Source organism: Alcaligenes sp. (assembly GCF_050255915.1).
In the GTDB taxonomy this organism is placed as follows: Bacteria; Pseudomonadota; Gammaproteobacteria; order Burkholderiales; family Burkholderiaceae_B; genus Alcaligenes; species Alcaligenes aquatilis.
In genome coordinates this window covers 1-56,281 of the sequence record NZ_JBFWIQ010000005.1, presented here as the reverse complement: position 1 = coordinate 56,281, position 56,281 = coordinate 1, and the positions used below count along the sequence as shown (strand labels likewise).

The 56,281-nt window shown below is 56.3% G+C and carries 55 protein-coding genes and 1 pseudogene; 23 read left to right on the top strand and 33 right to left on the bottom strand.

The genetic code is table 11. The features are described 5' to 3' along the window. Positions 1-78 precede the first annotated feature (78 nt). From AB7E06_RS07765 to AB7E06_RS07755, 3 genes are all read right to left on the bottom strand, one after another. On the bottom strand, positions 79-1,338 hold the full coding sequence (locus tag AB7E06_RS07765; protein ID WP_094198077.1) for a putative Na+/H+ antiporter: 1,260 nt from the start codon (positions 1,336-1,338) through the stop codon (positions 79-81). A 38-nt stretch (positions 1,339-1,376) separates the two neighbouring features. Further along, a complete protein-coding gene (gene ubiA / locus AB7E06_RS07760) occupies positions 1,377-2,321 on the bottom strand; it encodes a 4-hydroxybenzoate octaprenyltransferase (protein WP_094198463.1) in 945 nt (314 codons plus the stop codon). A 209-nt stretch (positions 2,322-2,530) separates the two neighbouring features. Then, positions 2,531-3,727, bottom strand: a complete 1,197-nt coding sequence (locus tag AB7E06_RS07755; RefSeq protein WP_094198078.1) for a PLP-dependent aminotransferase family protein — start codon at positions 3,725-3,727, stop codon at positions 2,531-2,533. A 295-nt stretch (positions 3,728-4,022) separates the two neighbouring features. Here AB7E06_RS07755 and AB7E06_RS07750 point away from each other — a divergent pair, with 295 nt between their 5' ends. Genes AB7E06_RS07750 through AB7E06_RS07740 form a run of 3 tightly spaced genes read left to right on the top strand, consistent with a single transcriptional unit; the run spans position 4,023 to position 7,280 of the window. Then, positions 4,023-4,628 (top strand): HutD/Ves family protein, encoded by a 606-nt coding sequence (locus tag AB7E06_RS07750; protein ID WP_249460515.1) that lies wholly within the window; start codon positions 4,023-4,025, stop codon positions 4,626-4,628. A gap of 4 nt (positions 4,629-4,632) precedes the next feature. Beyond that, positions 4,633-5,862 carry an imidazolonepropionase gene (hutI, locus tag AB7E06_RS07745; protein ID WP_108728362.1) on the top strand — a complete coding sequence of 410 codons (1,230 nt, stop codon included), beginning with the start codon at positions 4,633-4,635 and terminating at the stop codon, positions 5,860-5,862. Beyond that, positions 5,859-7,280 carry a formimidoylglutamate deiminase gene (locus tag AB7E06_RS07740; RefSeq protein ID WP_249460516.1) on the top strand — a complete coding sequence of 474 codons (1,422 nt, stop codon included), beginning with the start codon at positions 5,859-5,861 and terminating at the stop codon, positions 7,278-7,280. Before hutI ends, AB7E06_RS07740 begins: the two co-directional genes overlap by 4 nt. 11 nt (positions 7,281-7,291) lie before the next feature. On the opposite strand, the gene AB7E06_RS07735 is transcribed toward AB7E06_RS07740, so the two are convergent. The 4 genes and pseudogenes from AB7E06_RS07735 to hutU all read right to left on the bottom strand — a co-directional run bounded on the left by AB7E06_RS07735 (position 7,292) and on the right by hutU (position 11,601). Further along, positions 7,292-7,594, bottom strand: coding sequence for a helix-turn-helix domain-containing protein (locus AB7E06_RS07735; protein ID WP_035269706.1), 303 nt, complete (start codon positions 7,592-7,594; stop codon positions 7,292-7,294). Continuing rightward, positions 7,581-7,961: pseudogene (locus AB7E06_RS07730) on the bottom strand (type II toxin-antitoxin system RelE/ParE family toxin); the annotation flags it as partial. The pseudogene AB7E06_RS07730 and the gene AB7E06_RS07735, both read right to left, overlap by 14 nt. A 370-nt stretch (positions 7,962-8,331) precedes the next feature. Further along, positions 8,332-9,867 (bottom strand): histidine ammonia-lyase, encoded by a 1,536-nt coding sequence (gene hutH, locus AB7E06_RS07725; RefSeq protein WP_121739908.1) that lies wholly within the window; start codon positions 9,865-9,867, stop codon positions 8,332-8,334. Between the two features lie 18 nt (positions 9,868-9,885). Next, positions 9,886-11,601, bottom strand: coding sequence for a urocanate hydratase (gene hutU, locus AB7E06_RS07720; RefSeq protein WP_264672203.1), 1,716 nt, complete (start codon positions 11,599-11,601; stop codon positions 9,886-9,888). Between the two features lie 285 nt (positions 11,602-11,886). Between hutU and hutC the strand changes: the two genes are divergently transcribed. After that, positions 11,887-12,618 (top strand): histidine utilization repressor, encoded by a 732-nt coding sequence (gene hutC / locus AB7E06_RS07715; RefSeq protein WP_094198084.1) that lies wholly within the window; start codon positions 11,887-11,889, stop codon positions 12,616-12,618. 161 nt (positions 12,619-12,779) lie between these two features. Here the strand turns inward: hutC and AB7E06_RS07710 are convergent, their stop codons facing one another. Beyond that, the gene (locus AB7E06_RS07710; RefSeq protein ID WP_230019421.1) at positions 12,780-13,643 is read right to left on the bottom strand and encodes an AraC family transcriptional regulator; all 864 of its coding nucleotides are present in this window, start codon (positions 13,641-13,643) and stop codon (positions 12,780-12,782) included. 132 nt (positions 13,644-13,775) lie between these two features. Here AB7E06_RS07710 and AB7E06_RS07705 point away from each other — a divergent pair, with 132 nt between their 5' ends. Next, entirely contained in the window at positions 13,776-14,330 is a 555-nt protein-coding gene (locus AB7E06_RS07705; protein WP_376912476.1) for a GNAT family N-acetyltransferase, read from the top strand. A 256-nt stretch (positions 14,331-14,586) separates the two neighbouring features. Here the strand turns inward: AB7E06_RS07705 and AB7E06_RS07700 are convergent, their stop codons facing one another. Then, the gene (locus AB7E06_RS07700) at positions 14,587-15,078 is read right to left on the bottom strand and encodes a DUF2938 domain-containing protein (protein WP_427956102.1); all 492 of its coding nucleotides are present in this window, start codon (positions 15,076-15,078) and stop codon (positions 14,587-14,589) included. An 80-nt stretch (positions 15,079-15,158) separates the two neighbouring features. Here AB7E06_RS07700 and AB7E06_RS07695 point away from each other — a divergent pair, with 80 nt between their 5' ends. After that, positions 15,159-15,599: a helix-turn-helix domain-containing protein gene (locus AB7E06_RS07695; RefSeq protein WP_094198088.1), complete on the top strand. Its 441-nt coding sequence runs from the start codon at positions 15,159-15,161 to the stop codon at positions 15,597-15,599. Positions 15,600-15,908: 309 nt separating this feature from the next. Next, on the top strand, positions 15,909-17,108 hold the full coding sequence (gene cml, locus AB7E06_RS07690) for a CmlA/FloR family chloramphenicol efflux MFS transporter (protein WP_427956099.1): 1,200 nt from the start codon (positions 15,909-15,911) through the stop codon (positions 17,106-17,108). A 265-nt stretch (positions 17,109-17,373) separates the two neighbouring features. On the opposite strand, the gene AB7E06_RS07685 is transcribed toward cml, so the two are convergent. Genes AB7E06_RS07685 through AB7E06_RS07675 form a run of 3 tightly spaced genes read right to left on the bottom strand, consistent with a single transcriptional unit; the run spans position 17,374 to position 19,560 of the window. Next, positions 17,374-17,874, bottom strand: coding sequence for an N-acetyltransferase family protein (locus AB7E06_RS07685; RefSeq protein ID WP_427956096.1), 501 nt, complete (start codon positions 17,872-17,874; stop codon positions 17,374-17,376). Between the two features lie 18 nt (positions 17,875-17,892). After that, positions 17,893-18,924, bottom strand: a complete 1,032-nt coding sequence (locus AB7E06_RS07680) for an LLM class oxidoreductase (RefSeq protein WP_427956093.1) — start codon at positions 18,922-18,924, stop codon at positions 17,893-17,895. Between the two features lie 12 nt (positions 18,925-18,936). Beyond that, positions 18,937-19,560, bottom strand: a complete 624-nt coding sequence (locus AB7E06_RS07675; RefSeq protein ID WP_346548849.1) for a glutathione S-transferase family protein — start codon at positions 19,558-19,560, stop codon at positions 18,937-18,939. 145 nt (positions 19,561-19,705) lie between these two features. Here AB7E06_RS07675 and gcvA point away from each other — a divergent pair, with 145 nt between their 5' ends. After that, a complete protein-coding gene (gene gcvA / locus AB7E06_RS07670; protein WP_427956091.1) occupies positions 19,706-20,590 on the top strand; it encodes a transcriptional regulator GcvA in 885 nt (294 codons plus the stop codon). 290 nt (positions 20,591-20,880) lie between these two features. On the opposite strand, the gene AB7E06_RS07665 is transcribed toward gcvA, so the two are convergent. Further along, the gene (locus tag AB7E06_RS07665) at positions 20,881-22,074 is read right to left on the bottom strand and encodes an FAD-binding oxidoreductase (protein ID WP_427956088.1); all 1,194 of its coding nucleotides are present in this window, start codon (positions 22,072-22,074) and stop codon (positions 20,881-20,883) included. 5 nt (positions 22,075-22,079) lie between these two features. Next, positions 22,080-23,123 carry a Rieske 2Fe-2S domain-containing protein gene (locus AB7E06_RS07660; RefSeq protein WP_427956085.1) on the bottom strand — a complete coding sequence of 348 codons (1,044 nt, stop codon included), beginning with the start codon at positions 23,121-23,123 and terminating at the stop codon, positions 22,080-22,082. Between the two features lie 279 nt (positions 23,124-23,402). Between AB7E06_RS07660 and AB7E06_RS07655 the strand changes: the two genes are divergently transcribed. Next, positions 23,403-24,353 (top strand): LysR substrate-binding domain-containing protein, encoded by a 951-nt coding sequence (locus tag AB7E06_RS07655; RefSeq protein ID WP_249460538.1) that lies wholly within the window; start codon positions 23,403-23,405, stop codon positions 24,351-24,353. A gap of 337 nt (positions 24,354-24,690) precedes the next feature. Here AB7E06_RS07655 and AB7E06_RS07650 read toward each other — a convergent pair whose 3' ends face one another. Beyond that, positions 24,691-25,884: an aromatic amino acid transaminase gene (locus AB7E06_RS07650; protein ID WP_427956081.1), complete on the bottom strand. Its 1,194-nt coding sequence runs from the start codon at positions 25,882-25,884 to the stop codon at positions 24,691-24,693. A 475-nt stretch (positions 25,885-26,359) separates the two neighbouring features. Between AB7E06_RS07650 and AB7E06_RS07645 the strand changes: the two genes are divergently transcribed. Next, the gene (locus AB7E06_RS07645; protein ID WP_427956078.1) at positions 26,360-27,109 is read left to right on the top strand and encodes a tyrosine-protein phosphatase; all 750 of its coding nucleotides are present in this window, start codon (positions 26,360-26,362) and stop codon (positions 27,107-27,109) included. Here AB7E06_RS07645 and AB7E06_RS07640 read toward each other — a convergent pair. Together AB7E06_RS07640 and AB7E06_RS07635 are read right to left on the bottom strand one after the other, a co-directional pair. Continuing rightward, positions 27,106-28,206 carry an MBL fold metallo-hydrolase gene (locus AB7E06_RS07640; RefSeq protein WP_108728344.1) on the bottom strand — a complete coding sequence of 367 codons (1,101 nt, stop codon included), beginning with the start codon at positions 28,204-28,206 and terminating at the stop codon, positions 27,106-27,108. The genes AB7E06_RS07645 and AB7E06_RS07640 overlap by 4 nt on opposite strands. 320 nt (positions 28,207-28,526) lie before the next feature. Next, positions 28,527-29,576: an AraC family transcriptional regulator gene (locus tag AB7E06_RS07635; RefSeq protein ID WP_264672213.1), complete on the bottom strand. Its 1,050-nt coding sequence runs from the start codon at positions 29,574-29,576 to the stop codon at positions 28,527-28,529. 108 nt (positions 29,577-29,684) lie between these two features. Between AB7E06_RS07635 and AB7E06_RS07630 the strand changes: the two genes are divergently transcribed. The 8 genes from AB7E06_RS07630 to AB7E06_RS07595 all read left to right on the top strand — a co-directional run bounded on the left by AB7E06_RS07630 (position 29,685) and on the right by AB7E06_RS07595 (position 37,284). After that, positions 29,685-31,244 carry an acyl-CoA synthetase gene (locus AB7E06_RS07630; RefSeq protein WP_427956073.1) on the top strand — a complete coding sequence of 520 codons (1,560 nt, stop codon included), beginning with the start codon at positions 29,685-29,687 and terminating at the stop codon, positions 31,242-31,244. Between the two features lie 25 nt (positions 31,245-31,269). Then, a complete protein-coding gene (locus tag AB7E06_RS07625) occupies positions 31,270-32,460 on the top strand; it encodes a lipid-transfer protein (RefSeq protein WP_427956070.1) in 1,191 nt (396 codons plus the stop codon). Then, positions 32,457-32,897 carry a MaoC family dehydratase N-terminal domain-containing protein gene (locus AB7E06_RS07620; protein WP_230019434.1) on the top strand — a complete coding sequence of 147 codons (441 nt, stop codon included), beginning with the start codon at positions 32,457-32,459 and terminating at the stop codon, positions 32,895-32,897. Before AB7E06_RS07625 ends, AB7E06_RS07620 begins: the two co-directional genes overlap by 4 nt. A 10-nt stretch (positions 32,898-32,907) precedes the next feature. After that, positions 32,908-33,333 (top strand): MaoC family dehydratase, encoded by a 426-nt coding sequence (locus tag AB7E06_RS07615; RefSeq protein ID WP_264672214.1) that lies wholly within the window; start codon positions 32,908-32,910, stop codon positions 33,331-33,333. A gap of 26 nt (positions 33,334-33,359) precedes the next feature. Continuing rightward, positions 33,360-34,190 (top strand): SDR family NAD(P)-dependent oxidoreductase, encoded by an 831-nt coding sequence (locus AB7E06_RS07610; RefSeq protein ID WP_230019436.1) that lies wholly within the window; start codon positions 33,360-33,362, stop codon positions 34,188-34,190. Positions 34,191-34,201: 11 nt separating this feature from the next. Beyond that, positions 34,202-35,353 carry an acyl-CoA dehydrogenase family protein gene (locus AB7E06_RS07605; protein WP_264672215.1) on the top strand — a complete coding sequence of 384 codons (1,152 nt, stop codon included), beginning with the start codon at positions 34,202-34,204 and terminating at the stop codon, positions 35,351-35,353. Continuing rightward, on the top strand, positions 35,350-36,414 hold the full coding sequence (locus tag AB7E06_RS07600; RefSeq protein WP_230019438.1) for a CaiB/BaiF CoA transferase family protein: 1,065 nt from the start codon (positions 35,350-35,352) through the stop codon (positions 36,412-36,414). Before AB7E06_RS07605 ends, AB7E06_RS07600 begins: the two co-directional genes overlap by 4 nt. A gap of 81 nt (positions 36,415-36,495) precedes the next feature. Next, on the top strand, positions 36,496-37,284 hold the full coding sequence (locus AB7E06_RS07595) for an enoyl-CoA hydratase/isomerase family protein (protein WP_427956063.1): 789 nt from the start codon (positions 36,496-36,498) through the stop codon (positions 37,282-37,284). Between the two features lie 77 nt (positions 37,285-37,361). Here AB7E06_RS07595 and AB7E06_RS07590 read toward each other — a convergent pair whose 3' ends face one another. From AB7E06_RS07590 to AB7E06_RS07560, 7 genes are all read right to left on the bottom strand, one after another. Next, entirely contained in the window at positions 37,362-38,468 is a 1,107-nt protein-coding gene (locus AB7E06_RS07590; protein WP_094198100.1) for a hypothetical protein, read from the bottom strand. A 26-nt stretch (positions 38,469-38,494) separates the two neighbouring features. Continuing rightward, positions 38,495-39,517 (bottom strand): Nif3-like dinuclear metal center hexameric protein, encoded by a 1,023-nt coding sequence (locus AB7E06_RS07585; protein ID WP_427956059.1) that lies wholly within the window; start codon positions 39,515-39,517, stop codon positions 38,495-38,497. Between the two features lie 248 nt (positions 39,518-39,765). Next, positions 39,766-40,116, bottom strand: coding sequence for a DUF2294 domain-containing protein (locus tag AB7E06_RS07580; RefSeq protein ID WP_094198102.1), 351 nt, complete (start codon positions 40,114-40,116; stop codon positions 39,766-39,768). Between the two features lie 39 nt (positions 40,117-40,155). Continuing rightward, complete coding sequence (locus AB7E06_RS07575; protein ID WP_427956056.1) at positions 40,156-41,103, bottom strand: ornithine cyclodeaminase family protein; 948 nt, start codon at positions 41,101-41,103, stop codon at positions 40,156-40,158. A gap of 12 nt (positions 41,104-41,115) precedes the next feature. Then, positions 41,116-41,394, bottom strand: coding sequence for a 2Fe-2S iron-sulfur cluster-binding protein (locus tag AB7E06_RS07570; RefSeq protein ID WP_009457378.1), 279 nt, complete (start codon positions 41,392-41,394; stop codon positions 41,116-41,118). An 11-nt stretch (positions 41,395-41,405) separates the two neighbouring features. Beyond that, positions 41,406-41,750: a ferredoxin gene (locus AB7E06_RS07565; protein WP_230019441.1), complete on the bottom strand. Its 345-nt coding sequence runs from the start codon at positions 41,748-41,750 to the stop codon at positions 41,406-41,408. Then, positions 41,750-42,058 (bottom strand): 2Fe-2S iron-sulfur cluster-binding protein, encoded by a 309-nt coding sequence (locus AB7E06_RS07560; protein ID WP_094198105.1) that lies wholly within the window; start codon positions 42,056-42,058, stop codon positions 41,750-41,752. Before AB7E06_RS07560 ends, AB7E06_RS07565 begins: the two co-directional genes overlap by 1 nt. Positions 42,059-42,260: 202 nt before the next feature. Between AB7E06_RS07560 and AB7E06_RS07555 the strand changes: the two genes are divergently transcribed. Beyond that, positions 42,261-42,452, top strand: a complete 192-nt coding sequence (locus tag AB7E06_RS07555) for a hypothetical protein (protein ID WP_094198106.1) — start codon at positions 42,261-42,263, stop codon at positions 42,450-42,452. On the opposite strand, the gene AB7E06_RS07550 is transcribed toward AB7E06_RS07555, so the two are convergent. The 6 genes from AB7E06_RS07550 to AB7E06_RS07525 form a co-directional block, all read right to left on the bottom strand. After that, the gene (locus AB7E06_RS07550) at positions 42,449-43,483 is read right to left on the bottom strand and encodes a 2Fe-2S iron-sulfur cluster-binding protein (protein ID WP_108728340.1); all 1,035 of its coding nucleotides are present in this window, start codon (positions 43,481-43,483) and stop codon (positions 42,449-42,451) included. The two genes, AB7E06_RS07555 and AB7E06_RS07550, sit on opposite strands and share 4 nt — an antisense overlap. 20 nt (positions 43,484-43,503) lie before the next feature. Then, a complete protein-coding gene (locus AB7E06_RS07545) occupies positions 43,504-43,983 on the bottom strand; it encodes a GlcG/HbpS family heme-binding protein (RefSeq protein ID WP_094198108.1) in 480 nt (159 codons plus the stop codon). 31 nt (positions 43,984-44,014) lie between these two features. Further along, positions 44,015-45,475 carry an aldehyde dehydrogenase family protein gene (locus AB7E06_RS07540; RefSeq protein ID WP_321278397.1) on the bottom strand — a complete coding sequence of 487 codons (1,461 nt, stop codon included), beginning with the start codon at positions 45,473-45,475 and terminating at the stop codon, positions 44,015-44,017. A 60-nt stretch (positions 45,476-45,535) separates the two neighbouring features. Continuing rightward, positions 45,536-46,270, bottom strand: a complete 735-nt coding sequence (locus AB7E06_RS07535; RefSeq protein ID WP_094198110.1) for a TenA family transcriptional regulator — start codon at positions 46,268-46,270, stop codon at positions 45,536-45,538. 123 nt (positions 46,271-46,393) lie between these two features. Beyond that, complete coding sequence (locus AB7E06_RS07530) at positions 46,394-47,866, bottom strand: gamma-glutamyltransferase family protein (protein WP_427956048.1); 1,473 nt, start codon at positions 47,864-47,866, stop codon at positions 46,394-46,396. 5 nt (positions 47,867-47,871) lie between these two features. Continuing rightward, positions 47,872-49,389: a hypothetical protein gene (locus AB7E06_RS07525; RefSeq protein WP_094198112.1), complete on the bottom strand. Its 1,518-nt coding sequence runs from the start codon at positions 49,387-49,389 to the stop codon at positions 47,872-47,874. A 170-nt stretch (positions 49,390-49,559) separates the two neighbouring features. Here AB7E06_RS07525 and AB7E06_RS07520 point away from each other — a divergent pair, with 170 nt between their 5' ends. Together AB7E06_RS07520 and AB7E06_RS07515 are read left to right on the top strand one after the other, a co-directional pair. Next, positions 49,560-50,300, top strand: coding sequence for a TSUP family transporter (locus AB7E06_RS07520; RefSeq protein WP_094198464.1), 741 nt, complete (start codon positions 49,560-49,562; stop codon positions 50,298-50,300). 95 nt (positions 50,301-50,395) lie between these two features. Continuing rightward, on the top strand, positions 50,396-51,103 hold the full coding sequence (locus AB7E06_RS07515) for a GntR family transcriptional regulator (protein WP_094198113.1): 708 nt from the start codon (positions 50,396-50,398) through the stop codon (positions 51,101-51,103). Here the strand turns inward: AB7E06_RS07515 and AB7E06_RS07510 are convergent, their stop codons facing one another. The 3 genes from AB7E06_RS07510 to AB7E06_RS07500 all read right to left on the bottom strand — a co-directional run bounded on the left by AB7E06_RS07510 (position 51,104) and on the right by AB7E06_RS07500 (position 53,725). Then, complete coding sequence (locus tag AB7E06_RS07510; RefSeq protein ID WP_427956043.1) at positions 51,104-51,694, bottom strand: TetR/AcrR family transcriptional regulator; 591 nt, start codon at positions 51,692-51,694, stop codon at positions 51,104-51,106. Between the two features lie 64 nt (positions 51,695-51,758). Continuing rightward, a complete protein-coding gene (locus AB7E06_RS07505; protein ID WP_230019447.1) occupies positions 51,759-52,994 on the bottom strand; it encodes a multidrug effflux MFS transporter in 1,236 nt (411 codons plus the stop codon). A 182-nt stretch (positions 52,995-53,176) separates the two neighbouring features. Continuing rightward, positions 53,177-53,725 (bottom strand): ferritin-like domain-containing protein, encoded by a 549-nt coding sequence (locus AB7E06_RS07500; RefSeq protein WP_094198116.1) that lies wholly within the window; start codon positions 53,723-53,725, stop codon positions 53,177-53,179. 556 nt (positions 53,726-54,281) lie between these two features. Between AB7E06_RS07500 and AB7E06_RS07495 the strand changes: the two genes are divergently transcribed. Both AB7E06_RS07495 and AB7E06_RS07490 read left to right on the top strand, forming a co-directional pair. Continuing rightward, positions 54,282-54,815, top strand: a complete 534-nt coding sequence (locus tag AB7E06_RS07495; RefSeq protein WP_125277226.1) for a Chromate resistance protein ChrB — start codon at positions 54,282-54,284, stop codon at positions 54,813-54,815. Beyond that, positions 54,799-56,025: an MFS transporter gene (locus AB7E06_RS07490; protein WP_427956038.1), complete on the top strand. Its 1,227-nt coding sequence runs from the start codon at positions 54,799-54,801 to the stop codon at positions 56,023-56,025. Before AB7E06_RS07495 ends, AB7E06_RS07490 begins: the two co-directional genes overlap by 17 nt. Positions 56,026-56,281 lie beyond the last annotated feature (256 nt).

The following is a 56,281-nucleotide window of genomic DNA, read 5'->3' as shown; positions in this document are numbered from 1 at the left end:
GTGATTTTAGCCCTTTTTGGGGTGCAATCGCACTGAACTTCACCCCGCCAGACAGGCCGCCTGCGGCGGCCATCCGATTTAGATCAAAAACAGGCAGGCAGCAATCAAGGTCGGTGCTGCGGCGCTAAGCAGCAGGCGCAGGGGTGAGATGGCCCCGTCCGGAAAGCTGCCTTTCAAAATGGAGAAGCCAGCGGGGTTCGGTGCATTGGCAATCACGGTCAAGCCACCGCCGGTTACAGCACCTGCCACCAGCATGTATCGCCAAATGTCCGACGTACCTTCAACCAAAGAGCCCAGATAGGTCAAGGCAGCATTATCGGTCACAGCGGTCAAGGCCGTTGCACCCCAGAACAGCACCGTCGGCGACAGGCCGCCCAGCAAATCCTGCAACCACCATTTTTGCAAACCACCCAGCACCACCAGACCGGCCAGAAAGAAACCAACCATCAGACCTTCGCGCACCAGCAAGGGGTTCTGGTAATGCTTGTACGAATGGGCATAACCAATGAACAGCATCAGCAACGCCATGAACACAATGGGGTGATGCGCACCGAGCACAACCGCTATCAGGAAAGCCACGTGAACCGCCATGACACCAATCGGTACCGGGCGTTGGGTTTGGCTGGGCTCGGGCATGCCCTGCCCCATTTCCAGCAAAGCTTTACGGCAAATCAGTGTGACCAAAGTGGCATTGATCAAGACGGCCAAAATAGCGCGCCAACCAAAATGCGTTGCCATAAAGGCGCTGTCCCAGCCAAACGTGCTGGCAACCATCAGGACAGGCGGTGCCGCATACGCGGTCAAGACGCCGCCAATGGACACGTTCACAAACAGCACACCCACGGTCAAATACTTGAAACCGGCATGGCCTTGATGGCGGAAATACGCCTTATGCAGCAGCAAAGCCGCCAAGGTCATGGCAGCGGGCTCGGTAATCAGGGAACCCACCAACGGCACCACGGAAATGGTGATGAAGTAGGTGGAAATCTGGTTCGACACGGGTACCGCTCGTGCCAGCACCGACACGATCTTGTTCACCAGCTCCAGAATCGGGCGGCTGGCGGCAACCACCATAATCGCAAACACGAACATGGGCTCGGTAAAGTTGCGGCTCTCCAAATACTCGATGGCCGACTGCAAGTCCACAAAAACGGCCATATAAGCCACCAGCACACAGGCCCAGACGCCAAACACGGCTTCGACCTCGGACAACATGTGCCATAGCCCTGCATGGCTGCCGCCTTTATTGGCCAAGCGTGCAAACACCGGAACCGAGAAGGTGTGGACGATGGCAATGGCAAACAGCGCCGTTGCAACATACTCAAGAGGAGAAGCCATTCTTCGAACCTTTAAAGCTTTATGTAAATTGCTGCGTATCAAACCAAACTGATTGTGCCCGCCAACGCGGCCACCACCAGCAAAACACCAACCCAGATGTTGGCACGGAAAAGGCGCAGGCCTCGTTCGGGATAGCGCACGTCAAAATGTTTCATCTGCCACAGCAGATGGGCACCAATAACCGCCATCACGGCGTAATACAAAATCCGCTCGTCCAACAGCAAACCGCCTACCAGCCAGCACAACATGGCGGCTATATAAAAACCGCTGATCCAGGTCTTGCCGGCCTCACGAAAACGCAAGGCGGTCGAGTGCAGACCCAGCTTGGTATCGTCGGCCACGTCGATATAGGCATAGATGGAGTCATAGCCTACCTGCCACAAAATCGCGCCCACCCACATCAGGATGGCACCCAAAGGCACTATGTTCTGCGTGTCGGACCAGGCCATCAGCATGCCCCAGTTAAAACAGATCCCCAGAACCACTTGCGGCCAATAGGTAAAGCGCTTGCACAGTGGGTAGATCATCACAATGGGAAACAGGGCCAGCGCCAGCCAGCGGCTGTACTCATTGATGGCAAAAAGCAGCAAGGCACACACAGCCATCTGCGCCAGCACGAAGATCACGGCCTTGCGCATGGTGAGCTGCCCGCTGGTCAAAGGCCGGAAACGGGTGCGTTCAACCTGGTGGTCAAAGTTGCGGTCCGCCATATCGTTAAAGCAGCAGCCAATGCCACGCATCAACAAGGCACCCAGGGAAAAGATCACCACACGCCACAAGGTAGGAAGACCGTCCGCCGCCTGCACCAGAGCGGCCAGGGCGGGCAAGAGGGTCAACCAAGTGCCCACAGGCCGGTCCAGCCGGCACAAGCGCGCATAAGGCCCCCAGGAGGCGGGCAAATAACGGGCCACCCAGTCATTGGTGGGGCGCATATCGGACAGATCTGGGCGCGGAGAAGACTCCGAAGCGGATGGAGATGTCATAGAGGTAAAACCTAAATCCAGGCCTTGAGCCATAGACTAGAAACAGGCATACCCTCTGGCTGAGGGTATGCGGTGGATTCCAGGAACCTGCTCATGCTCCAGGAGCAAAGAGAGCAAAATGGACGACCCTTGAAAACCACAACGCTGGCCAGCCAGCGCGTGAAAAGACGCAGACCATCAGTCTGCGTCCATTGCCTGCCAAACACCCATCAGGCTTCTTTGATGAGTTTACCCAAGATGGCGATGCCTTCGCGAATTTTTTCCTCGGGCACAGTCGCAAAGCTCAGGCGCAAGGTGTTGCGTTTGACGTCCTTGCCCGCGTAGAAGGGCTCGCCAGGCACAAAAGCCACCAGATTTTCAATCGCTTTTTGCAACAGGGCCGTGGCATCCACGTGCTCGGGCAAGGTCACCCAAATGAACATGCCACCTTCAGGACGAGTCCATTGGGCCGTATCCGGGAAGTTCTTGTCCATCGCATCGAGCATGATGGCGCACTGTTTCTGGTAAATATCGCGCACTTTGGGCAGGTGCTGTTCCAGGAACCCGTTATGTACGGCTTCGTAAACCGCCATCTGCGTCAACGTGGAGGTATGCAAGTCCGTGGCCTGTTTGATCTGCACCAGCTTGTCGATGATTTTGGCAGGAGCCACGATGTAACCCAGACGCAGGCCGGGAGCCAGAACTTTAGAGAAGGTGCCCAGACGAATCACGGTGGCACCTGCCTTGCGGCCCAAAGACAGCAAGCTGGGCAGGCGTTCGCCAGCGTAACGCAGTTCGCCGTAGGGATCGTCCTCGACGATTGGGATATGTGCGGCAGCACATCGTTCCACCAGATCCTGACGACGCTCCAAGGGCAAACGCAGGCCGGTCGGGTTCTGGAAGTTAGGCAGTGCGTACAGCAGACGGGCACCCATAGCTTCAGGAGCCGACACGTACTCGGGAATCATGCCCTGACCATCGGTAGGAATCGCCACAAAAGAAGGGTCGTACACCGACAGAGCCTGCAAGGCACCCAGGTAAGTAGGCGATTCCACCAACACCTTGCTGCCCTCGTCAATGAACAACTTGCCCAGCATATCCAGCGCTTGCTGCGAACCGTTTACCAGCAGGATTTCGTCGGCGTGTACAGGGGAGCCTTCGGCGCTCATTTGTTCTGCCAACCACTGACGCAGGGGCAGATAGCCTTCCGTGGTGGTGTATTGCAAGGCCATACGACCCTGCTCGCTCAGTACCTTATTGAACGCGCTTTGCATTTCCTCGACAGGAAAGCCAACTGGAGTGGGCAGACCGCCCGCAAAGGAAATAATCTCGGGACGCGCAGTGACCTTGAGAATTTCACGAATTGCGGAGCCACTCAGTTTCTGGGCACGTTGGGAAAAGGTAAAAGACTGCGAGAGGGTATCCATGATTCGGAAAAGTCCTGAAGAAGAACGATTAAATACTTCATATGCAAACTTTCTAGCTTGCAACAATGAACGCAGGATGCCGGACAAACCAGGCATCCTGCACCTTTGAATGAGTTATGACGCGGGTTTATTAGCGTATACCTTGCCACCAAGCGGCTTGCAGCGCAAGTAGCCAAACCGTATCAGCTCGGGATTTACCCTGAAAAATCGATCTCCCCTTCAAGGCAATCGTCGCACTTTGTCTAGACTCAGCTATTGTATATACAATTAAAAATCTGCTCGGAGCCATGCCACCATGAGCGACCCTCACCCTGCCACTTTGCTTGACCTGCTAAACATCAGCAGCCTGCCCGCGCAGCCCTGGAAAAACGGTGGTGGCACCACGCACGAAATACGGTGCTCCCCAAAGAATTCCGATTATGAGCACTTTGACTGGCGCATCAGCCTGGCCCAAGTCCACACTTCCGGCGATTTTTCACGCTTTCCCGGCATAGATCGACACATCATGTTGATCAAAGGCGACAACATGCAGCTAACCCACCATGACCACATTCATGTGCTGCACCCTTTCCAGCCCTACGCCTTCGCGGGCGAGGACCGGGTGGCCTGCGTGTTACCGCTCGGACCCACGCAGGACTTGAATCTGATGCTGCGCCGGGGCCGAGCCCAGGGCAGCCTGCAAGCCTGGCAAGGACGGAATGCTCCCATGACCTTGGCCGCAGGCACGCACTTTCTGTATGCACCGCAAGGCGGCTACCAGCTCCAGTCCGACATACATCGCTGGACCTTGAACACCGGGCAGGCCCTGACAGGCAGCACATCCGCCCCCTTGTCGCTGCAACTGCAGGCCGAGCACGCTGATGCTCCACTGGTCTACGCCTATATCGCTCCCACGGAATAAAACCATGCGCTACACACTTTGGACTGATTTACGCTTGGCCCCCAACGCCGACCCCGAGCAAGTCATTGAAGATGCCTGCCTGGTCGAACAGGCAGGCCGTATCGCCTGGATGGGCCCGCGCCATGCTCTGCCCGCACAGTGGCAGCAAGCCACAGAAGAACACAGGCTGGGAAACCGCTGGGTCACTCCAGGCCTGATCGATTGCCACACTCATCTGGTTTACGGCGATAACCGCGCCCAGGAATTTGCCTTGCGGCTGGCAGGGGCCTCCTATGAAGACATCGCCCGTCAGGGCGGGGGCATTGTGTCCTCCGTTAACGCCACCCGCTCCTTGAGCGAGGACGAACTGCTGGCCCAGGCCCTGCGTCGTCTGGATGCTTTGCTGGACGAAGGCGTCACCGCGATCGAAATCAAATCCGGCTACGGCCTGAATCTGGAGAGCGAGCGCAAGATGCTGCGTGTGGCCCGTCGTCTGGGTGAGTTACGTCCGGTAACCGTACGTACCACCTTTTTAGGGGCCCATGCCCTGCCCCCTGAATTTGCCGGGCAAACCGATGCCTATCTGGATCTGGTGTGCGATCACATGCTGCCCACGCTGGCACAAGAAGGACTGATCGATGCGGTTGACGTCTTTTGCGAGCGCATTGCCTTTGATTTGAAGCAGTCCGAGCGCGTCCTGAAAGCAGCCCAAGACCTGGGCCTGCCCGTCAAAATGCACGCCGAACAGCTCTCCAACCTGGGCGGTACAGAAATGGCAGCACGCTACCACGCCCTGTCTACCGATCATCTGGAATATCTGGATGAGGCCGGTGTCATCGCCATGAAACAAGCAGGAACCGTGGCCGTACTCCTGCCCGGTGCCTACTACTTCCTGCGTGAAACTCAGTTACCCCCTATCGGATTGCTACGTAAACACGGCGTGCCCATGGCCCTGTCCACCGACAGCAACCCCGGTACCTCCCCCTGTGCTTCCCTATTACTGATGCTGAATATGGGCAGCACGCTTTTCAAGCTGACAGTCCCTGAGGCCCTGGCAGGTGTCACCCGCCATGCTGCCAAAGCCCTGGGTGCCCCGAATATCAGCGGTGAATTGAGTATCGGGGCCCGCGCCGACTTTGTTGCCTGGGATATAGACTCCCTGCCCGAGCTGGTCTACTGGATGGGCCTGCCACGCTGTGCCCTGGTCGTGTACCAAGGAATCATCAGCCGTGACCTGCGTAAGGAATCACCATGACTATTCTGCGGCACTACGATGCGCTCTGGGCCCCCTGGGCCTATCTGGACAGCCAATGGCAAGCCAATGTACTGCTGCGCTGGGACCGGGACGGTACGCTGACGCATGTTCTCCCCGAAGCCAACCAACAAGACATAGACACCGCAGGCTCCGTATATAAGGCACTGGGCGCCGCACTGCCGGGCATGCCCAATCTGCATTCACACGCTTTTCAAAGCGCCATGAGCGGGCTGACTGAATTCCGGGGACAAGGCCAGGACAGTTTCTGGAGCTGGCGTGACCTGATGTACCGCTTCGCCGCCCGTCTGGAACCCGAGCACATGCAGGCCATTGCCCATTGGCTCTATATACAGATGCTAAAAGCAGGCTACACCAGCGTGTGCGAATTCCACTACCTGCATCACCAGCGCGACGGCCAAAATTACGCGCCCATAAGTCTGCTGGCCCAAGGCGTCATGGAGGCGGCCAGCGCCAGCGGACTGGCCATTACCCTGCTGCCCGTGCTGTATCAGTACAGCAATTTCGGCAGTCAGGCTCCCCGCCAGGATCAACAACGCTTTTTGAATAGCCCCACACAGTTGCTGTACCTGCTGGAGTCCTTGCACTCCAGCCACCCGTTGAATGCTGACCGGCGTTACGGTATTGCGCCCCACTCCCTGCGCGCCACCAATATTGCTTCCATCAATACCCTGATCGACGGCCTGCACAGCCTGCCATCACGCCACCCGATTCACATCCACATTGCCGAGCAAATGGCCGAAGTGCTGGCCTGCCAGGACGTCAAAGGCTGCAGCCCGGTGGCTTATCTGTATGACAACTTCAACGTGGACGAACGCTGGTGTCTGGTCCACGCCACTCATATCGACGAGCAAGAGCGCAAGCAAATTGCCCGCAGCGGTGCCGTAGCCGGCTTGTGCCTGACCACCGAAGCCAATCTGGGCGATGGCCTGTTCCCCGCCGCCGCCTTTCTGGCCGAGCATGGTCATATGGGTATAGGCTCGGACAGCCATATCTGCGTGGACTGGCGCGCCGAGCTACGCTTGCTGGAATATGGTCAACGATTAATCAGCCAGCAACGCAATGTGCTGACTTCACCCCAACAGCCTTTTGTGGCGGACTACGTGTTTGAGACCTGCACGCGCGGCGGCGCACAAGCATCCGGACGAGCCAGCGGGCAACTCAGCCCCGGCCATCAGGCGGATTTAATGGTGATTGATCTGGAACACTCCAGTCTGGCGGGGCTGGACAGTCAACATTGGCTGTCAGCTCTGGTCTTTTCCGAGCGCGCCCACGCCAACCCGATTCGTGATGTATTCGTCAGCGGTAAAGCCTGTGTGGCAGACGGCCATCATCCGCAAGAAGAAGCGGCCTTTGCCGCCTATCAAGAAACGCTGAGTAGTCTACTGAACAAGGCTTAGGTACAAAAAAATCAGATAATGGCCTGTAAGCCCTTGTCGGCAATGATGTTCAGCAACTTGAGCGCCGGGCCGGTAGGATGGGTTTCACCTTGCTCCCACTTGCGTATGGTCGATGCCGTGGTATGCAAATAAAGCGCAAATACCGGTTGGCTGAACTTCAAGCCTTCTCGCAGCCGCTTGATGTCGGCTGCATCGAACTCCCGAACTGGCGGCGGACAAATCGCGTCAAACTCGCGCATCGTCACCTTGCCAATCGCTCCTGCCTCCTGGAGCGCCGCCAGGTCGCCGCGTAGCGATTCGATGATCTTGCTCACAATGCACCTCCAATAACACGTCAGCCTGCAATGCATTAAACAAGGCTTCAGGGGACAAACCCAAGAACACCTTACCGACAAATTGCAGCGCTTTCTTCTCATCCTGCGTGATGTTCCCCTTGTCGCTCTTGGAGAACCCATGCAAGAACACATAACGGCTACCTATTCTGGCCGAAAGCAAGCTGCGATAGCCGCCGCTTTTGCCACCACCAGGGCGAGCTACCCGCTTCTTGTATAAGGCGCCCCCCAAGTCCACATCGATCAAACCGCTTTCCATCTCATGAACTGCCTTGCACAAGGCAATATCGGGCAGCTTCTCGGCCGCCTGCCATCGTGCAAAGTCTTTGCGCTTGAGAACGCACGTCATATCGACCTCCAAACTATACCCGTATCGGATACACTTATCAATCTCTCGCCGTGGAACAACCGATTCACCACCCGCTCAGCCACATTCCACGCCTCGTTATGAACATAGCGCATACCGTGCCTGCCTACGTATGGGACGCAGCAGCAGCCGTAGCATTCAGCGTGGACTTGTGCCGGCAGGGTGTAGTCCAGCGAAATGCAATGCTGGAGTCGTCGTGAAGCCCCCCCCCACGCTACGCCTTCGGCTTGCTGCCCCCGAGGGGGAGCTTTTTGTCTTGGGGCGGCCCGGCGACAAAAAAATCCCCGGCTTGGTGATCCAGGCCAGGGACAAGTTCGTGGAGACAAAAACAATCAGCAGTACTTCATGAAAACTAAAACAGATCCGCCGCCGTCGCTGCCAAGCTTTCGTCCAGCACCAAGGCTTTCAGGGCCTCGATATCGGGAGCCAGATAACGGTCCTGATCGTAGAAAGGAACGGCCTGACGAATCGCATCCTGCACCTTCTTCAAACGCGCCGAAGTCAGCAAAGGCGCATGAAAATCAATGCCCTGTGCCGCACACAACAATTCAATTGCCACAATCGCAGCCGTGTTCTGTGCCATGTCTTCCAGCCTGCGCGCCGCAAAGGTTGCCATGCTGACGTGATCTTCCTGATTCGCCGAAGTCGGCAAGCTATCCACACTGGCGGGATGGGCCAGCGACTTGTTTTCCGAGGCCAAAGCCGCCGCCGTCACATGGGCAATCATGAAGCCCGAATTCAGGCCTGCGGACGGCACCAGGAACGGAGGCAGTCCGGAGATGCTGGCATCAATCAGCAAGGCGACTCGACGCTCTGCCAAGGCCCCCATTTCAGCAATGGCCAGAGCCAAACCATCGGCGGCAAACGCGACCGGCTCGGCATGGAAGTTGCCGCCTGAAAGCACCTGATCCGGCTCGCCATCCTTACCGGGGAACACCAGTGGGTTATCCGTGACGGCATTGGCTTCGGTCAGCAAGGCACGTTCGTTTTGCGTGATCAGATCCTGAATCGCGCCCATGACCTGGGGCTGGCAACGCAAGCTGTAGGGGTCCTGCACCTTGTTGTCATTGTCCCGGTGCGACTGACGAATCTGGCTGCCGGCAAGCAGTTCCCTATACAGGCGGGCCGCGTAAATCTGTCCTGGCTGCCCACGCACCTCATGGATACGCGGATCAAAAGGCGCATCACTGCCTTTGGCGGCGTCCACGCTTAAGGCACCGGCCAGAATCGCATTGCGGAACAAGGTCTGGGCGCGGAACAGGCCGTTCAGTGCCAGGGCCGTAGACACTTGCGTGCCATTGATCAGCGCCAACCCTTCCTTGGCAGCCAGCACAATCGGGGTGATACCGGCCTTGGCCAAAGCCTGCTGGGCCGGCATCCATTCACCCTGCCACTTGGCTTGTCCTTCACCGATCAGGGTCAGTGTCATATGCGACAAAGGTGCCAAATCGCCCGATGCGCCCACGGAACCCTTGGACGGAATGAAAGGCACCACGCCCGCATTCAAAATATTCAGCAAGGTCGTGACCACATGCGAGCGAATACCCGAAAATCCCCGTGCCAGACTGGCGATTTTCATAGCCATGATCAAGCGCGCAACCGCATCGGACACCGGCTCACCCACTCCCACGGAGTGCGACAAAATCAGGTTCTTTTGCAACTGCTCCAGATCGTGGTCGGGAATGCGTTGCTGGGCCAATTTGCCAAAACCGGTATTGATGCCATAGGCGGGATTACCTTCACGGATAATCTTGGCCACAATGGCCGAGGACGCATCCATGGCCCCGATCGCCTCTGGCGGCAGAGTCAGAACAGTCGGTTCCTGCCAGATTTGGCGCAGTTGTGCCAAGGTCAGTGCGCCGGGAGAAAGTTCGATACGCTTGCTCATTTATCTGTCCTGTTGTTCTTACTTGATCATGGGCAATGTCAGCCCGAAACTCTTGGCCGTTTGAATCGCCAGCTCGTAGCCTGCATCCGCATGACGCATCACACCACTGGCGCAATCGTTAATCAAGACCCGCTCCAGACGGGCCGCCGCCTGCTCGCTACCGTCGGCCACAATCACCATACCCGCGTGCTGGCTGTAGCCCATACCCACCCCGCCCCCGTGGTGCAGCGAAACCCAACTCGCCCCGCCTGCGGTATTCAACAAGGCATTGAGCAAAGGCCAGTCCGACACGGCATCCGTGCCATCACGCATACTTTCAGTTTCGCGATTGGGGCTGGCCACCGAGCCGGTATCGAGGTGGTCACGACCAATCACAATTGGCGCTTTCAACTCGCCGTTACGCACCATTTCATTAAAGGCCAGACCGGCGCGATGACGCTCGCCCAGCCCCAGCCAGCAAATTCGTGCAGGCAGGCCCTGGAAAGCAATGCGTTCCTGCGCCATGTCCAGCCAGCGATGCACGTGCTGATTGTCCGGAAACAGCTCTTTGATTTTTTGATCGGTTTTGTAGATGTCTTCCGGGTCGCCCGACAAGGCCACCCAGCGGAATGGGCCTTTGCCCTCACAAAACAAGGGGCGAATATAGGCGGGCACAAAACCGGGAAAGTCAAAGGCATTGGCCACGCCTTCATCAAACGCGACTTGGCGAATGTTATTGCCGTAGTCCACAACCGGAATACCCATTTTCTGGAAATCCAGCATGGCCTGCACATGGACCACGCAAGACTTGGCAGCCGCTTGCTGAATACGAGCATGTTGAGCGGGATCTTGCTGCGCCGCCTGCCACTGCTCCACCGTCCAACCCGAAGGCAAATAGCCATTGAGCAAATCGTGGGCGGAGGTCTGGTCCGTGACCAGATCAGGTTTCAAACCACCGGCTTGGGCGCGTCGCACCAGCTCAGGCAGCACGTCAGCCGCATTGCCCAGTAAGCCAATCGACACGGCCTCCTTGGCGGCCGTGTGCTGAGCAATCAGCTCCAGCGCATGGTCCAGATCCCGCGCCTGCTTATCCAAATAACGAGTCTGCAAACGGAAGTCAATACGGCTTTGCTTGCATTCAATCGTCAGCGATACCGCTCCAGCAAAGGTCGCGGCCAAAGGCTGCGCACCGCCCATGCCTCCCAGGCCAGCGGTCAGAATCCAGCGCCCGGCCAGCGAACCACCAAAATGCTGACGGCCTGCCTCGGCAAACGTCTCGTAGGTGCCTTGCACAATGCCCTGGCTGCCAATGTAGATCCAGCTACCTGCCGTCATCTGTCCGTACATGAACAAACCGGCCTGATCCAGCTCGTGAAACTTTTCCCACGTGGCCCATTTGGGCACCAGATTCGAGTTGGCCAGCAACACACGCGGTGCATCGCTATGCGTACGGAATACGCCCACCGGCTTGCCGGACTGAATCAGCAAGGTCTGGTCATCCTCCAGTTCGCGCAAGCTGGCCAGAATCTGGTCGTAGCACTCCCAGTTCCGGGCTGCACGCCCAATGCCGCCGTATACCACCAGATGTTGCGGATTCTCGGCCACGGCTGGATCCAGATTGTTCTGAATCATGCGGTATGCGGCTTCCGCCACCCAGTTTTTGCAACTAAGCTGTGTCCCCGTGGGGGCATGAATCTGCCGCGCAGGATCGAAACGAGGATCTTGGCGGGCCGCCGAAGTGTGATGATCTGGCATGGTGATGTCCTCCGTCTGAGGTGTCTCTGGGTACGCGCTGGTTCTATCTGGCAGGCTGCTCCACACACTGATGGCAGGCCCAGGCGCCGACAAAACAACGGTTTTCTTGTAAGCTCACGTCAATGTATAGTCATTTTTTCAAGTTGTCTATACATATACCAAGCAGAGTCTTGCATAAGCTCATGACCGTGAGCATGGCTTCACTCACTGCCCAGTTCACGACCTTAAGTCTGGTCTGCGCGAGGCCCTTTTGAGTGTGGACACGTCCTACAGGAAAGCATAAGAATGGATGCCCCCCAGACGAGCAATACGCCCTCCGAATCGGCGTTACCCGCCTACCTGCAAATCAAAAATTTTGTGCTGGAAAAAATCCAATCCGGCCAATGGCGCGAAGGCGATCTGATTCCCACCGAACTGGCTTTATGCGAGCAGTTTGGTGTGTCACGCATGACGGTCAACCGCGCTCTACGTGAACTGACCACCGACAAGTTGCTGGTCCGCATCAAAGGCTCGGGCACCTATGTGGCGCAGCCCAAATTCCAGTCCACCTTGATCGAGATACGCAGCATCGCGCAGGACATACGGGAGCGCGGCCACCAACATAGCTGTCAGGTGCTGAGCGTAGAGCGGCTGCAGGCCAGCCCGGCTCAAGCGCGCTTGTATGGCATTGCACCGGGCTCAGCCCTGTTTCATTCCATTATTGTTCATGCAGAAAATGGCTTGCCCATCCAATATGAAGATCGTCTGGTGGATGCGCACATGGCCCCAGATTACATGGAGCAGGATTGGAGCCAGATCACGCCTAACGAGTATCTGCTGCGGGTTGCCCCCTTGCCGACCGGCTTTTACAGCATTGAAGTGCTGGTGCCTCCCGCCAGAATCGCACAAGCCCTGCACATGAAAGAGCAGCAGCCCTGTTTGGTGATGGACCGCCGCACCTTCTCCAGCGAGCAGTTCACGACTCACGCAAGACTGTGGCACCCTGGCGACCGCTATAAATTCACCGGCAAAATGTAGGCTGTAAACCTGCTCCGCCTGGAGTTTGAGTCCCAAACGCATCGATCAGGCGGACAGACTTCTCGCCTTCCTGAGCCATACAACATCGCCATTTTCTTATCGTATTGACCAGGCACGACCCGCCCTTGAGCTGATCACTTGCAACCCCCACCTTCCCTCTATCAGCCTATTGCCACCACACCGGAACGGGCCTGCTCATGCTGGCGATAGCGGGTCAACGACAAGCCTGTGTGACGCTTGAAGTAACGGCATAGATACGAGGGATCCTCAAAACTCAACTGATCGGCAATCTGCCCGATTGCCAACTGACTGTAGGAAAGCAGCGCCTTGATCTCCAGAACCACCTGTCTGTCGATCAAGGCCTTGGGGCTGTCGTTGAAGAACTCTTTGCTCAGTTGGGAGAGGTAAAACGGCGTGATATTGAGCGCATCCGCATAAAACTTCACCTCTCTGTGCTTTCGACATTGCTGGCCTACCAGCTCCCAGAAACGCCAACTGATCATTTCCTTGCGGCTGAACGACTGGCTACCCTGGTATTCGGACGGAATCTGCTCGGCAATACGCAGAAAGAAGTTCTGCAGCTGATTACGCAGCATGATGTGTTGATACCGCCCTCGGGCCTGCACAATCTGGCGCAGTTGCACCAGCCATGCGGCCAGCAAAGCCCGATCCTTTTGCAGGGGCACACACAAGGGATTGTCGTGCAGGAACACAAACAGGGAATTGGGCAGCGGATAAGCCACTTCTGACGCCAGGTTCTTGGGCATCAACAGGAAAAACACCTTGAAGCCTTGCGAGCGTCGTTTCAGCAAGGTCATCGTATCTTCGGCCAGCACCAGCACATCATGGGTACGTACGACCTGATCCTTGAAGTTCAGGCTGACCAGGGCGCGACCCGACAGGCAGATCATCAAGGTCATATAGGCATGACCAAAAGACAAAGGCATGCCCACGCCTTCGGACAGCGTTGTCTCGCCCGTCAGGCAGCCGTCTTGGGCGCTGAATAATTGTGGAATGTGATGCATGGGGCTGAACTGTCCTTGACTGGCTAACAACAGGCAAGACTTTCTAAAAGTACCGAAACTGCCAAGGTCCCGCTCTGTTCGTCAAACCCGCCAGCTTCTATTCTGTTTGCTGCTTGACCGTGAGTAAACAAAATGAAACTTCAAACAGAAAGACTTATTTTACGCCCCTGGCAGGACAGCGACGCCGAGGATTTGTACGAATACGCCAAAGATGAACGAGTCGGCCCGATTGCAGGTTGGCCGGTTCATACCAGCGTTGAGGAAAGTGCCGAAATTATCCGCACCGTTTTCAATATGCCCGAAGTGTATGCCGTCGTACACAAGGACAATGGCCGCGCCGTCGGTTGTATTGGCATCCTGATCGGCAAGAACAGCAACGTCGAGATCAGTGCAGAAGAAGGCGAAATTGCCTATTGGATTGGCGTCCCTTACTGGGGGCAAGGCTTGATTCCCGAGGCCGTGCGAGAAGTGATGCGACACGCTTTTGAAACACTGAAGCTGAAAGCACTGTGGTGCGGCTACTTTGCCAACAATACCCAATCGCAAATTGCGCAAGCCAAGTGTGGCTTTCGCCATCATCACACCGAGGAAAACAAGTACAACCCGTTTTTGCAGGACTATCGGACTGAACACATCAGCCGTATTACGGTCCAGCAATGGCGGGCCTTGCCCAAACAACCGGCCTAATCCCAGCCATCATCCTCCGGTCAGTTGGAAGCGGCATCCTGGGACTGACTCACACACAAGAACAACTCCTGGGCTTCTTCGATGCTTAATGTCAGGCCCAAGCGTGACTGCAAGCATTCAGCCCAGGATGCCACCCATCAGAAACTCGGCACTGCCCATGGCAAACAGGCTCAGGGCAAGCAGATAGACGCCAGACGGGATGGTTCCAGTGGTTTTCAGGCTACTCATCACAGATGTCCCAACAAATTACATCGCCTTAGGCCACTTGCTGCATCAGCAAGGCGGCAAGGTACATGCCCAGACCAAAAATTGCGTGTGTCAGCACGCTGCGCAAACGATTGATCCAAGGCGTGGGGGTACGCGATGCAGCCACTCCGGCACCCATGGCAGGCTGCATCACAAAAAAGGGCATCACGACCGTCACCGTGCCCACCATGACGGCGGGCAGCCAGCGGGGATCTTGCAGCCACGCAGTCCCGTAGACCGCAAGCAGCAAAAAGGCGAAAACAATGCCCACGGCATAGTGAATGAACCAGCCCAGGGCAGACTCCCCCGCAATCGGTTCAGCCTTGCCGATATGGCTGTGCGTAATCTGGCCACGCAGCAAATGCCCGACCCAGCGGCCCACCATGGCGTAGTTCAGCGTAGCAACGCCCAGCGCTTTTTGAATCAAGCCCCAAATATCCATAAAAATGGTGGCTCCGACCCCAATCAGCATCACCTGCACCCACTCATTGATCGATAACATTGGCAATCCTTTCCGTTGATAAGCACCTTGTTTTGAGTGATCATAGAAGTTGAAGTCAACTTCAAGTCAATAGGTACACGATGGATATTTCAGAAGTCGCCAAACATACCGGCTTGCCCTCCTCCACCGTGCGTTATTACGAGAAGGAGGGCCTGATCAGCGCAGTCAGCGCCCCCGGTGAACGACGCCGTTTTACACCACAAGTGCTGGATCAACTGGCCTTGATTGCCCTGGGGCAAGCGGGTGGTTTATCGCTGGACGAAATACGGGCCATGCTGCCTCCCGATGGGGCTGCGCAGGTAGACAGGCAATTGCTGCTGTCCAAGGCCGATCAACTGGATGCCACCATCAAGCGCCTGAAAGCCATGAGCGAAGGCTTGCGCCACGCTGCCCACTGCCCCGCCGTCAACCATACGCAATGCCCGACATTCCAGCGCTTGCTGAAAGCTGCCGCCATCCGGGTGAAGAAGAACAAGACCGGCAACTCCAGCGAGGCAGTGCGTCTTGCCAAAACCGGATAGGACAGAAACGCAACAGCCATACTGGGTTGAAGCTTCAAAGCCATAAAAACCTCCCCCTATAATGGGCAACTGCCGCAACAAGGCCATATACCCTCTTGGGGATTGCGCTGACCGGTACACGTACCGCATTTCGCCAACACCCCCCAGCAAATTATTTAAGTGAGGAGCCGTCTACATGACGAGCACTAAGTCAGCAACTGAATAAGCCGCAACAAGCTTCTGTCTTGTTGCGGCGTTCTGTACTTCCAATCCCGCTGATTGATAACAAACAGACGCCGCCCGATTTCTTTTTCGAGTGGTAATTTTGTTATGTCTTCCTCACGCTCTTCCTGGGCTTTTACGCTGCCAGCCGCCTTGCTGCTGATGGCGCCCTTCGACATCCTCGCCTCCCTGGGGATGGATATTTACCTGCCTGTCGTCCCGGCCATGCCGGCGCTTCTGGGCACCAGCCCTGCCGTCATCCAGCTGACTCTTAGCCTGTACATGCTGCTATTGGGTGCCGGGCAACTGATCTTTGGCCCCCTGTCGGATCGCATAGGCCGACGGCCTGTTTTGCTGACAGGGGCCGCCCTGTTCGTGCTGGCTTCAACAGCCGCCGCCCTGTCCAGCTCCGCCTGGGCTTTTGTGGGTTTTCGGGTGCTGCAAGCACTGGGGGCTTCGGCCACCCTTGTGGCCTTGTTTGCCACAGTGCGCGATGTCTATGCCGATCGCCCTGAAGGAGTAGTGATCTATAGCCTGTTCAGCTCCATCCTGGCTTTTGTCCCCGCCTTGGGGCCGATTGCCGGTGCTTTGATTGCCCGTGCGGGCGGGTGGCAGGCCATCTTCCTGAGTTTGGCTGGCATAGGACTGCTGGCCTGGATCCATGCACTGCTCAAATGGCCAGAAACGCGACCTGCCAAACCAATACATTCACAACAGTCCGCACTGGCCGTACTCAAAAGCCCGGCCTTTTGGGTCTACACCCTGGGCTTCTCTACCGGGATGGGGACATTTTTTGTCTACTTCTCGACCGCGCCACGAGTCTTGATCGGACAAGCGGGCTATTCGGAAATGGGCTTTAGCCTGGCCTTTGCCAGTGTTGCCCTGGTGATGATTGCCACCACCCGCCTGTCCAAAGCCATTGTTGCTCGCTGGGGCACAGCCGGGAGCCTGAAACGCGGCATGGGCTTGATCGCCCTTGCCGTCCTGCTACTGGCAGCCGGGCCACTCTGGCTGGATCCCTCCTTTGCCAGCTTCATCCTGCCCATGTGGCTGGCCGCCATTGGTATTGTGATGACCGTATCCGTCACCGCCAATGGCGCCTTGGCTCAATTCAACGACGTGGCCGGTTCCGCCGTGGCGATTTACTTTTGCGTGGAAAGCCTGATCGTTAGCGTGATCGGTACGTTGGCAGTGACCCTGTTGGATGGGGATACGGCGTGGCCGCTGGTGGTCTTTGGACTAGGAATGAGCAGTGTGGTTTTGCTGGCTTTGATGCTGCTGGAGGCAAGAATCAAACGCGAAGTTTGAAGATAAAAAAGGGAAGGCTTTCGATAAGTCTTCCCTTCATTTGGATCACCCGTCTTCACTTTTCATAAATAATTCCAGGAGCGAGCTATGGCGGACAATAAGGCAATCAAGCGTACCCATGTCCGTAATCCCAGCCCTTATGTGTTCTTAGGGCTGGGATTACGGACATTAAGTCTGCAAGTCGTCGGGTTTCTTCTAGCGAAATAGCCCGCAAAAGACTTGCGCGACAAACCATCACGCTCACCATCGAGCAGAACAGACACTCTCAGTTCTGTGTATCGCCAGCCTTCTCCAGATTCAAGTCATACGTCACCCACGCTGTTGCCTGAGCCAGACCATCGTACAGCCTCCGCGCCTGGGCATTGTCAGCCGCCGTGATCCAGCGCAGAAACGGCCAGCCTTGCTCCTTACCGGCTTGGGCGACGGCCTCAATCAAACGACGGCCCAGCCCGCTGCCTCGCTGTTCAGGAGATACAAACAAGTCATCCAGAAAGCCTGCTTCCTTGCCCAACAAAGGCTCCGGGAAAGGACGGTAATGCGCCAGGCCCAGCAACGCACCATCCGCCGTCGTTGCCACCTTGCCCTGCAAAGGATGCCGCGCATCCAACAGCCAGGACCAGGTCCAAGCCAAGATATTTTCGTTCATGGGTTCTTTGTAAAACTCGGCATACTGCCGATACAGCCGCTCCCAGGCAGCCCGGTCTTGCGGCTGTACATCCCGGATCTGAATACCATCGGCTCCGGGCTGTTCTGCACTGCTAGTCATGCTTGTATTCCCCTGTCGCTACCAAGCTGTTGCAAGGGCTGGCTGCTCCTGGTGAGAGGCAAAATGCGGCAGCACATATTCAGCCAGCTCCTGGACAATTTCCGCCGCCGGTCGCTGCGAAAACTGAATACCCAAAGCGGCATGATTCACACCCGCTGCCTGCCATTCCTCCAACAAGGTAATCAGCCCCTTGCGCCCGGTACGCAGTGTAAAGCCACCGCGCAAAGGGGTGCGTGGATAATCGGGGTCGTCCACCAAATCCAGCCACTCGTTGGTCATATGCGGACGAAAGCCGCCATCTGGAATCCGAGCGCGCCAGGCCCGAATTTTCGCAGCCAGCTTTTGCGGGCCCAGCGGCGTATGAGTCGCTTCCGGGTAGGTCAACCAACCATCGGCGTGTTCTGCAATCCAATCGGGCGACTGTCCCGAGGAACTGGTGACAATCAAAGGAATGGAACCATGCACGGGCTTGGGTAGCAGCTCTGCCGTATCAAAGCGGCCTAGCGGAGAGTCGATATTCAATTGCCCCGCTTGCGTTAACTGACGGAAGTAGCTGACAGCCTGCGCGAAACGCTCTGCCCGTTCGGCTCGCTCCACGCCATAGGCGGGAAACTCCACGGGCCTGTCCCCGGAAGCAATACCCAACACCAGGCGTCCGCCCGATAACTGGTCAATGGTGAAGGCGGATTTGGCCAGGTCGATCGGGTGACGCAAGGAGAAAATCGTACTGCCCGTGGCCAAGGCCACCCGCTTGGTGCGAGCAGCCAAAAAAGCCAGATAGGTAAAGGGGTCGAACACTTGCCCCGCATCCCCGAAGCTGGGGTCATACAAAGGCACGTCACGTACCCACACCGCCGCAAAATCCTGGCGGTCTATCTCCTCTACCAGCGCCGCCTGCCCAGCCAGCACACTCATATCGCCTTGATAAAAACGCAGGGGCAGAAAGATACCCATGGTCAGACAACCCGGCGCAAACATGCGGCTATAACCGGGATGAGTGGCAAAGTCAGGGAAAGATGCGCCTTGAGTCTGGCTTGTTTCAATCGTCATGATGTTTTCTCCTCAAGCGCCGGTAGCAGGTTCAGGCAAGGTGATGCCTTTACGAACGGCTGGGCGCTGGGCCACGCGTTCATGCCAGGCGCTCATGTGCGGGTACTGGCTGAAATCAAAGTCGATAATTCGCGCAATATGCGTCCAGCCAAAATGCGCAATGTCGGCAATGGAGTAGTCCTGTCCTGCCAGATAAGGATGGTCTGCCAGACGTGTATCCAGCACGGTGAACAGATCATTCACCAGACGGCGGTAGCGCTCGATAGCGGCCGGAATCTTCTCCTGAGCGAACAGCTCGAAGTGTACGCGCTGGCCCAGAATCGGCCCCACGCTGGAGGAATGAAATTGCAGCCATTTGATCGTTTCCCAGCGTTGCAGGGGATCGTTTGAAAGCAATTGGCCGGTTTTCTCTGCCAAATACAACAAGATCGCGGCAGACTCGAACAGGACAATGCCCGTTTCATTGTCCTTCATCACCGGGATACGCCCATGCGGATTCAAGGCCAGAAACTGCGGCTGCTTATGCTCATTCGCATCAATACGCACATGATGCAGGCGATACGGTAGCGCCAGTTCTTCCAGGGCGATGGTTGCCTTAAAGCCGTTAGGCGAACTATCGGTGTACAGATCAATCATGGTGTGGCTCCCAAGCAGCAAGTTTGCTCTTCTTTTGCATATAGATAAGCTAAACTTTAAAAACGATTCAGAAGCCCATTCTCCCAAGCTATACAGGCAAAGAAAAACGATTAAATCTGCTTTAGAGATTTAGATAAACTAAACCATGAACCCTGTCTTTCCTTTGCAGGCTCTGCGCGCCTTTACCGAAGTCGGACGCCACGGCAGCATCAAGCTGGCCGCCCAGGCACTGGGCGTGACCTCGGGCGCAGTCAGCCAGCAAATCCGGCTGCTAGAAGATCGCTTGGGCGTCACACTGTTCGTGCGCAGCCACCACAAAATGAGCCTGAGCGAAGCAGGTGAACAGGTCTACCCTGTCCTGCTGACGGCGTTTGACCAGATCGAACAGGCCATGCACACGCTAGACGCCACCAAGCAGCGCAAGACACTGACAATCAGTACCGTGCCTTCCTTTGCCGCTTCCTGGCTGATTCCCCGGCTGGCCGATTTCAAGCAACAGCATCCCGATATCGAAATCCGTGTGGAGGCCTCCCCCACACTGGTGGACCTGCGCCGCGACAACGTCGATATCGCCATTCGCCACGGCTTGGGCGTGTATCCCGGCTTGCAGGCCGAGCCCTTGATGGCCCCTGTCTTGCTGCCTGTAGCCAGCCCCGCCTTGCTGAAAGACAAGCCAGCCATTCAGGAACCGGCGGATTGCCTGGCATGGCCATTGCTGCAAGATGCCGACCGGGCCGACTGGGCGCTTTGGCTGTCTGCCCACGGGGTGGAGGACGATGCGCGCGCCGATCGCGGCACGGCTTTCGAGGATGATTACTTGCTGATTCGCGGTGCGATTGCGGGCCTGGGACTAGCCTTGATACCGCAGGAGTATGCGCAAGATGAAATCGACGCAGGCCGCTTGGTGCAAGTGCTGGACAAGCCCTGGCCAGCCCGCTTTGCCTACTACCTGGTAACCTTGCCCGGTACGACGCAAAGAGCAGAGGTCCGTGCCTTTAGTGACTGGATCATTGAACAGGCACAGCTATAGCAAGGTAGCCAGGCTTCTTACTGCTGCTGCGGCTGCGGCTGTAGTAGTTATTGTGATGGTAGTGGCAACAATGACGGCTATCTCAGAGCAGAAGAGAAAATAAAACAGCGCATGATCGCTTCCCCATCCAGCCTATGTAACACCACCACTTCAACAGCCCCGATATCACGCCCCCTGCTCCAGACATCGAAAATCAGCCTGACTTCCAACAAGGAAGCATATGATTTTTTTTGAAAAAAAACCCCGTCCCAACAGGACGGGGCAAACCTCAACAAGCAATTGAAAAACGCTTAGGGCAATTCCACGGCCACCGGGCCACGGGGACGGGAACAGCACAACAAGACTTTGCCCTCTGGCACCGGATCCAGAGGCTCTTCAAAATAATCGACCTCGCCCGATACCAGGGCACACATGCAGGTATTACACAGACCCGCACGGCAATTGAAGTCCGGGCTCAAGCCCGTTTCTTCAGCCAGATCCAGCAAGGAAGGGCAGTCTTCATGCCATTGAGCCTGACGGCCATCGGGCAGAAACGTCACGGTCTGCGTGGCATCCGTGGCAGTTTCATCCACGACGGCGGGCGACTCCGGCTCTGACGCACTTGCAGTCGCACTGCCAAGCACGTCAGACCCTGCCTCTGGCTGAACAACGCTGGCCGCAACATCACCGGCCAAGGTGTTTTCCAGCACCGTCGCCGGACCAAAAAACTCATAGTGAATGCGCTCTCGCGCCACACCCAGGCTACGCAGCACACCGTAATTGCTCTGCATGAAGGCACTGGGCCCACACAGGTAAAACTCGTAATCATCCAGTGGCAGCCAATGCTGCAACTGCTCACGTGTAATCAGTCCCGCCACATGGTGCAAACCGGCTTGTTCATCATCTTCAGTCGGGTTGCGATAGCAGAAGTAAAGTTGCACACCCTCGCGTTGTGCGGCCAGTTCGCGAATTTCATCCGCAAAGGCATGCACCGAGCTGTTATCACAGGCATGGATCACAGACACCTTACGCTGACTGTGTTTAAGCAAACGATGCAGCATAGCCAGCAAAGGGGTTTGGCCCACGCCACCGCTAAGCAGCACCACAGGCCGCTGGCTGCTCTCATCCAGCACAAACTCGCCCATCGGTCCGGCCGCGCTCAGCACATCGCCCGGCTGCACCTGTTGGTGCAGATAGGAGGAGGCCAAACCATCGGCCACGCTTAACCCTGCTGGGGCCTTCTCGTGCTTGACGGAAATGCGCAGTCGATCCGTGCAGTCGGGGTCCCCCGACACGCTGTAGTTGCGCAACACGGTTTGCCCGTAAATCTCCAGGCGAAACACCAGATACTGGCCCGGCTGATAAGACGGCACAACACCGTCCACCGGCTCCAGGAAAAACGAAGTAATCACGTCGCTTTCGCGCTGTTTTTCCAGTACGCGATAGTCCCGGAAACGGCGGCTGGCCGTGGTCTCGGTAGGCGCAGGCGATGCAGTCGTATTCATCACGCTCAAGCCGTCGTGGTCTCGCTGGTAACGGCTTGCTCGGCCTGAATCATCTGGCTGATCTTGCGACGGAAACGCAAGGGGCCGGAATCCAAGGGTAAATCCAAAGCGGCAGGACGCTCTTTCAGGGCCTTATGCACTTCTTCCAGAACCACTTTGTCTTCCAGGAAGGCGTGGCGCACGTCTTCGTTGAAAATCTTGGAAACGGCCTCGTCATCCGGGCTGAAATTACGCAGCTGGAACCAGAAGTAGCGGGTGTGATCTTCGTCGATAGGCGTCAGGAAGTTATAGGAGTCCATCAGGAAAACGTCCTGGTGGTACTCGCTGGGCTCTTCGGTGGCGGCACCGGCGGGCAGGAAGATGGCCTTGATCACGGCCAGCGATGGGAAACGCACTTCGTATTGCTGCTTACGGTCGCAATTGCCTTCAAATTTCACAAACTGCTTGTAAAACGGTGCAACTTCCACATTTTTGGACCAGCGCGAGACCGTCACGCCATGGTCCTCAACCTTGACGGTCAAGGGCAGGCCGATGATGTCAGGGCTACCAAAGGAGCTTTGGTGGACCCAGGACACGTGCGACGGGTCCAGCAAATTGTCGGTGACGTACAGGTAATTACAGTCCAGCTCCATGGCATCGCCACGGTTCACACCCCACTCGGGATTGTCCCACTCGGGGATGTCGATCAGTTTGGACGGATCAGCCAATTCAGGGGCACCCATCCAAACCCAGACCAGACCAAAACGCTCCGTACAGGGGTAGCTGCGCACCACCGCACTTTTAGGGATTTGCGCCACACCGGGCGCTTTGGTACAGGAGCCGCTGCAATCAAACGTCAGGCCGTGATAGCCGCATTCCACCTGGTCGCCAATCAAACGGCCTTTGGACAAAGGCAGACGGCGGTGTGGACAGGAATCTTCCAGAGCGACTGGCTGACCGTCTTCACGGCGATACAGCACCAGGTTTTCGCTAAGCATACGCACGGGCAGCAAGCTGCGACCGAGCTGCGTAGCCAATGCGCCTACATACCAGGCATTGCGTACAAACATGATTTACCCCCAACTCTGAATGCGGTGCATGAAGGCTGAACGAGCCCATTCATGCTCTCTTGTCTTTGAAGCGCTCCGACCTGCTGGCCAGGGCTTCTGCGCCACTGTGCGGGAACACCTAGAGCACCGTATCAATCTGGCCCCGCTTGAGCTCGCCAGCCGTGGCGAGACTTGCGCTTACGTTCTTGCTCATCATAATCGCAATTAAATTCAGCCTACTATCCATATCGTTTAGAATTTCTAAAGTTAAATGACTTTTCTGGACGGGGTCTAAGCACCATGGATACCTTGCCTCCCTTACGCGCGTTGCAAGTCTTTGAAACTCTGGGCCACAGTCAAAGCCTGCAAGAGGCTGCCCGTCGCCTGAAAATTACTCCCGGTGCCATCAGCCAGCAATTGCGCCTGCTGGAGGACAGGCTGGGCTGTAGCCTGACCTACAAAGAAGGCAAACGCTTGCGGCTGACGGCGGCGGGGGTGCGTTTTCATGAAATCTGTACTCAGGCGTTTGAGCTGTTGCGCGACGGCCAGCAAGAAATGGAGCGTTCGCGCAACACCAGCCTGCTGTCCATCAGCGCTTTGCCCTCCATGCTTAAAACCTGGATGGCCCCGCTGGCGTTTCAATGGCAGGAGCAGTACGACCCGGAGCTGACCCTGCACCTGAAAGGCAGCCATGCCGAGCCGGACCTGGAAGCCGAACAAATCGACTTTCGGATCACCTACGGTCAGGCCGCCGCCCGCCCCCGCAGCTTTACCGAGCTTTATACAGACCGTGTCGTTCCCGCCTGCAGCCCGACCCTGCTGCAAGGGCAAGCCGCCTTGCGACATCCCCGTGACCTATTGAACTATCCCTTGCTGTCCTCGGACTGGCAGCCACGCTTTACCTCGCCCCCATCCTGGCGCGACTGGTTTGAGTCTTTGGCTATACACATAGGCAATACGCCCCTGGATCGCTTCCGTGTTTTTTCCCTGTCGCATATGGCACTGGAGTCCGCCGTGGCAGGCCAGGGGTTTGTATTGGCGCAATGCTCGATGATAGAAAAAGAAGTGCGCAGCGGGCAGTTAATTCTGCCCTTCTCCCATTCCTTGCCCCTGCCCTGGCCTTATGTACTGACCCGACGGGCGGGTGCGTTTGAGTCACCTCATAGCCAGGATTTTCATCGCTATTTATTGAAACAGGCACGACAACAGGAGCAAATCAATCAGGAGCTGTTGCTGCAAGCATTAGCCTGAGCAATGTCGCAGTACGACGAAATACAGCCAGATTGCCGATAGACCTGCTGGCCTGGCCGTGGCTAAGCACTAAACCATTGAGTGCTTCAGCTACATAGGCGTAGGACTATTCGATGGCTTAGCTCTACACCGTTCCACTTTCAGTTCGGTTTCCAGCACTCAGCCAGGAGAGCAAAACAAGTCGAGCGGCTGGATCAGACAAGTACATATAAGCGGCTTCTACCGCCCGATAAACGCAACTGCAGATGCATTTCCAGCATCAACAAAAAAGCGTGTTTTCCGCCCCCGAAGGGGCCATCAACACGCTCTTTAATCCTACAGGAAAGACTCCAGTGTCTTAGGCCACCACAGCAGCCAGCGACTCCGCGAAGTAATCCACGTTGGACTGGTTCAAACCTGGCACGCTGATGCGGCCAGACTCCAGCACATACACGCCAAAATCATCACGCAGTTTCTGAATCTGCTCTTTGGTCAGGCCGGTGTAGCAGAACATACCTTGCTGTTTGACAAAATAGCTGCTGTCGTACTGGGGAGCCAGCTCTTTCAGGCGATCATGTACACGCTTGCGCATGGCAGCAATACGCTGACGCATGGTTTCCACATCTGCCGTCCATTCAGCCAGCAAAGATTCATCCGACAAGACCGAGGCAATAGCCTGTCCACCGTGCGAGGGCGGGTTGGAGTAGATGCGACGCACCACGGCTTTAAGCTGGCCCAAAACGCGGTCAGCTTCGTCCGCGCTCTTGCACACCACCGACAAGCCGCCGCAGCGCTCGGAGTAGTAGGAGAAATTCTTGGAGAAAGAATTGGCCAGCAGGAAAGTCAGTCCTGCATCGACCATGGCGCGCACGGCAAAGGCATCTTCATCCAGGCTACGACCAAAACCCTGGTAAGCCATGTCCAGGAAAGGTATCAGCTTGCGCTGCTGCAGCACAGGAATCAGTTGCAGCCACTGCTCGTCGCTCAGATCAGCCCCGGTGGGGTTATGGCAGCAGGGGTGCAGCAGGACAATGCTGTACTCGGGCAGGACGGAAATATCTTCCATCAGGCCGGTGAAATCCAGACCGCGAGTAGCGGGATCGTAGTAGCGATAAGTGTGGGTAGGAATGCCCGATCCACGGAAAATGGAGTGGTGGTTATCCCAGGCTGGATCGCTGATCCACATTTCGCTATTGGGGTAGGCTTCGTGCAGGAAGTCGCCACCCACTTTCAAGGCACCCGAACCACCCAGTGTCTGGATGGTCGCCACACGACCTTCTTGCAACACTTTGCTGTCGGCACCAAAAACCAGTTTTTGCACGGCGCTGCGGTACGAAGCCAAGCCTTCGATAGGCAGGTAGCCACGTGGTTGGCCCTTGGCTGCCCATTGCTCTTCAGCGCGGCGAGCCACATCCAGCAAAGGCAGACGACCTTGCTCGTCGTAATACAAACCAATGGTCAGGTTGACCTTGCGGTCGCGCGGATCGGCGTGAAATGCCTCGTTCAAACGGAAAATCGGATCGCCACCATAGGCCTGCAAATGCTCAAACATGCTTGTTCCTTGAAAAATTACGGTTGTGGGCCGCCCGGTCTGGTCGACGGTCTATTCAAATAAGCATTGACCTTATACCTTGGGCCTACTTTAGCCAATATCTTGGGGATTTTTTTGCAGCACATGGGCACGCGAGCGATGCGTGAATGCGTCATCAGACTTGTCCCCCCTTGGTTCGGCACCGCACCTGTTCTTGTCTAGTCGGTGCAGGCAGTCAAACACCAGCGTCACCATGCAGTCTGTTCATACCTTCAGCAAACCGAAGGTGCAAGAACGTGAACACGGTGTACCAGCTTGTCTGCCTGGGCCTTGCCAGCAACGAATATACATGGCTTTCTGACGATACAGAACCATGCACTTTCATTCATTCTGCTTTTGCTCCGCCCGCGTTGCCCACATGACACCGCATGGTCATATGCAGATCCCGCCCAAGACCGTTAACATGGAACTTTCACCGTTTCAACAGGAGTCCGCCGTGTCCGTATCGCCGCTGCCCAGCCCCGTATCCTACCCTTTAGAGGGGGCCAGCAACTTCCGTGATATTGGCGGCTATGCCGCAGGCTCCGGTTCCTTTCGTAAAGGCCGTGTCTACCGCTCGGACCATTTGGCGAATTTAAGCAGCCAGGATCTGGACACACTGCAGGAACTGGGCATTGCCTGTTCACTGGATTTCCGTGGCGCACACGAGCGCAAACGCTCTCCCTACCAATACAGCTTTCTGACCAGTCATGCGCTGACCGTCGAACCCACCGTATTGCCCGATTTTCTGGACATGCTTGCCAAGGGTGAAGTGGATGTCAAAGCAGCCCATGGCACGATGAACAAAACCTACTCTGAATTCGTGACCGCACATGCAGCCACGTTTGGACGGGTCTTTGACCAGTTGCTGGACACCCATACTCCCCTTGTCCTGCACTGCACAGCGGGCAAAGATCGCACCGGCTTTGCGGTTGCCTTGCTGCACCGCGCCGCTGGCGTACATCCTGATGATGTAATGCACGACTATCTGCTTACCAATCAATTTTTCCGCCGCCCCGATCTGCCCGATAACCGTGGCATCAGCGACGAAGTGCTGGATATTCTCTGGGGTGTGCAGCCCGAGTTTCTGGAAACCGCCTTCAAGACCATTGATAAGACACACGGCAATCTGGAGAACTTCTTCCAGAACGCCTTGAAGCTCAGCCCCGCCCGACGCGCGGCCTTACTGGAACGCTACACCGCCTAAACCACGCCTACCGAGGCCTCTGGCAACTCCCAGTGGCCGTCCAGGCTCAAGGCTGGCCCTATCACATTGCGCCAAGTGGGCAGATCATGCATTTGCGTGAACAAAGGCATGCAATAACGTGGCTGCACCATATCCACCAGCCAACGCAAATCCGTCAAACGCGGGTGAGCATTCCAGCACAAGGTATGCGTGCCGCGCGGAGCATGCGGGGCCACATAGCCGGTGTGAATCAACAAGCGATCGCCAGGCTCGGCATTGCCGTCCGAAGTCCGCGCTTGCTGCTCACGAATCAACTCTCCTGCCTTACCCTGACAACCGTCCGGTTCACCAGCCAAAAGCAGGTGTGCTTGGGGATCAAACGTAGCCGCACGCGGCATCAGTTCGCGCAAGGATTGCTGCACGCCTGGCAACAACAGATCGCTGCTTTGGCTGATCATGCGGGTCAGGTTTTCGTAGCAGGACGCATCCATGCTCCAATCCTCAAAGCCTTGCTGCTGACGCCACAAGGCAATCTCGATCGCCCGGCCCGAAGGCGGCACCGGCAACAAAGCAGGATGGGACTGCAGCAAGGACTCCAGAATGCTCCAGGCAACGTGATGAGACTGATCATACAAACCATAAGACGCATCCAGTAACGCCAGATACGCAGGAGGTGGCAAATCAAAGGGAAACAGCAAGGACTCGCAGGAAAAGTCCCCGCTATAAAACAGACCGCCACCCACATCCAGATGCAGCCAGACACCCCCCAAGGCATGGCCGGACAAACCAGTGCGAACGGCAATATCGCCAATATAAGTCGTGCCGCGTGTCGGCAATTCACGCCAGATCCGACCGGCAGGCAAGCTGCGCGCGGTCGAGGCCGTGGCGTAAACAGGAATGTGTTCGGGCAGTTTGGATAAGGAGCCCATGTGGTCCTGGTGATCATGCGTCACCAAAATGGCATCCACCTCCAGCCCCTCATGCCAATCGCACACCTGACCGGGGTACAAGGGCCCACCGGCATCCAGCAGCAGTCGCAAGCCACATGCCTGCACGAGAATGGCGGCAGGCACTTTACCTCCAGAGCCGCTTAACACCGTCACCCGTGTCTGGTTCATGCTCCGTCCCCTACAAGGCATTGTGGCCAACCTATCACCCAACCACACCCGGCATTCTGCTTTGCAGCACGGCGTAACGCGGGGCGCAAAAGCAAAGCATCAATAAGCGCAATGGGCCGCAGCTCACGCTGCCGGACAGAGAAAGGCATCAACTTAAAGAACCAGAGCCACCGAAGTGCCCTGCCTTAAAAAAAACGACGACAGGATCAGATTAAACAAGTGTTCTTTCAGCCCTGTTACAGATTTATGGCAGTTCGATGGCAGTGCCCGGTGAGCAAACCGAAGCCACCCCCGCTGCTTCAACTATGTCTTATTGGCACTCAGGTGCTGAATCGACCCTGGCGAAACGCCCCCGGTGCAACGCCAGTCCAACCCTTGAAAGCACGCTGAAATGCAGCACTGTCTTTAAAACCCAGTTCCTGTGCCAGTTCCGCGAAAGACATCGAATGAGCATTCAAACGAATAATGGCCATATCGCGTCGCAACTCATCTTTCAAAGACTGAAACGATGTCCCTTCCATCGCCAAGCGCCGCTGCAATGTCGCTGTCGACATATGTAAAGCACGAGCCGTAATTCCCAGATCTGGCCAGCTAGGTCGAGTGCGTTGAAGATACTCACGTACCCTGGCACTGACCACATCGGTGGAGCTGCGCGGCATGATGATATTGGCCTGAGCATCCGCTAGAAACAGACGTAACTCCGTCTCACCCCGTCGCACTGGCGTCTTTAACCAGGCGGCTTCAAACCACAGGGCAGTTTGTCCGCGCTTGAACTCTAAATGGGCAGGAAACACTTTGCCATAACTACCGGCATGGGGGGGGTTGTCAAACGCGAAGTCAAAGCGCACCACCGGCAAGCGGCCACCGATGAGCCAGGCCAGCAAACGCCAGAACACTCGCAGTAATAGCTCATGCAAAAAAATCGGCTCTCCAAGAGAACCGTTAAAACGCAAACCAAGGCCGGCAAGATCACCCTTGCTATGCAATTCCAATGCCACGTCCTCCTGCAATAACCAAAAGGTCCTGGCTATACGACGAATTGCGACTTCCAGATTATTCGCCCCCAGGGCCGAGCGACTTATCAGCGCAAAGCTGCCCAGTTTCAAGGGGCGCGATAAAAAACCAAGACCTTCATCCTCGCGCTGTTCAATCAACAAACGAAACAAAGCACTGTATTGACAAGCCGTGACTCGGGCTCCCGCATGTCCAATCAGCTCAGGAGAGATGTCTGTAGCGTTTAAGAACGGTCCAATATCTTCGCCCCGCATTTGTAAACCCATCAGCATGCCACTGACTAAGGCAATCGGCACAGTAGCCGGAGCCTTAAGGGGGGCGCGGGGAGCGCGTCGCTGATTGAGGTGTTCTGCCATTCGATCGATGCCTTGTGTCATTGCTGGAGCGGGCACGCATTTTTACTATAGGTCACATAAACCAAGCAGTCGATCCGCATCAATACGAACATGACGGGAGACAAAAAAATGTACCTGACTCAAGCGTTACATCGCGCGGTTCAACAAAAGCCTGAACGTATTGCTGTGCGCTACGGCAATCGGGCCTGGACCTTCCGCCAACTTGGAGACCGTGTAGCCCGCCTGGCCGGTGCGCTACAACATCTGGGGATGAAAGAAGGCGACCGCGTCGCCATCCTTGCCCTGAACTGCGATCGCTATCTCGAATACCAGATGGCCGTCCCTTGGGGTGGCGGGGTACTTAACCCATGCAACACCCGCTGGTCCGCCTCGGAAACGCTGTACGCACTGAACGACTCAGGCTCTACGATCTTGCTCGTCGATGACACATTCTGTGACCTGGTCGAAAAAATCCGAAGCGACGCCACCACTCTACGCGAAGTGATTTACTGCGGGGATAATCAGACACCTGCGGGCATGCACGACTATGAAACCTTATTAGCCACCCATGCCGCCATCGCTGATGTCATGCGCCGCGACGAGGATCTGGCCGGAATCTTCTATACAGGCGGCACCACCGGCTTTCCTAAAGGCGTCATGCTGAGCCACAGCAATTTGCTCAGCTCTGGCCTGGCCCTGCGAGCTGAAGGTATCGCGACTCCTGATGGCATCTATCTACATGCCGCCCCCATGTTCCACTTGGCCGACATGGGCATCGCCATGCCTCACTGGATCGAAGGCAATACTCAATCCATCATCACCGCGTTCTCTCCGGAAAAGGTGCTAGATACACTGGAGCGAGACCGCGTGACACACATGCTGCTGGTGCCGACCATGATCCAGATGCTGGTCGATCACCCGTCCATGCAGCAAGCCCGCGACTTAAGTGCACTGCAAACTATTATTTACGGGGCTTCGCCCATTTCTACGGCCGTCCTTGAGCGCGCCATGAAAGCCTTGCCTCACGTCAGTTTCATGCAGGCCTATGGCATGACCGAACTGTCTCCACTGGCAAGCATCTTGCCCGCCTTTCACCATACACATGAAGCACGCAGCCTCAACAAGCTGAAATCGGCTGGCCGCGCCAGCTTATGTACCGAAGTACGCATTGTGGACCCACTGGATCAAGAGGTTCCGCGTGGCACGGTGGGCGAGATTGTCGTACGTGGCCCCAATGTGATGCAGGGCTACTGGAACAAGCCTGAACAAACCGAACAAGCCCTGCGCAATGGCTGGATGCATACCGGTGACGGTGGTTACATGGATGAGGATGGTTTCATCTTTGTCGTGGATCGCCTGAAAGACATGATTATTAGCGGCGGCGAAAACATCTATTCCGTTGAAGTCGAAAACGCACTGGCCCAACACCCCAGCGTCGCCGCCTGTGCGGTCATTGGCATTCCCAGCCCCGAGTGGGGCGAAGCGGTCCATGCCGTCGTCGTTCTCAAGCCCGACGCATCGGTCCATGCTGGCGACCTGATGGCTCACTGCAAGACCCTGATTGCCAGCTACAAGTGCCCCCGCAGTGTCGTTTTCCAAGAGACTCTGCCCTTGTCAGGGGCCGGCAAGCTTCTCAAAACCGAGCTGCGCAAGCCCTACTGGGATCAGCAAGACCGAAAAATCAGCTAAGTCATTTCCATTTAAAGGAGTCTGTATGAGCTCTTCTGTCATCGTGGCCGGTGTCGGCATGATTCCCTTTACCAAGCCTGGGAGCAGTGAACCCTACCCCGTCATGGCTGCCAAGGCCATTCATGCCGCACTGGCTGACGCCCATCTGGGCTACGACAAAGTCCAGCAAGCCTACGCCGGGTATGTTTATGGAGACTCGACTGCAGGCCAGCGCGGGCTCTATGAAGTAGGCATGACAGGCATCCCTGTAATCAATGTGAATAACAACTGCTCGACCGGATCCACCGCTCTATATCTGGCACGTCAGGCGATTGCCAGCGGAGCGGCCGACTGTGTACTGGCCTTCGGCTTTGAACAGATGACACCCGGCGCGCTTGGCTCTGTATTCAGTGACCGTCCCAGCCCGTTCGAGAAGTTCGATGCCATCACCGCTGAGCTGATTGATGTTCCCGATATCCCTTTCGCGCTGCGTTACTTTGGCGGTGCCGGCCTGGCCCATATGCAGGAGTTCGGCACCAAGTTGGAGACCTTTGCCAAAATACGTGCCAAAGCCAGCCAGCACGCTGCCAACAACCCACTGGCCCTGTTTCGGACTGTTGTCACTGCGGACGACGTCATGGCCTCCCACATGATCTGGCCTGGCGTCATGACCAAACTGATGGCTTGCCCACCCACCTGTGGTGCAGCTGCTGCGCTGCTGGTCTCCGAGTCGTTCGCCAGAAAACAAGGCCTGAATACGAATGTTCGTATCCGCGCCCAAGCCATGACGACCGACACGCCACCTACCTTCGACGCTCGGGACATGCGCGAAGTCGTGGGTTTCAGCATGACTCGCAACGCCGCTGAACAAGTCTACGAAGCAGCAGGTGTGGGGCCAACCGACATCAATGTCGTAGAGCTGCATGACTGCTTTGCCCACAACGAGCTCATTACGTACGAAGCACTCGGTCTGTGCCCCATCGGCGGCGCCGAGAAATTTGTCTGCGATGGTGACAATACCTATGGTGGCCAGGTTGTCACCAATCCATCCGGTGGCCTGCTTTCCAAGGGACATCCACTGGGCGCAACCGGGCTGGCACAGTGTACTGAGCTGGTTGAACAGCTAAGAGCCAATGCCGGGACTCGCCAAGTCGACGGGGCCCGGCTGGCACTTCAACACAACCTGGGTTTGGGCGGTGCCTGCGTCGTCACCCTATATGAAAGGACACAATCATGATCGATAAGAAATGGATTGGTCATGAAGTCGGCCACTCGGTCTTGCCCATTGAACGCAGCCGTCTGCAGTTTTTTGCCAAGGCCATCGGTGACACCAACCCCATCTACACCGATCTGCAAGCCGCCAGACAAGCAGGCTATGCCGATTTGCCCGCTCCTCCTACCTTCCTGTTCGCTGCCGAACTGGACTCAGGTGCCCTATTCGGCCTGCTTGACCTGCTGCAAGTCCCTCATGCCAAGGTTTTGCACGGCGAAGAAGGTTTTGAATACTTTGGCTCGGTTGTCGCAGGCGATACCGTCACCGTCAGCTCTTATGTCAAAGATATTTATGACAAAAAAGGCGGTGCACTGGAATTTATTGAAATCGAATCGAATGTGTGGAACCAGCGCGGGGAGCAAGTGGCCCGAATGCGTTCCGTCACCGTCGTGCGCCACTGAAGGAGACACCATGAGCAGCATCAACTATGACGCGGTACAGGTGGGCGACAGCTTGCCCCCCTTGACGCTCGTCCCCGTGGATCGCCGCATGCTGGCGCTGTTTGCCGGTGCTTCGGGGGACCACCATCCCATTCATATCGATCTTGACTACGCCCGTCGTGCAGGGATGCCGGATGTTTTTGCACATGGCATGCTCGGCATGGCATGGCTAGGTCGTTTGCTAACCGGATGGGTAGAACAATCACAACTACGCCGCTTGGATGCCCGATTTCAAGGTATTACTCACCTGGGCCATGTCATGTGCTGCAGCGGGCATGTTATTGAAAAACAAGAGGTCAATGGTGAACGCTGCCTACGTATCGAGCTGCGCAGCACCAACCAATACGGGCAAATCAAAATCGCGGGCGAAGCATTAATCGCTTTCCCTGATCTCTGAATCAAGAAAAACGGCAGGAGACACTCATGACTCAAAAACTCGACGGCAAAGTTGCCCTTGTCACTGGCTCTGGCCGAGGCATAGGCCGCTCAATTGCACTGAAACTGGCCAGTGAAGGCGCACGTTTACTGATCAACGACCTGGATGCCGAACCCGCTCAGGAGGTGGTTCAAGCGATCCGTGATATGGGCGGCGAGGCAGTCGCCTGCATGGGCAGCGTCACTTCCCCGGACTTTGCCGAGCGATTCATTGGCACAGCAGTCAGCGAGTATCAAGGGCTGGACATCATCATCAACAATGCCGGCTACACCTGGGATAGCGTCATTCAGAAAATGACTGACGAACAATGGTACGCCATGCTGGATTGCCACCTGACAGCACCCTTTCGCATTCTGCGAGCTGCACAACCGGTCATCCGCCGCCTGTCCAAGGCCGAAGGTGAGGCCGGTCAGCGTGTCATGCGCAAAGTGGTCAATATTTCTTCGGTTGCCGGTCTATTTGGCAATGCAGGCCAGGCGAACTACTCGGCGGCCAAGGCAGGAATCGTCGGCATGACACAAACCCTGGCAAAAGAATGGGGACGGATCAATGTCACCGTCAACTGCGTGGCTTACGGCTTAATCAACACCCGCCTGACCAGCAGTGTCGCAGGCGAGTCCACGACCAATATTGAAGGACGCGAAATAAAAGTCGGCGTAAATCCCGATTTGCTGGCTGCCATGGAGCGCAACATCCCCTTGGGTCGTGCCGGCACCCCAGACGAGGCGGCCGGAGCCGTTTACCTATTCTGCACTCCCGAATCGGATTACATCAGTGGCCAAACACTGCTTTGCAGTGGCGGCCTGACCGGTATTTAAAGAGGCCCACCATGCTACCGCAACTGCATCGCCATCCCTGGATGGATGAGGAGATTGAAGCTTTTCGCGAACAGGTGCGCCGCTATATTGCGGGCGAGCTGACGCCACACATGGACCATTGGCGACGCCAAGGCTACATTCCCCGCGAAGTCTGGCACACATTCGGACAGATGGGGTTTCTACTGCCAGAAATCGAAGAAACCTATGGCGGTGCAGGCGCAAGTCTGGCCTATCAGCTCGTCGTGCAAGATGAGCTGGCCAAAGCGGAAGTGCCCGCCACCACAGCCGTACACAGCATCGCCACGCATTACATACTGGACTACGGCACGGCTGCACAAAAACAACGCTGGCTGCCCAAACTGGTCAGTGGAGAGTTGCTGGCTGGCATCGCCATGACCGAACCCGGTTGCGGTTCAGACCTTCAGGCCTTACGTACCCGTGCGCGGCTTGAAGGAAATGAATACGTAATCGACGGCAGCAAAACCTTCATCACCAATGGCTTTACCGCCAATTTGCTGGTGGTGGCGGTACGTACCGGAGAGGCGGGCAGCCGAGGAGTCTCACTGATTATTCTGGAAACTGAAAATCTAGCTGGGTTCCAGGTGGGCAAACGTCTGGAGAAGCTGGGCCAGCATGCTTCCGATACCGCTGAACTGTCGTTTAACCATGTCAGAGTCCCGGTTGAACACCTGCTAGGCGAAACAGCAGGAAAGGGTTTTGCCCAGTTAATGAGCCAGCTTCCCTACGAGCGCCTGTTGCTGGCCGTTCCCGCTGCCGCCGTCATCGAGCGTGCTGTAGAGCTGACCCTGGAATACACGCAGCAACGCAAGGTGTTCGGCCAGACGCTCTATGAATTACAAAACACGCGCTTCAAACTGGCCGAGTGCGCCACTCTGGCCCATGTGGTGCGCACCTTTGTCAATGACTGCACCCAACGTTTGCTTGACGGTCAGCTTGATGACACTGCGGCCTATATGGCCAAGTGGTGGTGTACCGAACAACAGCACAAAGTCACGGACGAGTGCTTGCAGCTCTTTGGCGGCTACGGCTATATCACGGAATACCCGATTGCCAGAATGTACGCGGATGCCCGAGTACAACGTATCTACGGCGGTGCCAACGAAATCATGAAAGAACTGATTGCCAGAAGGCTGCCCGCATGATGCCGCCCCTGACTGGTATCCAGATTGTGGAGTTTGAGGGAATAGGGCCGGGGCCATTGGCTGGCCGCATGCTGGCTGACATGGGCGCACAAGTGACGGTTATTGCTCGCCCACAAAAAAGTGCCGTAGACGAACGGATGGGGGCCGCCACCAACCCCATGCGCCGTGGAAAAAGAACCGTAACGTTGGATCTGAAACAAGCTGACGATGTCGCCACCGCTTTACAACTGATCACCCAAGCAGACGCACTACTAGAAGGTAACCGTCCCGGCGTCATGGAAAAATTGGGCCTGGGCCCGGCTGACTGTGCTGCACACAACCCCCGGCTGGTATACGGCCGCATGACAGGCTGGGGACAATCCGGCCCCCTGGCACAGTCGGCAGGTCACGACCTGAACTACGTCGCGCTCACCGGCCTGCTGTCACTATCGGCCCACAAGGGCCAAATGCCGATGGTGCCCCCCACTGTCGTAGGCGACGCTTCGGGGGCACTAGGCCTGGCCTTTGGCATGGTCTGCTCATTACTGGAGGCGCGCTCAAGCGGCAAGGGACGAGTCGTGGATGGGGCAATCGTCGATGTGCTGGCGATGCTCGGCAGTATCGCCCAGTGGGTCCGTGCCAGCGGACAACTCGATGGAGTTTCACCCAGCCCCTTTCACGACTCGCCTTTTTACGATGTGTATCGTTGCGTCGATGGCGGTTTTATAACGCTCGCAGCCTTGGAGCCGCAATTCTATGCCTTGGCGCTGAGCAAGCTGGGCTTAAGCGATGTGGACCCGGCCGCGCAGTATGACACGCGTCAGTGGCCAGATTTCAAAGCCCGGCTGACACGCCTCTTTGCCAGCCAAACACGAGCGCACTGGTGTGCGCTTCTGGAGGGCACGGATGCCTGTTTCGCACCGGTACTGAGCCTGAAAGAGGCCGCGTGCCACCCCCACAATGTGGCACGCGGCATCTACCACACCGCCGCCGACAACAGCATACAGGTTGCCGCTGCCCCACGCTTTCTTCCCTTAATCACGTCGTCTGACACAGGCGCCGAACGTCATGAGCAACGCTAGGGGCAGCATGTCTGTCAAGCGGGAAAAAACCAGATCAACACCCAATTGCGTCGCCACCATGACGCACACAGGAGAAATCATATGCAGCAATCCGATGGAGTCGCCTGGGGTGTAACCGAGAGCGTGGGTCGGATCGTGCTCAAACGGCACGAATACGCCAACACACTTTCACACGCAGCCAGCCAGGCTTTGATACAAGCCATCAATAGTGTGCTCGACCAACAGCCACGCGTTGTTCTTCTTGCAGCCGAGGGAAAGATCTTTTGTGCTGGAGGTGACATTGCCGAGTTCGCTGCCGCTGGTCCAGCCCTTGCAGATTTAGTCGACGATATCCTTGAACCACTACACCCCGCACTGTATCGCCTGGCAACAGCCCCCATGCCTGTCATTTCGGTACTGAACGGGCCTATCGGGGGTGCAGGCATCGGTCTAGCACTGTGTGCGGACTTTGTACTGGCTGCGCAATCGGTCAAGCTTCGTACTGGCTACGCCGCACTGGGTTTATCGCCAGACCTGGGAGCCTCGTACTTTCTGGCTCGTCGCGTTGGCGCAATACGCGCCCAGCAATGGCTGATGCTCAGCCAAACCATCAGTGCCCAAGACTGTCTGACTCACGGTGTGGTGGATGCACTCTACCCAGAGGATGAATTGACACAAGCAGCAGAGGACTTGGCGACACGACTGTCGCAATCTGCCCGTGCCTCGTTAACCAGCATTAAAACCTTATGCTCCGGTCTGCCCGCCCGCGACTTACACACCCATCTTCAACTGGAGCACCAGTTTCTTACAGCATGCGCACGCCGCACGGATGCACAGGAAGGAATACACGCGTTCTTCGAGCGGCGAGCACCCCGCTTTACAGGGAACTGATGCCGTTTTGCCGTGCTACGCACAAAAAAAAGAGCGCCAGATCAGCGCTCCTGAAAAGGGGGACTACAAACAAGAACTTAAATAATGAGGGGCGTCAAAAATACCGCCAGAATCACGGCCATTACCAAGCGCATGACGATACCCAAGGTCGCAGCCAGCATGACTTCTTTTTCATTCAGATCTGAACACTCGGCCCAGACCACCGGAATCTGTCCAAATACCGCCGATAAGGGCAGGCCGGACGAGGCCAGAACGAACGCCCCCACGACCAGGGAGGGATCCAGTGTCGAGGCAATAGCCTGCAATTTACCCATTGCCAGTGTCGGGCTGACCAGGATGGCCAACACGCCCGTTTCGGGATGAATGTTCAAGGCCAGCAAACCACGTTCAAGCACATCGCTGATCGGAGCCCAAATGCCGATATGTTCCAGCAAGCCAATGACACAGAACACCAAGGCCACAGCCGGAATCAGGATCAGCAGCAACAATTCCACCCCTTCACGGGCCGCCTTGAACAGCATGGGCGCAAAATCAATATTCGGCGTGAAACGAGGCGCAGCCAGCAAATCCACCGAACGGACGTTGCGATAAACCAGCCGTGACAACAGCAGGGGGGACAGCAGCAAGGGGCCAAAGACCGCAATCAGCACCACGGCAAAGACATTCACTCCAGCAAAGGTCAATGCCATCATGCCCAGCATGAAGGTCGAGAAAGATTGCTGGGACTGCACCATCGTGGCAACCGCAATTTTCTGCTCGTCTTTGGTCGCCCCTGCCTGGCGCAGCAAGGGCCCCGAGATACGACCAGCCGCATTGATATCGCCAAAAATGTTGTACACGCTGGGAATGATGACGGCCGGATTGATCCCGATAGCCCGCATCGCCGGCATAAAAACCCGCATCATGGCATCGGTAAAGCCCAGACGCTCCAGCAGCCGCCCAATAATGACGCTGATAATGACCGCCACCCCAACCTGCCCGGTCAAAAACACATCCACCACAACGGGTTTGACCTTGTTCAACACGGTATCAAAGGCACCGGACAAGGTAGCGGGAAAGAAAAACAGCGTCAGCATGGCCGCAGCCAGCAAGCTCAGGCCCACCACCTCGATACGCTCCAAAGGACGGCGGCCCGCAGGCGGTGAATGCACAACCTTATCGATTTCTATTGTTTTGTTATCCATGTCTGTCTCCGTTCAGGAAGCTGGATTTACTGGAAGCTCAGCACGTTCTTGCCCATGAGATGGGCAGTCGAGAAATGCCGGGCGTATTCACGCAAACGGGCACCCCCCACTTGATGCACCGGCGTAGACGTCACCCGATCGCGGAACATCACCACCTCGACACCATCGAGCAAGGCGCTCAAGGCATAAGCCAGTGGCAGTCCGTTCTCCAGAATTTCCAGTACATGGCTGTTACCTACCAGAAAATTCAGCCCCAGTTCACGGGCGCATTCAATCAAGGCATGGCCGTCATAGACTCGGCTAATCGACGCCAGCACCGTATCCACTCCTGGGTTCTGAGCAACTGCCTGGCGCAGATGTTCAGGACTGAATCCCGTATGCGGGAAGATATGCAAAATACGGCTGACTGGACTGCTACGTTCGCCCAGTCGAATCGCACCGCGCGTCAAGGTGCTGGTCTCCAGAATATTCTCGTTGTCCTTGATGCGACGCTCGGCCTGCAAGATCTGATCTTCCAGATCCAGCCCCATGAAACCGTCCAGCCTATTGAGCATATCGCCCAAGGTGTTCACTCCTTCCAAGGGCTCGCCCACGAACATTACATTGCCATGAATACCTCCATAGGCGATATCACTTTTAGCCACTTTGTGGCCATGCAGATACGCAATGCCCGGATGCAAGCCATGAAATGCCTCATGACACTCCAGCGCTGCCACGCCATACAGGTCCAGATAATCCTTCAGGGTCACGCCCCCACAACTGGCGGCATCTGCGATGGGATGGTGCGCCACAATGGCATCCACCCCGGTCGCGCCGGCCAACTCAATACTCAGTTCGGACATGGTCATGCACACGGCCACCTTGCGCACTTCCTTGTTGGGGTCTCCATGAATCAGCCCCGGAATTTCCAGCACTTCCTTGCCGTAAATTCCCGAGGACTTCCAGATCACGAAAGGATGATGGCCGCACTTGACCTCATCCATACAGGACACCATGCGTCCCCCCGTAATGACATTCAACGCATCCAGCAAATCGGCTACATAGGCCATGATTTTGTCTCCAAATAAAAAGCCGGCCTCAGGCCCTGGGAAATCCCAGGGTCCGAGGCCGGCGGTATGCGAGCACTTCCTGTCGGCAACTTCCCCAAGCGGGCCGGTCAGGGCCTGGGCTCGGTTCCAAAGCCAATTGCACACCGGGCAATCCACTCTGGACGGAAGGACAACAAGACTGTCTACCAGTCAGCTTCTTTTTATCGATTCGGAACTCAGGGCAGCGGTTTGCACCGGCGCCACTGCGTTCACACTCCTTTTTGCAACAACACCATGGTGGAAGACAACTGCGCTGTCGCGTCGTAATCCTTGAAAATGGCGACGACATCCAAGCCATACTCTTCCACCAAAACCTGCTTCATCTCCTTTTTGAAAGCCTTGATCAGGTACAGATCGGCCAGATCGGCAATATGTGCGTTTTCACGGCTCAGCGTCTGCAAGGCAGGCTGGCGTTTATGAACGGCCAACATGCTGATCCTGTCATCGAGCACATCAATCTTCAGTGTCACCACACCTGATGCAAAAATACTGCTGTTGATGCGGTTGTAGTCCCGGGTCAGCGCCTGCTTGAATTCGCCCATAGAAGAAAAGCCTGCCATCACCATTGCCTACCCCCAACCTATTTGAATTATTGTCGTTTACTCGTGTTCAGCGACCGCCTCCTGCGCCATCCTGCCATGCTGATAACGGCGATACGCCAAACCAGCAACAGCAATATCTTCAATCGCCACACCCACTGATTTATACACGCAAATACCCTGTGCGTCGTAACCTTGTCCACGCCCCAATTGCAACCAATCGCTTAACTCGGATACCTTGCCCTGAATGCCGCAATCGGCTGCAGCCAGAATCAGATCCCCGGCCTCGGCAAGCGTCTGCTCCCCCCACTCCACAATGATCTTGCCTGCTCGCTGCAAGCAAACATCATCCAGCTCCCGCGCCGTGGGCAGACTAGAACCAACAGCCGCGACAAAGCAACCTGGTTTGAGCGTACGCCCATCAAACAAGGGCTCACGGCTGCGACTGGCGGTAACCAGAATATCTGCCTGGACCACGATCTCATCTGGGCGTGCCGCGCGTACCGGTACGCCACAGTCCAGCTCCAGCTTGCGGCAACGCTCCTGATCCACATTCGGGCTCCAGACCAGCACACGGCGCAAATCAAAAGCCTGGCAAAACTGCTGGACATGCGCGGTGCCCTGAGCCCCGAGCCCCAGCACTCCCAAGGTTCGAGATTGGGGGTTTGCCCCCCGCTGTGCGGCCAGCACCGAGCACGCGGCAGTACGCCACTGCGTAATCGCACCGGCATCCAGCGTTGCCAAGGTTTGTCCACTGCGCGCATCAAACAGCACAATCACAAAGTTGAACCTGCCGTGTACGGTCGTATAAATTTTGGCCCCAGCGACTTGCTGGCCTGAGATAACCGCCCCCAAGGTAGATAAGCGCGTATCGCCCACCTGCGTGCGCACACGACGTTGCTGCGCCGCCTGCCCCTGTCCAAACTCAAGAAAAGCCTGCTCCAGCACCTGCTGTACCGCAGGCGCATCCAGCAGTGTGTGTAATTGCTTATCGGTCAAATGCAGCATGGGCGGCTCCTTTTACCAGCTCACCGTCACGTCACCGCGCACAAAAGTCTGGCACGCCATACGAAAACCCTCTGCCAGATCCTGCTCGGACAAGTGTTTATGTTCCTTGGCCTTGACCTCATCCGTATTGCTCAGCCCTTCCGTAATTCGGCACTTGCAGGTACCGCAGATACCGCCCCCGCACTTGAACGGGATGCCGCCTCGCTCGCGAATCGAAACCCGCAGCAAATTGCTGTTCTCGGCGGCAGACACCACCAAATCATTATTCGACGCAAATGTAATCTGAACCATATTCTGCTACCTCAGGATTGCTGCTTTACCAGGGGCTGCGTCCCTGTTTTGTGACCCGTAAGCTCACATTGGCGCAACTCGGCCTGTAGGCTGCCAAAGTGCGTCAATCCGGCCAGTTCTTCATAAGCCTGCTCGGCTGTGGCAAATTTTTCCATTTGCCGAGTAGGAATGTCATTGACCGTGCCATTTGGCGTCTCTTCCACAATGCGAACCCGCGACCCGTCCTGGATACGCGCAATGGCAAACACCGCTTTGAAACGACCCTGAAAATGGTATTCATACGCCGCCACCATTTCCACGCCCACACCCGGCTCCGTACGGTATTCGCCTGGCTTGCTCGTTAGCACCACATACATCACTGCACCTCCTGTATCTCTGCCTGCTCCAGAACGATGTCCTGGTTAATCCACAACTGGCACGCCAGCCGCCAGCCCTGATCCAGCCGCTCGCCTAATTGCTTTTTCTCTTTCCAGTTGGCCGCTGGCAGATGCTCAGCCCCCTCCAGCACCCGACACGCACATTTGGCGCACTTGCCCATCCCACAGCCATAGGTCAGATAAGGAAAAGGAAACTGCTTGATCCCTGCCCGGACCACCAAATTGGTGTTCTCCTGCACCTCGCCCACATGTGTCTGGCCGTTTTTATGAAAAGTAATGGTTGGCATAAGACCTCCTGCTTGCTGCCAATGATGCGACCGGATTGCGAGCCCTGACCGCCTGAAAAAAAACAAGAACGGTATACCAAGTTAAAAATTGCACTTTTCCCACAACAGATTTCTTTAGTTTTAGATACAGTTTCCTGCCTATTTGAGTAGAAACCCCTATTGCGGTATACTTAATTCAATTCAACCCCTAAACGAGATTGCCATGAAAACCCCCGTCGAACTTCGCTACTTGCAGCGTCCCGTCGGCGAGCAGTTGCTGCCACATCTGGCTCAGCGCAAGCATCTGCGCCGTCGTATTCCGCTCATCAATCTGCCCTCACTCACTGAACTGTTTGGCAGCCGAAAAAAGCGCGAACCCGAAGTCGCCCAAGATCAGCTCCCACACAGCGCCTAAGCAAGAGAAGGCTCTGCCGAGCGGCTATCGGACTGAAAGTTGAACGCATCGGCATACATGAACTGCTCATTGGCACCATGCTCCTTGAACAAGCCACGGGCCTGCTCAATCATCACGGGTGAGCCACACAAGTAAATGGCATGCTCAGACAGGTCAGGTTCATCCTGGCATACCTGTTGTTGCACATAGCCCCGAGCGCCTTGCCAGCTCTCGTCGGCATGCGAGAGCACAGGCACGAAACGGAATTCGCACAAGCGGTCTGCCCAGGATTCGATCTCCTTGGCCAGATACAAATCCTCGGGTCGGTTCATGCCCCAGTACAGGCTCACAGGTGGGCAGTCGTCCTTGTCCAGCAAGGACTCCAGAATCGCCTTGATCGGTGCAATACCCGTACCGGTTGCCACCATGACCATGGGTCGCCAGTCGCGCTCGCGCCAATAGAACACCCCCAAAGGCATCTCCAGCAGCAGCTCGTCTCCAGCCTTCAGGCCGGGCAAACACACTTGGGTAAAACGGCCGCCTTCCACTTCCCGTACATGCAGTTCAATACGCCCATGGGCCGCATCGGCATTGGCCATGGAAAAACTGCGCGCACGCCCGTCCTCGAACAAGATGTTCAGATACTGACCAGGACGGAACTGCACGTGTACGTCCTGGGGTAACTGCAAGGTCAAGCGCCAGATTCCTTGGCACGCCCGCTCCACGCTATGCACCTGCGCCCTGACCTGCTGGGTGTCAGGCAGCTCATCACGATGGGCGGCCAGACTGATTTCAATATCCGCATCCAGTCGAGCCTGACAGGCGGCGGCATGGCCCTGCTCGTGCTCCTCATCGGCAATACTCATGGGCAGGCAGTCGTCCTCGTAACAAACCTTCCCTCGGGTAACCTGAATGCGGCAGGTACCGCAACCGCCAAACTCACAGTCGCTATAAATGCGCACGCCTTGCCGCTGAGCGGCCTGCAAGAGGGTCTCTTGCGGCTCTACCCAGAACTGCTCGCCGGTTTCCTTGATGTCGACACGATGGGCCATGACCCGTCCTCCTGATGCCACTATTTCTTGATGTCCGCCTGAACCAGCACGTCCAGACCCTCTGCCTTCAAGGCCTCGGCCAAGGCCTGCAAGCCGGCCACACCGGCTGCCGTGTCCTGCTCGCCGTTACCGCCGCTCAGGCCAATACCACCGATTACTTCCCCATTGACCACAATGGGGTAGCCGCCCACAAAGGCCGCAAAGCGTCCCTCAAAGCTGAGCTGAATCCCGAAGGCCTCGTTACCAGGCAGTGCCGGACCATTGGGCGCTTGCGTGAACAAGTGGGTGGAGCGCTTGTGGCCGGCAGCGGTAAACGCCTTGTTCCAGGCAATTTGTGCGCCAGTGATACGTGCCCCATCCATGCGCTCCATCACGATGGGATAGCCCCCTTCGTCAACCACGCAAACAGTCTCCAGCACGCCAATCTCTTTGGATTTGGCAATCGCCGCGTCCACCATCAAGCGCGCTTCGCGCTGTTCGAGACGTAGGATTTTTTTCATAAGTCTTCCCAGTATTTCCGGTTAATAAAATTCAGATGCCGCGATACACGGTCTTGATCTGGGTGTAGAACTCCAGACCAGCCCGACCCGACTCGCGGAAAGTGGATGTGCTGGACTGTTTCAGTCCACCAAAAGGGGCATTGATCAAGTTGCCGGTTGTTGTGCGATTGATCTTGACCGTCCCGGCCTCAATGTCATTGGCAAAGCGATGCGCATAGTCGGCACTGCGCGTCACAATGGCGGCCGACAAGCCATATTCAGTGTCATTGGCCATGGCCAGCGCCTGCTCGTAGGAATCAATTTCCAGCAAGGCAATCACCGGACCAAAGATTTCTTCGCGAGCAATACGCATCTGCTGGGTCACGTCTGTAAACAAAGCCGGACGCATGAACAAGCCACGTGCATAGTCGCCTTCGGTCAAACGTTCGCCGCCCAGTAAATGGGTGGCCTCCTGCTTGCCGATGGCCACATAGTCCAGAATGCTTGCCAGTTGGCTTTCGGTGGCAATGGGGCCCAGGTCGGGGTTGCCATTCAAACCATTACCCACGGTCAAGGCGCTGACTTTCTCTACCAAGCGCCGGGTGAACTCCTCTTTGACCTGACGATGCACCAGCACACGGCTGGTGCCCGTGCAGGCCTGGCCACTTAAGGAAAACCCACCTTGAACCACCAGCTTGACGGCCAGATCCAGGTCGGCGTCTTCCATGACAATCAGGGGGTTTTTGCCACCCAACTCCATCTGGGTGCGAGTGCTCATGCGGGCTTGACGACAAATATCTTCACCCGCCTGGGTCGAGCCGGTAAACGAAATGGCGCGTACCTGAGGGGATTGCACCAGCGTGGGCCCCACTTCACTGGCCCTGCCATGTACCAGGTTCAGTACACCGGCCGGAACCCCTGCTTGTGCAAAGGCTTCGCACAGGTAATAACCCGTCAACGGCGTCTCCGACGAAGGTTTGAAAACGACGGTATTGCCCGTAATCAAGGCAGGCGCAATTTTGCGTGCCGGGATGGAGATGGGGAAATTCCAGGGCGCAATTACGGACACCACACCCAAGGGTTCGCGCTGGGTATACACCAGTTGCTGCGCATCATCCTGCGGAAAGGTCTCGCCGGTATAGGTTTGGCCTTCAACCGCATAAAAACGCAGGGTCTGGGCCGAGCGCCCTACTTCCATCTTGCTTTGCGCCAGCGTTTTACCCTCTTCTCGCGTCAGACCCTGAGCGATACGATCAACATTGGCATCCAGCCAGGCCGCCGCCGCATTCAGCACACGGGCCCGGGTGGAAATCGGTGTTGCTCGCCATCCTGCAAAAGCAGCCTGAGCAGCAGCAACGGCTGCCTGTGCGTCCTCAGCCGTGGACAGAGGGAAAGCCCCCACGACATCGTCCCGATCGGCCGGATTCAAATTGGGCTTCGTGCGCCCACTCTGGCTGGGCTGCCACTGCCCATTAATGTAATTGTCGAAAACGACGTCCTTGAGATTGTCCACCGCTGTACTTCCTTGTTTCTAAATCGGCGGGCAGCCTATCTGCCCGCCCGGCTGGCCGACTTACGCTGCTTCCAATTGCAGATCCTGCAAGCTGATCTCGTCTTTGACGTAATCGTTGTACAGGGAAGTGGTATACAGTAGACGCATCTCGGCACCAATTTCGCAGATACGCAAGCAACGCTGCTGCAGTTCCACCGTGTTCGCATGCTCAAGCACGATCTGGTAGCCACGCTCGCCGTGGATTTCGTCCGACACAATGTGCAGGTCGAAAAACTCCACTTCTTCGTCCGTGAAGCCGTATTTTTCGCGCAAGGTTGGGGTCTGCTTGCGGTAAATGGATGGCACTTGGGACTCCAGGCCCACCACCAGTCCCGCCACGGCGACGACGGGGTCTTCACGCATGGCAATGGCATAACACCAGGCCTGCAAGGCGCGGGTGGTGGCATTCATGTTGTCGGGGTCTTCAATACGTGCCCGTGTCGTGCCGCAAGCTTCTCCAAAGCGGATCAGCAGATCTGTGTGGCGGTCACCGCCAATTTCCTCTTCGTACATATTGGCCAGCAAGAAGTCTTTGGCTTCCACGTATTCAGCGGGAGTGCGGGCATACAGATAACCCAGGTAATCGGCAAAAGGGCCGACATAGTGATAGTGGTTTTCAGCCCAGCGAGCCAGATGCTCACGGCTTAGCTTGCCGCTGGCCCAGGCAATACTGAAAGGGGAAGTATTGGCACTTTTCCCTTTAATGGCGGTTTCCAGTGCGGTGCGAAATTCATCGCGATTCAGCAGTTTTTCCATGACTGTTTCCTTGTTGAAAGACGTCGCCCTGACAGCAGCCGACGAAATATGAGGTTTGGACTATTTAAGTATATTGTATACCGTCTACTATTTTAGAAAGTAGGGAATAACCCTGCCTGTTTATCAAACCAACGCCACGCAGCCATCTTTGCGCGGGTCCGATACGGCTTTCAGGCGGCCATCCGCCAAGCGCTCCACCGCTTGTGCACCGCCAAAATCGCTACGGCCTGCCAGTTCGCCGACTCCCTTGTCGGGCGCCCCATACCCGTGTTCACGCAGGAAGGCCGTGCGGCTCGCATCAAAGCCGTCTTCCAGAGCCAGACGCCCAGCCCCCTCCAGACGCCAGCGCGGTGCGAACAAGGCTCGCTCCAAAGGCCAGCCATCGCGCAAGACACGGGTCCATATCTGTATCTGGCCCTGGGGTTGCATCAAACCGCCCACCACACCCAGCCCCATATGGAACTGGCCCGTCTTCAAGGCCAGAGACGGGACAACCGTGTGATACGGACGTTTTCCCGGACCGGGGCCATTCACATGCCCAGGCTCGGAGAAGCCAAAGCCTCGGTTTTGCAGCACAAACCCACAGCCAGGCACGGCGAAACCGGAGCCAAACCGTTTGAAAATACTGGACATGAACGTGACGGCCAATCCGTCCTCGTCAACCACAACCGTGCAAACCGTATTGCCTGCCGGATCACACACGACCTGAGCGGCATGAGTCATTGCCCCTTCGGTCGCCTGGATCAATGCCAACTCCGCCTCATCATCATCCAAGGGTCGGTGCCAGGCGCTTTGGACCGCGTCCAGCACGGCCACCCCATGTGTGTTGGGCGGACACTCATACAGACTGAACTCACCCAGCGATGCGCTGACCGGTTCACAGAAAAATCCTTTATGCTGACGAAAGTCCTCCGCCCGCAACAGCCCCTGTACCCGTTCCATTGCCTGTTCAGCCTGCCATGCGGGGCGCCCCAGATAGAAGGCATCGGGTCCTTGCGTGGCGATGTCCTGCAAGACAGCCGCCAGCTCCGGGTTCAGGTACTGCTCTCCTGCCTTGGGCGGCTTGCCCGCCCTATAAAGAGCGGCACACTCGGGATCGCGATGCAGCACAAAATCAAAGATTTGCCATTCACGCGCCGCCACCGACGCCACCGCAAAACCTTCCTGTGCTGCCTGGATGGCGGGCTGAAGCAAGCGGGCCCAATCCAGACGGCCATAGCGCTGATGCATATCCCACCACCCTCGCACTAGGCCGGGCGTGGTAATGGACAGCACATGGCGCTCGGGAATCCGTCCCCCAGGCAAGGCCTGAACCTGCTCTGCCTTCAACCGCAAAGGCGCCGCTCCGCTACCGTTATAAGCCACTGGCTTACTGTCCGGCGGTGCAACCATCGCCAGCAAGTCGCCGCCTATCCCCGTTGCCATCGGTTCAACGACGCCCATGACGGCATCAGCCGCAATGGCCGCATCCACCGCACTACCCTTGAGTTCCAGCATGGCCTGCGCGGCCCGAACCGCCAAGGGGTGTCCGGCAGCCACGGCCCACTGTTTCCCCAAACCCTGTTTTTCACCTGCGCTATAGGCTGTCGTTCCCATACCGATCATCCAAACACCAGTACGGCACAGATTGTCGAAATCGCCATCCCGGTCAGTACCGGTACCGTCAAGGCCCGCACCAGATCGAGCACATGCACCCGAGCAAAACCTGCCACCGCAATCAGGGACGACCAAGCGATCAAGGTGCCACCACCGGTCCAGATCGCACCGATCTGTCCTACCGCTGCCAAGGTTTCGATGTCCAGACCCGACACAGGGCTCAACGCCGAGGCCAGGGTGCCCGTCAGAGGCAGACCCGAGAAGCCCGACCCATCAATACCCGAGATCATCCCCACCAACAGGACACCAAACGCCACCAGAAAATGATTGTCCGGAATCAGATGCTGACCGGCTGAAATCAACTCGAACAAGAGGCTAGGTGTTTGTGCCAGTGGAATGCCTAAAATGGCAGAGGTCGCTTCACTGGCGCCCAGGAAGAAGAAACCAGCGATTGGCAACACCGAGCCCATGGCACGAAACGCGAAGACAAAACCATCGGTCATATGATCCGGACAGGTGTCCAGCATGCGCCGTGGACCTTCTGCCATACAGGTGGCAATCATCATCAACACAAAGGCGACGCCCCCCACCAAACCGGCAGCATCTCCACCACGCAGAACGGGTAAGGACGGGATAAAGCGGGGCAGCAGCATGATGCCAATCACCGCCAGGAACGCCAGTGGTGTGATCCAGGCCAGAATGCGCGAATAACGTTCTTCCTTGGCACTTAAGCCGGAGTGCACCGTGTGTTCATTACCCGCCGTCCCACGGGCCATCTCTGCCTTGTCATACGTCCCTTGGGATTCCACGTCATCCAGCGTGCTGTCCGGTGCCTGACGCATCCAGGCGTCCAGCAAACGGCTGTCTGCCGGCTTGAAATGGCGACGCATCAACAAGAACGCCAAGGTCAGCGCGACACCCCCCGTAATCCAGGACAACACCAGCGCGCGGTCAGCCAGCACGGCAACATCAGCACCGACACCGGCTGCCTTGGCGCTGATGCCCGGAGCAACCCCAATGATGTAGTCCGACGATAACGCCATGCCCTGCCCACAGATGGCGATCGCCATCGCACCGACCAATGGTGGCAAACCAGCCGCAATAGCCGCCGGCAGCAAAATGGCCGACACCAGAGGCACTGCAGGCGTGGGCCAGAAGAACAGGGAAATAAAATAGGTCGCTGCAGCAATCATCAAAAAGGACGAGGCACTATTGACCATGACCTTGCGAAAGGGGGCCACCATCTTCACATCGGCTTCCAGCCGCTTTAAGGAATTGAGCAACGCTGTCATGAAGGTGATTACCAGGAAGATGTTGAACAGTTCCTGAGCCGCCACGAAGCTGGCCGAAAAAATACTGATTAAGCCCTGAATAGGGCTGCCCGTTATGGCCGTGACTACCGCCAAGGTCCCGATGACGGATGGCACCACTACGTTGGCCCGGAAAATCATCGTAATGATGATCACCAGGACGCTGATCAAATAAGCCCAGTGCGCCGCACCGAGCACCACGTCGCTTTGCATGTATCCCCCTTTCCTTCTCTTTTTTCTGAATATTTAGTATTCCTGAAACGGTATACTATCTTCAATTAATGATCAAAATCAGAAAAAACTATCAAAAACTGGGGAAAACTCTAAGAATCTCATGCTTGAAACACTTAGATTGAATACCTTATACAAATAAAAGGATGTTTATGGCGGCTTTAATTGACCTCGTGGACCCGCTGTCCTGGCTGCTGATGGCCTGCCTGGTGGTTTTGGCCGCGTTTTTACAAGGAGTGGGAGGGATTGGATTTGCCATGCTGGTGGCGCCCATTGCCGCCCTGATCTTCCCACAGCTAGTACCAGGGCCGCTGTTGGCCTTGGGCGGTAGCGTCTCTTTACTGGCGGCCCTGCGAGAACGTCAACATATCGTGCCTAATGTCGTGGTCTGCGCGCTGGGCGGGCGGGCCACGGGCTCGCTTATCGCTGTCTTGGGTATGACGCAACTACCGATAGCCGCCGTCAACCTGGGTTTTGCATTTGCCATCTTGGGCGCAGTCGCTCTCAGCGCCTGGGGCCTGCGCATACTACCCTCCACACGCAACATGATTCTGGCGGGTATTGCATCGGGGATCATGGGCACGCTAACCTCGGTCGGCGCCCCTGCCCTGGCAATTGCCATGCAGAATCTGGCGCCGGCACAGCTACGCGCGTCACTCGGCCTTATTCTCTTTCTAGGCGCGAGCCTGTCTTTGGTATTGCTGATGCTGGTTGGCCTGTTCTCCTTGCAACAAGCCATGCTCAGCATTGTGCTCTACCCATTCATGTTGCTGGGTTTTGCTCTATCAGGACAATTACGCCATCAAGTCAGCCTGCCATTAATGCGCAGGCTGCTATTGGGTATTTGTTCCATCAGCGCCCTGGTCTTGATTGCACGCACGCTGTGGCACTGAATACTTAGCCCCCAAACTGTATACCATATTCAGAAAAGTGCGCCTACACCGTATAATCGTGTCTGGCCCTTTTGCCCGATTGCACAGGTCGTACCATGAATATCCCCAGTTTCAACCTTCCCAATTCCCTTGTCGATGCGGATAACCGCCGCTTGGGTGATCAGCATGCCTCATTGTTTGCGGTAATACGCGACCAATTGCGTGAACGTATTCTGAGCGGTGAATTCCATCCTGGCGACCGCCTGGTGGAGGGCAAACTGGCGAGCGAGCTGGGGGTCTCACGTATTCCTGTACGGGAAGCCCTGCGCGAGCTGGCCTCCGAAGGCCTGGTCACTATCGAACCACGACGGGGGGCCTCCGTGGCCGTATTGTCGGCCGAGATTGCCTATAACATGGCTGAAGTGCGCGCCACTCTTGAGGGGCTTAATGCCAAGTTGGCCGCTCAACGCCAGGACCCGGCCAATATTGAAAAACTGCAAACCATTCTGAGTCAGGGCCATGAAGCCATGGATGCCGGCAATCTGGAATTGCTCAAATCCCTGAACCGGCAATTTCATGAAACCCTGGCCACCATGTCGGGCAATATCGTACTGACCGAGCTGATGCGCTCCTTACGTGATCGCACCGCGCTGCTCTTTGCCCCCAGCAATCTGCAGCGCATCCGCCAGAACTGGGAAGATCACGCCCAAATCCTGAACGCGGTTGTGGCCGGTAACAGCGATCTGGCCAACCTGCTGGCGACCCAGCACGTACACAATGCGGCCAAGGCCTATCAGGATGCCCAAAACGGCGAGAAAACCTGATCAAGCAGAGCGGCTCGCTCTTAACGCGGTCTCAAAGACCATCCAAACCGATGCCAGGCGCCGTTGGTACTTGTGTGCGCCACCAAACAACAACTCGCTTTGCAGGCTGTCGATCAAGGCCATGTAAGTCATGGCCAAGGTATCCACACGTAAACCCGTCTCGGACTTAGTCAGGGCAGACAGCTCCAGGGCCTGATGGATGATGCTTTCCAGGTCCTCCATAAACACGTGCATGGGTTCCATCACCACATCGTACAAATGCACAGGCGGGGCAAATAAGGTACGAATCCAAAAACGTACTTGATGCGATTGCTCAAAGCGCTCCTGTATCCCTTCCAGATAGGCCCGCAACTGCTGCTTGATCTCATCGCCCCCTTGCAGAACCTGACGTGCATGGTTCAGCTCATCATCCACAATCTTTGGAATCAGGCTCAGAAACAGCTCATCCTTGTTGCGAAAATGGGCATAGACAGAGGGCTTTTTAATGCCCACATCCGCGGCAATCTCGTTCATGGTGGTGGCATCAAAGCCCTGAACAGCAAAGCGCGCCAACGCGGCATCCTGCAGTTTTTCAGTCGTGGTTTTGCTCACAGTCCAACACGCTCTCAGTCAAAGACTCATCATCAAGGCCACCATCACGGCCCGCCGCAAACGCTTATTTTACAGTCCCCAGCTCCCCGACCGATCTTGTTACCGTGCGGCAACGGCCGGCCAGAACATACAACAGAATCGACAGCAGACCGCAGCCACCAATCGCCAAAGGCACAACGTGCGGCCCAGGCACCGCCAGACTGACGATGTAGCCCACCACCGCCGAAATCAGATAATGGAACATACCCATCAAGGCCGCAGCGGTACCAGCCTGAGGGCCAGCCACGTTCATGGTCAAGGCCGTCACGTTACCAAAAACCATTCCTAAAGAACCGACCGACATGGCGATCAAGGCGGCATATAGGATCAGGCCCGCCACGTCTGCTTGCACCGCCACATACAAGAGCCAGGCCGAAGCCGTATGGACAATCAGCCCTAAGGCCAGCACCCGAGAAGTAGGCATCCCGGCCTTCAACACGTAATTGCTGACGACCCCACCCAGGACCAACGCCACCGAGTTACCGGCAAACACATAACTGAACACAGCGGGCGACAAAGCAAAATGCTGCGTGAACACAAAAGCCGAGCCACTGATATAAACAAATAAGGCAGCCAGTGCAAAACCACCGGAACCGGTATACGCCATGAATGGCTTATTGCCCAGCTCGCGTCCATAGGCGCGAACAATATGACCGGGATTCAAAGGAACACGCTGCGTCACGGGCAAGGAGTCCGGGATGGTCTTGAGCCCCCACAACAAACCCATCGTCCCTAAAAAAGCCAACATCCAAAAAATGGCCCGCCAATCTGCATGGCGCAATAAATACGCGCCCCAAATAGGAGCCACAATCGGTGCGATCATCATCACCTGCATCAATAACGAAAAGATGCGTGCCGACTCTTTCATATCGCACAAATCCGCCACAATCGCGCGCGGTGTGACGAGCCCTGCTGCCGCACCCAAGGCCTGAATAAAACGCGCAAGGAGCAAAGCCTCAACCGATGTGGCCAAAGCACCAAGAATCGAACCAATCACAAAGATGACAACGCCCAGCAGCAAGGGAACTCGGCGCCCGAAACGGTCCAGCAAAGGGCCATAAATACCTTGCCCCAAAGCCAGGCCCGCCAGAAAGATAGACAGCGTTTGCTGAATCCGTCCCGAGGAAACTCCCAGCTCCTGCGCAATGGCAGGCATACCCGGCAAATACATATCGATTGCCATCGCGTCCAATGCCGTCAACATGGCCAGCAACAAGATCAATGACCAAGCCAGGCTCCTGGTACGTGACAAATCACTCATGTTGCACTCTCTGTCGCACGGAAAAACAAAAACCCAAACACACTGACACCCCTGTCCATAGCAATTTCAATCCAAACTACCTACCGATAGGTAGGAAAGTCGTTACTGTACTCTTTTCAGGATGTGGGCGAAAAAAAACCCCGGTAAATACCGGGGTTCCTGAGCGCCTGAGCAGCTAAAACTTAAATGTCCAGCAAATCACCCATGTCATCAGCGTGCTCTTCTTCCACGGCCATGATCTCGACCAGCATCTGGCGAGTGGTCGGGTCGGTGTCACCAATGCGTTCAATCATTTGGCGATAGGACTCGATGGCAATACGCTCGGCAATCAGGTTGGCGCGAATCATGGATTTGATGTCACCGCTATCGTCATATTCCGCATGGCTGCGTTGGGCCAGGTTTTTGGGATTGAAATCCGGCTCGCCGTTCAACTGCACAATACGTTCGGCAATGCGGTCGGCATGCTCGGCCTCTTGCTGGGCATGCTCCAGAAACTCGGCTTTGATAGGCTCGTTGTTCAAACCGGTGGCAGTAAAGTAGTGGCGCTTGTAGCGCATCACACAGACCAGCTCAGTGGCCAGAGCCTCATTGAGCATTTGGATGATCTCTTCACGATTGCCCTTGTAGCCGGATGCCACCGCACCATCGTCCACAAACTTCTTGGCAGCTGCGCGGATAGCAGCAACATCGATAGGACCTTGGCTGGGTTTATCAGCTTTGTGCTTACTCATTGCATTCCTCCGTATTGATTCCCACCGCAAAAGCGCGGCACTGTATCGTGCAACAACCGGAAACGAACACACGGACTCCATAACCAACAAGTGCTTGCCCTAAGGACAAGCGCTTTACCTAAACCTGGGCTTGAAGTCTGCACGCTGCTGGTGATCCAAACCGGTCGCGCAAGAAACTGAACAAAGTGAATAGGTGCCTTTCATGGTAGCGATTGCCCCTTGGCTTGGAAAGCGCAAAACAGCCGCCTCCAGTTGCAGGAAACTAGGTCTTTGAGCAATAAAAAACTGAAAATCAGGCCGTATGAAAGCCGCTCAAAATCACCATCCATGCGGGCTAAGCACGAAATTTGCTACTGGTTTTCCCCAATAAAAACGGCTATCGCCCTTCTCAAGCAGAGATACAAGCTCAAACACTTGGATACAGGTTCGACGCTATCAACGGCCTGTCTCAAGCCAGTATTGATATGTTTTTTATTTATCGCCTCCTTTCATAAAAAAACGACAACATCGATTAATATGAAACGGTCGTTACTACTTCTTGATTGTTATGACATCAATGAGATGGCTACTTCTGACCTATAAAGTCCCCTCTGAGCCTAGTGCCAAACGCCTGGCACTATGGCGACGTTTGAAAAGCCTGGGCGCGGTGTATCTGCAAAACGGGGTGTGCGTGCTGCCCAAAACCGACGAGCATGTACGCCGCCTAAAGGTGCTGGAAAACGACATCGCCACCATGCAAGGCGAATGCGTCTTGCTGGAAACCATTGCACTGGACAAGGCCCAGGAAAACAAGGTCATCGCCCGTTTCACGGACGAGCGCAACGATCAGTATCAGGAGCTGCTGGGCCGGTGCAAAGACTTCGAGGCCGAGATCGACAAGGAAATTTCGATTCAGAAATTCACCTATGCCGAACTGGACGAAGAAGAAACTGACCTTAAGAAACTGGAAAACTGGTACGAGAAAATCCGGAAGCTGGATTTTTATGGCGCCCCCCTGGCACCGCTTGCCCAAGAGCGTCTGCAAGCGTGTCAGGCACGGCTGGATGCGTATGCCCAGATGGTCTATGACGCTCATGAAGAAAACTGCTGATCCTGCACCGACACCGGCCGCCGCCCCCTCCAGGGCCAGCATTCACCGCAGCGTCTGGGCATTGGGCTTTGTATCCATGTTCATGGACATTTCCTCAGAACTGATCCACGCTCTGCTGCCCATTTACATGGTTACCGTCCTGGGTACCTCGGTACTGGCAGTAGGCGTTATCGAAGGCATTGCCGAGGCCACCGCCTCCATCATGAAAGTGTTTTCCGGCGCGGTCAGCGACCGTTTTGGAAAGCGTAAACTGCTGGCCGTCATTGGCTATGGGCTGGCAGCCCTGACCAAACCCATTTTTCCCCTGGCAAACTCACTGGACTGGCTGGTCGGCGCCCGCTTTGTAGACCGCATCGGCAAAGGCATACGCGGTGCCCCCCGTGACGCCCTGATCGCCGATGTCACTGGCCCCGAATCGCGTGGGGCGGCCTACGGTTTGCGGCAAACGCTCGATACCGTTGGCGCCTTTGTCGGCCCCCTGCTGGCCATCGGGCGGATGTGGTGGACAGCCAATAATTACCAGTTGATCTTCTGGGTTGCCGTGCTGCCTGCCTTTGCTTCGATCGCCGTTCTGGTGCTCTTTGTGCGCGAGCCCACCTTACCCGCCAACACCCGCCCCCGCAAACTACCCCTGAACCGGGAAGACCTGAGCCGTTTGGGTTCCCGCTATTGGTCGATTGTCGCCATTGGTCTGGCCTTTACATTGGCCCGTTTCAGCGAAGCCTTCCTTCTCTTGCGCGCAGAGGCCAGCGGCTTACCACCCATGTGGGCTCCAGCCGTCCTGGTTGTCATGGGAGTGGCCTTTTCCCTGTCTGCCTACCCTGCAGGTGTGCTGTCGGATCGCATGCGTAAAACCGACCTGCTCCTGATCGGAGTGACCCTGCTGATTGCAGCCGACCTGCTCCTGGCCTTTGTCCCCGGCTTGCTGGGTTTGGGTCTGGGCGTTGCTTTGTGGGGCCTGCATATGGGCTTTACCCAAGGCCTGTTCAGCGTCCTGATTGCCGACAGCGCCCCCGCCGAACTGCGTGGCACCGCCTTTGGCCTGTTCCATCTGCTAATCGGCATCGCCTTGCTGCTGGCCAGTGTTATTGCCGGTATGCTCTGGGACACCATTGGCTTCCAAGGCACCTTTGCCGCTGGCGCACTTTTTGCGATTTTGACTGGGGTAGGTTTGCTCACCCTACGACACTCAACCCAAGGAGCGTTCTAAGCCACGGCCTGAGTCCCTCAAGCGACAGGCCATTATTGGCAGCCAATGTGCTTGTGTCGAAACCCCACAAAAAAGCCCCTGCCAGCACGGTACTGGCAAGGGCCTTTGAACTTTGGCTTAGTAGGTTTTAGAACGGTTGTGCACAACAAATATATGTAAACAGTGTCATAGCTCCCAACTATCCTGATGACTTTGGTACCACTTCAAATGAGCACGTAAACAAATCGCAAAAATTACAGCGCGTAGTTTACATTTT

Bases quoted from the DNA above. Each gene is read 5' to 3' on its own strand.
- AB7E06_RS07605 (WP_264672215.1), top strand. From the start codon at position 34,202: ATGCTACCGCAACTGCATCGCCATCCCTGGATGGATGAGGAGATTGAA.
- AB7E06_RS07675 (WP_346548849.1), bottom strand. From the start codon at position 19,560: ATGATTGATCTGTACACCGATAGTTCGCCTAACGGCTTTAAGGCAACC.
- AB7E06_RS07655 (WP_249460538.1), top strand. From the start codon at position 23,403: ATGGATACCTTGCCTCCCTTACGCGCGTTGCAAGTCTTTGAAACTCTG.
- AB7E06_RS07600 (WP_230019438.1), top strand. From the start codon at position 35,350: ATGATGCCGCCCCTGACTGGTATCCAGATTGTGGAGTTTGAGGGAATA.
- AB7E06_RS07530 (WP_427956048.1), bottom strand. From the start codon at position 47,866: ATGGGAACGACAGCCTATAGCGCAGGTGAAAAACAGGGTTTGGGGAAA.
- gcvA (WP_427956091.1), top strand. From the start codon at position 19,706: ATGAACCCTGTCTTTCCTTTGCAGGCTCTGCGCGCCTTTACCGAAGTC.
- AB7E06_RS07595 (WP_427956063.1), top strand. From the start codon at position 36,496: ATGCAGCAATCCGATGGAGTCGCCTGGGGTGTAACCGAGAGCGTGGGT.
- AB7E06_RS07495 (WP_125277226.1), top strand. From the start codon at position 54,282: ATGAGATGGCTACTTCTGACCTATAAAGTCCCCTCTGAGCCTAGTGCC.
- AB7E06_RS07555 (WP_094198106.1), top strand. From the start codon at position 42,261: ATGAAAACCCCCGTCGAACTTCGCTACTTGCAGCGTCCCGTCGGCGAG.
- AB7E06_RS07550 (WP_108728340.1), bottom strand. From the start codon at position 43,483: ATGGCCCATCGTGTCGACATCAAGGAAACCGGCGAGCAGTTCTGGGTA.
- AB7E06_RS07565 (WP_230019441.1), bottom strand. From the start codon at position 41,750: ATGTATGTGGTGCTAACGAGCAAGCCAGGCGAATACCGTACGGAGCCG.
- AB7E06_RS07560 (WP_094198105.1), bottom strand. From the start codon at position 42,058: ATGCCAACCATTACTTTTCATAAAAACGGCCAGACACATGTGGGCGAG.
- hutC (WP_094198084.1), top strand. From the start codon at position 11,887: ATGGATGCCCCCCAGACGAGCAATACGCCCTCCGAATCGGCGTTACCC.
- AB7E06_RS07505 (WP_230019447.1), bottom strand. From the start codon at position 52,994: ATGAGTGATTTGTCACGTACCAGGAGCCTGGCTTGGTCATTGATCTTG.
- AB7E06_RS07500 (WP_094198116.1), bottom strand. From the start codon at position 53,725: ATGAGTAAGCACAAAGCTGATAAACCCAGCCAAGGTCCTATCGATGTT.
- AB7E06_RS07525 (WP_094198112.1), bottom strand. From the start codon at position 49,389: ATGCAAAGCGACGTGGTGCTCGGTGCGGCGCACTGGGCTTATTTGATC.
- AB7E06_RS07680 (WP_427956093.1), bottom strand. From the start codon at position 18,924: ATGACGATTGAAACAAGCCAGACTCAAGGCGCATCTTTCCCTGACTTT.
- AB7E06_RS07635 (WP_264672213.1), bottom strand. From the start codon at position 29,576: ATGGCAGAACACCTCAATCAGCGACGCGCTCCCCGCGCCCCCCTTAAG.
- AB7E06_RS07650 (WP_427956081.1), bottom strand. From the start codon at position 25,884: ATGTTTGAGCATTTGCAGGCCTATGGTGGCGATCCGATTTTCCGTTTG.
- AB7E06_RS07520 (WP_094198464.1), top strand. From the start codon at position 49,560: ATGGCGGCTTTAATTGACCTCGTGGACCCGCTGTCCTGGCTGCTGATG.
- AB7E06_RS07705 (WP_376912476.1), top strand. From the start codon at position 13,776: ATGAAACTTCAAACAGAAAGACTTATTTTACGCCCCTGGCAGGACAGC.
- AB7E06_RS07755 (WP_094198078.1), bottom strand. From the start codon at position 3,727: ATGGATACCCTCTCGCAGTCTTTTACCTTTTCCCAACGTGCCCAGAAA.
- AB7E06_RS07625 (WP_427956070.1), top strand. From the start codon at position 31,270: ATGAGCTCTTCTGTCATCGTGGCCGGTGTCGGCATGATTCCCTTTACC.
- hutI (WP_108728362.1), top strand. From the start codon at position 4,633: ATGCGCTACACACTTTGGACTGATTTACGCTTGGCCCCCAACGCCGAC.
- AB7E06_RS07660 (WP_427956085.1), bottom strand. From the start codon at position 23,123: ATGTTTGTACGCAATGCCTGGTATGTAGGCGCATTGGCTACGCAGCTC.
- AB7E06_RS07535 (WP_094198110.1), bottom strand. From the start codon at position 46,270: ATGGAAAAACTGCTGAATCGCGATGAATTTCGCACCGCACTGGAAACC.
- AB7E06_RS07585 (WP_427956059.1), bottom strand. From the start codon at position 39,517: ATGGCCTATGTAGCCGATTTGCTGGATGCGTTGAATGTCATTACGGGG.
- AB7E06_RS07575 (WP_427956056.1), bottom strand. From the start codon at position 41,103: ATGCTGCATTTGACCGATAAGCAATTACACACACTGCTGGATGCGCCT.
- AB7E06_RS07615 (WP_264672214.1), top strand. From the start codon at position 32,908: ATGAGCAGCATCAACTATGACGCGGTACAGGTGGGCGACAGCTTGCCC.
- AB7E06_RS07570 (WP_009457378.1), bottom strand. From the start codon at position 41,394: ATGGTTCAGATTACATTTGCGTCGAATAATGATTTGGTGGTGTCTGCC.
- AB7E06_RS07750 (WP_249460515.1), top strand. From the start codon at position 4,023: ATGAGCGACCCTCACCCTGCCACTTTGCTTGACCTGCTAAACATCAGC.
- AB7E06_RS07515 (WP_094198113.1), top strand. From the start codon at position 50,396: ATGAATATCCCCAGTTTCAACCTTCCCAATTCCCTTGTCGATGCGGAT.
- AB7E06_RS07640 (WP_108728344.1), bottom strand. From the start codon at position 28,206: ATGAACCAGACACGGGTGACGGTGTTAAGCGGCTCTGGAGGTAAAGTG.
- AB7E06_RS07490 (WP_427956038.1), top strand. From the start codon at position 54,799: ATGAAGAAAACTGCTGATCCTGCACCGACACCGGCCGCCGCCCCCTCC.
- AB7E06_RS07610 (WP_230019436.1), top strand. From the start codon at position 33,360: ATGACTCAAAAACTCGACGGCAAAGTTGCCCTTGTCACTGGCTCTGGC.
- AB7E06_RS07765 (WP_094198077.1), bottom strand. From the start codon at position 1,338: ATGGCTTCTCCTCTTGAGTATGTTGCAACGGCGCTGTTTGCCATTGCC.
- hutU (WP_264672203.1), bottom strand. From the start codon at position 11,601: ATGCCAGATCATCACACTTCGGCGGCCCGCCAAGATCCTCGTTTCGAT.
- AB7E06_RS07740 (WP_249460516.1), top strand. From the start codon at position 5,859: ATGACTATTCTGCGGCACTACGATGCGCTCTGGGCCCCCTGGGCCTAT.
- ubiA (WP_094198463.1), bottom strand. From the start codon at position 2,321: ATGACATCTCCATCCGCTTCGGAGTCTTCTCCGCGCCCAGATCTGTCC.
- cml (WP_427956099.1), top strand. From the start codon at position 15,909: ATGTCTTCCTCACGCTCTTCCTGGGCTTTTACGCTGCCAGCCGCCTTG.
- AB7E06_RS07630 (WP_427956073.1), top strand. From the start codon at position 29,685: ATGTACCTGACTCAAGCGTTACATCGCGCGGTTCAACAAAAGCCTGAA.
- AB7E06_RS07665 (WP_427956088.1), bottom strand. From the start codon at position 22,074: ATGAATACGACTGCATCGCCTGCGCCTACCGAGACCACGGCCAGCCGC.
- AB7E06_RS07700 (WP_427956102.1), bottom strand. From the start codon at position 15,078: ATGTTATCGATCAATGAGTGGGTGCAGGTGATGCTGATTGGGGTCGGA.
- AB7E06_RS07590 (WP_094198100.1), bottom strand. From the start codon at position 38,468: ATGGATAACAAAACAATAGAAATCGATAAGGTTGTGCATTCACCGCCT.
- AB7E06_RS07580 (WP_094198102.1), bottom strand. From the start codon at position 40,116: ATGGCAGGCTTTTCTTCTATGGGCGAATTCAAGCAGGCGCTGACCCGG.
- AB7E06_RS07710 (WP_230019421.1), bottom strand. From the start codon at position 13,643: ATGCATCACATTCCACAATTATTCAGCGCCCAAGACGGCTGCCTGACG.
- AB7E06_RS07695 (WP_094198088.1), top strand. From the start codon at position 15,159: ATGGATATTTCAGAAGTCGCCAAACATACCGGCTTGCCCTCCTCCACC.
- hutH (WP_121739908.1), bottom strand. From the start codon at position 9,867: ATGAGCAAGCGTATCGAACTTTCTCCCGGCGCACTGACCTTGGCACAA.
- AB7E06_RS07620 (WP_230019434.1), top strand. From the start codon at position 32,457: ATGATCGATAAGAAATGGATTGGTCATGAAGTCGGCCACTCGGTCTTG.
- AB7E06_RS07685 (WP_427956096.1), bottom strand. From the start codon at position 17,874: ATGACTAGCAGTGCAGAACAGCCCGGAGCCGATGGTATTCAGATCCGG.
- AB7E06_RS07545 (WP_094198108.1), bottom strand. From the start codon at position 43,983: ATGAAAAAAATCCTACGTCTCGAACAGCGCGAAGCGCGCTTGATGGTG.